At 59.4% G+C, this 57,551-nt stretch carries 54 protein-coding genes (1 of these 54 running past the window's edge); 30 read left to right on the top strand and 24 right to left on the bottom strand.

Annotation, left to right across the window (positions count from 1 at the left end; translation table 11 throughout):
* Positions 1-2,619, bottom strand: partial view of a DNA polymerase III subunit alpha gene (dnaE, locus tag C8265_RS16920; protein ID WP_108485212.1) — the 5' portion only. 885 nt of this gene lie to the left of the window's left edge; 2,619 of the gene's 3,504 nt are visible here — the first part of the coding sequence; the start codon lies at positions 2,617-2,619; the stop codon falls past the left edge of the window.
* 191 nt (positions 2,620-2,810) lie between these two features.
* Between dnaE and xdhA the strand changes: the two genes are divergently transcribed.
* The 9 genes from xdhA (at position 2,811) to C8265_RS16875 (ending at position 14,531) form a co-directional block, all read left to right on the top strand.
* Complete coding sequence (gene xdhA, locus C8265_RS16915) at positions 2,811-4,211, top strand: xanthine dehydrogenase small subunit (RefSeq protein WP_108485211.1); 1,401 nt, start codon at positions 2,811-2,813, stop codon at positions 4,209-4,211.
* Positions 4,208-6,661 (top strand): xanthine dehydrogenase molybdopterin binding subunit, encoded by a 2,454-nt coding sequence (gene xdhB, locus C8265_RS16910; protein WP_108485210.1) that lies wholly within the window; start codon positions 4,208-4,210, stop codon positions 6,659-6,661. Before xdhA ends, xdhB begins: the two co-directional genes overlap by 4 nt.
* Before the next feature lie 166 nt (positions 6,662-6,827).
* Positions 6,828-8,357 (top strand): ABC transporter ATP-binding protein, encoded by a 1,530-nt coding sequence (locus C8265_RS16905; RefSeq protein WP_108485209.1) that lies wholly within the window; start codon positions 6,828-6,830, stop codon positions 8,355-8,357.
* 36 nt (positions 8,358-8,393) lie between these two features.
* On the top strand, positions 8,394-9,479 hold the full coding sequence (locus C8265_RS16900; protein WP_108485208.1) for an ABC transporter permease: 1,086 nt from the start codon (positions 8,394-8,396) through the stop codon (positions 9,477-9,479).
* A complete protein-coding gene (locus C8265_RS16895) occupies positions 9,476-10,405 on the top strand; it encodes an ABC transporter permease (protein ID WP_206050360.1) in 930 nt (309 codons plus the stop codon). Before C8265_RS16900 ends, C8265_RS16895 begins: the two co-directional genes overlap by 4 nt.
* A gap of 99 nt (positions 10,406-10,504) precedes the next feature.
* Entirely contained in the window at positions 10,505-11,578 is a 1,074-nt protein-coding gene (locus tag C8265_RS16890; RefSeq protein WP_108485207.1) for a BMP family ABC transporter substrate-binding protein, read from the top strand.
* Positions 11,579-11,691: 113 nt separating this feature from the next.
* Complete coding sequence (locus C8265_RS16885) at positions 11,692-12,627, top strand: aldo/keto reductase (protein WP_108485206.1); 936 nt, start codon at positions 11,692-11,694, stop codon at positions 12,625-12,627.
* Positions 12,624-13,694 carry an NAD(P)/FAD-dependent oxidoreductase gene (locus C8265_RS16880; protein WP_108485205.1) on the top strand — a complete coding sequence of 357 codons (1,071 nt, stop codon included), beginning with the start codon at positions 12,624-12,626 and terminating at the stop codon, positions 13,692-13,694. Before C8265_RS16885 ends, C8265_RS16880 begins: the two co-directional genes overlap by 4 nt.
* 48 nt (positions 13,695-13,742) lie before the next feature.
* Entirely contained in the window at positions 13,743-14,531 is a 789-nt protein-coding gene (locus C8265_RS16875) for a glycoside hydrolase family 25 protein (RefSeq protein ID WP_108485204.1), read from the top strand.
* A gap of 9 nt (positions 14,532-14,540) precedes the next feature.
* On the opposite strand, the gene C8265_RS16870 is transcribed toward C8265_RS16875, so the two are convergent.
* A complete protein-coding gene (locus C8265_RS16870) occupies positions 14,541-14,720 on the bottom strand; it encodes a hypothetical protein (protein ID WP_108485203.1) in 180 nt (59 codons plus the stop codon).
* Between the two features lie 232 nt (positions 14,721-14,952).
* Between C8265_RS16870 and C8265_RS16865 the strand changes: the two genes are divergently transcribed.
* Complete coding sequence (locus C8265_RS16865) at positions 14,953-15,138, top strand: PLD nuclease N-terminal domain-containing protein (protein WP_108485202.1); 186 nt, start codon at positions 14,953-14,955, stop codon at positions 15,136-15,138.
* A gap of 23 nt (positions 15,139-15,161) precedes the next feature.
* A complete protein-coding gene (locus tag C8265_RS16860; RefSeq protein ID WP_108485201.1) occupies positions 15,162-16,073 on the top strand; it encodes a YihY/virulence factor BrkB family protein in 912 nt (303 codons plus the stop codon).
* On the opposite strand, the gene C8265_RS16855 is transcribed toward C8265_RS16860, so the two are convergent.
* Positions 16,066-16,794 carry a Crp/Fnr family transcriptional regulator gene (locus C8265_RS16855; RefSeq protein ID WP_108485200.1) on the bottom strand — a complete coding sequence of 243 codons (729 nt, stop codon included), beginning with the start codon at positions 16,792-16,794 and terminating at the stop codon, positions 16,066-16,068. The genes C8265_RS16860 and C8265_RS16855 overlap by 8 nt on opposite strands.
* An 86-nt stretch (positions 16,795-16,880) precedes the next feature.
* Between C8265_RS16855 and C8265_RS16850 the strand changes: the two genes are divergently transcribed.
* The gene (locus C8265_RS16850) at positions 16,881-17,222 is read left to right on the top strand and encodes a hypothetical protein (RefSeq protein WP_108485199.1); all 342 of its coding nucleotides are present in this window, start codon (positions 16,881-16,883) and stop codon (positions 17,220-17,222) included.
* Here the strand turns inward: C8265_RS16850 and C8265_RS16845 are convergent.
* Positions 17,209-17,529: a phage holin family protein gene (locus C8265_RS16845; RefSeq protein ID WP_108485198.1), complete on the bottom strand. Its 321-nt coding sequence runs from the start codon at positions 17,527-17,529 to the stop codon at positions 17,209-17,211. The two genes, C8265_RS16850 and C8265_RS16845, sit on opposite strands and share 14 nt — an antisense overlap.
* A 3-nt stretch (positions 17,530-17,532) precedes the next feature.
* A complete protein-coding gene (locus tag C8265_RS16840) occupies positions 17,533-17,844 on the bottom strand; it encodes an ElaB/YgaM/YqjD family protein (RefSeq protein ID WP_206050359.1) in 312 nt (103 codons plus the stop codon).
* Positions 17,845-18,014: 170 nt separating this feature from the next.
* Between C8265_RS16840 and C8265_RS16835 the strand changes: the two genes are divergently transcribed.
* Positions 18,015-18,179, top strand: coding sequence for a DUF1328 domain-containing protein (locus C8265_RS16835; RefSeq protein ID WP_108485196.1), 165 nt, complete (start codon positions 18,015-18,017; stop codon positions 18,177-18,179).
* A gap of 56 nt (positions 18,180-18,235) precedes the next feature.
* Here the strand turns inward: C8265_RS16835 and C8265_RS16830 are convergent, their stop codons facing one another.
* A complete protein-coding gene (locus tag C8265_RS16830) occupies positions 18,236-19,063 on the bottom strand; it encodes a response regulator (protein ID WP_108485195.1) in 828 nt (275 codons plus the stop codon).
* Between the two features lie 103 nt (positions 19,064-19,166).
* Between C8265_RS16830 and C8265_RS16825 the strand changes: the two genes are divergently transcribed.
* From C8265_RS16825 to C8265_RS16815, 3 genes are read left to right on the top strand one after another with little or no spacing between them, the layout of a single operon-like run.
* A complete protein-coding gene (locus tag C8265_RS16825; RefSeq protein ID WP_108485194.1) occupies positions 19,167-19,316 on the top strand; it encodes a NepR family anti-sigma factor in 150 nt (49 codons plus the stop codon).
* Complete coding sequence (locus tag C8265_RS16820) at positions 19,309-19,866, top strand: RNA polymerase sigma factor (RefSeq protein ID WP_108485193.1); 558 nt, start codon at positions 19,309-19,311, stop codon at positions 19,864-19,866. Before C8265_RS16825 ends, C8265_RS16820 begins: the two co-directional genes overlap by 8 nt.
* Before the next feature lies 1 nt (position 19,867).
* Entirely contained in the window at positions 19,868-21,595 is a 1,728-nt protein-coding gene (locus C8265_RS16815) for a sensor histidine kinase (RefSeq protein WP_108485192.1), read from the top strand.
* On the opposite strand, the gene C8265_RS16810 is transcribed toward C8265_RS16815, so the two are convergent.
* The 4 genes from C8265_RS16810 to C8265_RS16795 form a co-directional block, all read right to left on the bottom strand.
* Complete coding sequence (locus tag C8265_RS16810) at positions 21,592-26,517, bottom strand: translocation/assembly module TamB domain-containing protein (RefSeq protein WP_108485191.1); 4,926 nt, start codon at positions 26,515-26,517, stop codon at positions 21,592-21,594. The genes C8265_RS16815 and C8265_RS16810 overlap by 4 nt on opposite strands.
* Positions 26,517-28,304 (bottom strand): autotransporter assembly complex protein TamA, encoded by a 1,788-nt coding sequence (locus C8265_RS16805; protein ID WP_240611123.1) that lies wholly within the window; start codon positions 28,302-28,304, stop codon positions 26,517-26,519. The genes C8265_RS16810 and C8265_RS16805 overlap by 1 nt, the downstream gene beginning before the upstream one ends.
* A 119-nt stretch (positions 28,305-28,423) precedes the next feature.
* Positions 28,424-29,746, bottom strand: a complete 1,323-nt coding sequence (locus tag C8265_RS16800) for a mechanosensitive ion channel family protein (RefSeq protein WP_108485190.1) — start codon at positions 29,744-29,746, stop codon at positions 28,424-28,426.
* Positions 29,747-29,789: 43 nt separating this feature from the next.
* Positions 29,790-30,365, bottom strand: a complete 576-nt coding sequence (locus tag C8265_RS16795) for a YqgE/AlgH family protein (RefSeq protein ID WP_108485189.1) — start codon at positions 30,363-30,365, stop codon at positions 29,790-29,792.
* Positions 30,366-30,476: 111 nt separating this feature from the next.
* Between C8265_RS16795 and C8265_RS16790 the strand changes: the two genes are divergently transcribed.
* Positions 30,477-31,283: a protein-disulfide reductase DsbD domain-containing protein gene (locus C8265_RS16790; protein WP_108485188.1), complete on the top strand. Its 807-nt coding sequence runs from the start codon at positions 30,477-30,479 to the stop codon at positions 31,281-31,283.
* Here C8265_RS16790 and C8265_RS16785 read toward each other — a convergent pair.
* From C8265_RS16785 to C8265_RS16770, 4 genes are all read right to left on the bottom strand, one after another.
* Positions 31,280-34,669, bottom strand: coding sequence for an efflux RND transporter permease subunit (locus C8265_RS16785; protein WP_108485187.1), 3,390 nt, complete (start codon positions 34,667-34,669; stop codon positions 31,280-31,282). The two genes, C8265_RS16790 and C8265_RS16785, sit on opposite strands and share 4 nt — an antisense overlap.
* 2 nt (positions 34,670-34,671) lie before the next feature.
* On the bottom strand, positions 34,672-36,138 hold the full coding sequence (locus C8265_RS16780; RefSeq protein WP_108485186.1) for an efflux RND transporter periplasmic adaptor subunit: 1,467 nt from the start codon (positions 36,136-36,138) through the stop codon (positions 34,672-34,674).
* 96 nt (positions 36,139-36,234) lie between these two features.
* A complete protein-coding gene (gene moaB, locus C8265_RS16775; protein ID WP_108485185.1) occupies positions 36,235-36,777 on the bottom strand; it encodes a molybdenum cofactor biosynthesis protein B in 543 nt (180 codons plus the stop codon).
* A 72-nt stretch (positions 36,778-36,849) separates the two neighbouring features.
* The gene (locus C8265_RS16770) at positions 36,850-37,674 is read right to left on the bottom strand and encodes a uracil-DNA glycosylase (protein ID WP_108485232.1); all 825 of its coding nucleotides are present in this window, start codon (positions 37,672-37,674) and stop codon (positions 36,850-36,852) included.
* 148 nt (positions 37,675-37,822) lie between these two features.
* Between C8265_RS16770 and C8265_RS16765 the strand changes: the two genes are divergently transcribed.
* From C8265_RS16765 to C8265_RS16730, 8 genes are all read left to right on the top strand, one after another.
* Positions 37,823-38,773: an aspartate carbamoyltransferase catalytic subunit gene (locus tag C8265_RS16765; protein WP_108485184.1), complete on the top strand. Its 951-nt coding sequence runs from the start codon at positions 37,823-37,825 to the stop codon at positions 38,771-38,773.
* Positions 38,770-39,192, top strand: a complete 423-nt coding sequence (locus tag C8265_RS16760; RefSeq protein ID WP_108485183.1) for a hypothetical protein — start codon at positions 38,770-38,772, stop codon at positions 39,190-39,192. The genes C8265_RS16765 and C8265_RS16760 overlap by 4 nt, the downstream gene beginning before the upstream one ends.
* Entirely contained in the window at positions 39,189-39,740 is a 552-nt protein-coding gene (locus tag C8265_RS16755; RefSeq protein ID WP_108485182.1) for a hypothetical protein, read from the top strand. Before C8265_RS16760 ends, C8265_RS16755 begins: the two co-directional genes overlap by 4 nt.
* A complete protein-coding gene (locus tag C8265_RS16750) occupies positions 39,737-40,282 on the top strand; it encodes an aspartate carbamoyltransferase catalytic subunit (protein ID WP_108485181.1) in 546 nt (181 codons plus the stop codon). Before C8265_RS16755 ends, C8265_RS16750 begins: the two co-directional genes overlap by 4 nt.
* On the top strand, positions 40,279-41,535 hold the full coding sequence (gene pyrC, locus C8265_RS16745; RefSeq protein ID WP_108485180.1) for a dihydroorotase: 1,257 nt from the start codon (positions 40,279-40,281) through the stop codon (positions 41,533-41,535). The genes C8265_RS16750 and pyrC overlap by 4 nt, the downstream gene beginning before the upstream one ends.
* Before the next feature lie 4 nt (positions 41,536-41,539).
* Positions 41,540-42,127, top strand: coding sequence for a glycerol-3-phosphate 1-O-acyltransferase PlsY (plsY, locus tag C8265_RS16740; RefSeq protein WP_108485179.1), 588 nt, complete (start codon positions 41,540-41,542; stop codon positions 42,125-42,127).
* Positions 42,124-42,621, top strand: a complete 498-nt coding sequence (locus C8265_RS16735) for a hypothetical protein (protein ID WP_108485178.1) — start codon at positions 42,124-42,126, stop codon at positions 42,619-42,621. Before plsY ends, C8265_RS16735 begins: the two co-directional genes overlap by 4 nt.
* A gap of 255 nt (positions 42,622-42,876) precedes the next feature.
* A complete protein-coding gene (locus C8265_RS16730) occupies positions 42,877-43,881 on the top strand; it encodes a COG3904 family protein (protein WP_108485177.1) in 1,005 nt (334 codons plus the stop codon).
* A gap of 177 nt (positions 43,882-44,058) precedes the next feature.
* On the opposite strand, the gene C8265_RS16725 is transcribed toward C8265_RS16730, so the two are convergent.
* From C8265_RS16725 to C8265_RS16715, 3 genes are all read right to left on the bottom strand, one after another.
* Positions 44,059-45,429, bottom strand: a complete 1,371-nt coding sequence (locus C8265_RS16725) for a glutamate--cysteine ligase (RefSeq protein WP_108485176.1) — start codon at positions 45,427-45,429, stop codon at positions 44,059-44,061.
* A 62-nt stretch (positions 45,430-45,491) separates the two neighbouring features.
* Positions 45,492-46,007: a hypothetical protein gene (locus C8265_RS16720; RefSeq protein WP_108485175.1), complete on the bottom strand. Its 516-nt coding sequence runs from the start codon at positions 46,005-46,007 to the stop codon at positions 45,492-45,494.
* On the bottom strand, positions 46,004-46,726 hold the full coding sequence (locus C8265_RS16715) for a 16S rRNA (uracil(1498)-N(3))-methyltransferase (protein WP_108485231.1): 723 nt from the start codon (positions 46,724-46,726) through the stop codon (positions 46,004-46,006). Before C8265_RS16715 ends, C8265_RS16720 begins: the two co-directional genes overlap by 4 nt.
* 12 nt (positions 46,727-46,738) lie before the next feature.
* Between C8265_RS16715 and ubiA the strand changes: the two genes are divergently transcribed.
* From ubiA to C8265_RS16700, 3 genes are all read left to right on the top strand, one after another.
* Positions 46,739-47,704 (top strand): 4-hydroxybenzoate octaprenyltransferase, encoded by a 966-nt coding sequence (gene ubiA / locus C8265_RS16710; RefSeq protein ID WP_108485174.1) that lies wholly within the window; start codon positions 46,739-46,741, stop codon positions 47,702-47,704.
* 65 nt (positions 47,705-47,769) lie between these two features.
* The gene (locus C8265_RS16705; RefSeq protein ID WP_108485173.1) at positions 47,770-49,674 is read left to right on the top strand and encodes an OmpA family protein; all 1,905 of its coding nucleotides are present in this window, start codon (positions 47,770-47,772) and stop codon (positions 49,672-49,674) included.
* The gene (locus C8265_RS16700; protein ID WP_108485172.1) at positions 49,661-49,990 is read left to right on the top strand and encodes a hypothetical protein; all 330 of its coding nucleotides are present in this window, start codon (positions 49,661-49,663) and stop codon (positions 49,988-49,990) included. The genes C8265_RS16705 and C8265_RS16700 overlap by 14 nt, the downstream gene beginning before the upstream one ends.
* Positions 49,991-50,146: 156 nt before the next feature.
* Here the strand turns inward: C8265_RS16700 and C8265_RS16695 are convergent, their stop codons facing one another.
* The 3 genes from C8265_RS16695 to pgsA are packed head-to-tail and all read right to left on the bottom strand — an operon-like array spanning position 50,147 to position 51,509.
* A complete protein-coding gene (locus tag C8265_RS16695) occupies positions 50,147-50,590 on the bottom strand; it encodes a molybdenum cofactor biosynthesis protein MoaE (RefSeq protein WP_108485171.1) in 444 nt (147 codons plus the stop codon).
* A gap of 2 nt (positions 50,591-50,592) precedes the next feature.
* Complete coding sequence (gene moaD, locus C8265_RS16690; protein WP_108485230.1) at positions 50,593-50,838, bottom strand: molybdopterin converting factor subunit 1; 246 nt, start codon at positions 50,836-50,838, stop codon at positions 50,593-50,595.
* The gene (pgsA, locus tag C8265_RS16685) at positions 50,838-51,509 is read right to left on the bottom strand and encodes a CDP-diacylglycerol--glycerol-3-phosphate 3-phosphatidyltransferase (RefSeq protein ID WP_108485170.1); all 672 of its coding nucleotides are present in this window, start codon (positions 51,507-51,509) and stop codon (positions 50,838-50,840) included. Before pgsA ends, moaD begins: the two co-directional genes overlap by 1 nt.
* A 100-nt stretch (positions 51,510-51,609) precedes the next feature.
* Between pgsA and C8265_RS16680 the strand changes: the two genes are divergently transcribed.
* The gene (locus tag C8265_RS16680) at positions 51,610-52,206 is read left to right on the top strand and encodes an NUDIX domain-containing protein (protein WP_108485229.1); all 597 of its coding nucleotides are present in this window, start codon (positions 51,610-51,612) and stop codon (positions 52,204-52,206) included.
* Here C8265_RS16680 and uvrC read toward each other — a convergent pair.
* The 4 genes from uvrC to C8265_RS16660 form a co-directional block, all read right to left on the bottom strand.
* On the bottom strand, positions 52,203-54,065 hold the full coding sequence (gene uvrC, locus C8265_RS16675; protein WP_108485169.1) for an excinuclease ABC subunit UvrC: 1,863 nt from the start codon (positions 54,063-54,065) through the stop codon (positions 52,203-52,205). The two genes, C8265_RS16680 and uvrC, sit on opposite strands and share 4 nt — an antisense overlap.
* Positions 54,066-54,539: 474 nt before the next feature.
* The gene (locus C8265_RS16670) at positions 54,540-55,337 is read right to left on the bottom strand and encodes a S49 family peptidase (protein WP_108485168.1); all 798 of its coding nucleotides are present in this window, start codon (positions 55,335-55,337) and stop codon (positions 54,540-54,542) included.
* A 79-nt stretch (positions 55,338-55,416) separates the two neighbouring features.
* Positions 55,417-56,178 (bottom strand): ABC transporter permease, encoded by a 762-nt coding sequence (locus C8265_RS16665; RefSeq protein ID WP_108485167.1) that lies wholly within the window; start codon positions 56,176-56,178, stop codon positions 55,417-55,419.
* The gene (locus C8265_RS16660) at positions 56,175-57,101 is read right to left on the bottom strand and encodes an ABC transporter ATP-binding protein (RefSeq protein WP_108485228.1); all 927 of its coding nucleotides are present in this window, start codon (positions 57,099-57,101) and stop codon (positions 56,175-56,177) included. Before C8265_RS16660 ends, C8265_RS16665 begins: the two co-directional genes overlap by 4 nt.
* Before the next feature lie 46 nt (positions 57,102-57,147).
* Here C8265_RS16660 and C8265_RS19555 point away from each other — a divergent pair, with 46 nt between their 5' ends.
* Entirely contained in the window at positions 57,148-57,465 is a 318-nt protein-coding gene (locus C8265_RS19555; RefSeq protein WP_164512365.1) for a hypothetical protein, read from the top strand.
* Positions 57,466-57,551 lie beyond the last annotated feature (86 nt).

Here is a 57,551-nt window from a genome sequence, read left to right as displayed (position 1 = left end):
AAACAGCGTGACAAAGGGTTTGTCGCCCCGCGCATTCGTGATCAGCTTCATCGCCTCAAGCCCGACGTTTTTCAATGCGCCCAACCCATAAACAACCGCGCCATCCTTTACGGTGAAGGGCGCGGCCGAGCGGTTCACACAGGGCGGCACGATGTCAATCTTCAGCCCGCGGCGTACCTCTTCGGCGTAAACGGCCAATTTGTCGGTCAGGTGGATATCGCAATTCATCACCCCGGCCATGAATTCGACCGGATGATTCGCCTTGAGCCAGGCGGTTTGATACGACACCACCGCATAGGCGGCGGCGTGGGATTTGTTAAACCCGTAGTTGGCGAATTTCTCCAACAGGTCAAAAACCTCGGTCGCCTTTTTCTTTTCAACCCCGTTGGCTTTGGCGCCACTTTCAAACTTGGGCCGCTCTTTTGCCATTTCGGCGGCGATCTTTTTACCCATCGCCCGGCGCAACAGATCGGCCCCCCCCAGGGAATAACCGGCCATCACCTGGGCAATTTCCATCACCTGTTCCTGATACACGATGATGCCTTGGGTTTCGGCCAGAATATGGTCAATCGACGGGTGAATCGATTCCAGATCACGCAGCCCGTTCTTTACCTCGCAATAGGTCGGAATATTCTCCATCGGACCGGGCCGGTACAGCGCCACAAGGGCGACGATATCTTCGATACAGGTGGGTTTCATCCGGCGCAGGGCATCCATCATGCCGCTGGATTCCACCTGAAACACTGCCACCGTCTTGGCGCTGGCGTACAGTTTATACGACGCCTCATCATCCAGCGGAATCAGGTTGATGTCATTCTCACCGCCCTCGGGTGGCTGGTATAACTCGCGCCCATCGGCCGCCACATGCAAGGGCCGCCCGCCCCCCAAAATCAGATCAACGGCATTCTGCACCACGGTCAGGGTTTTCAGGCCCAAAAAGTCGAATTTGACCAATCCGGCCTGTTCCACCCATTTCATATTGAACTGGGTCGCGGGCATGTCGGATCTGGGGTCTTGGTACAGCGGCACCAACTCATCCAAGGGCCGGTCGCCAATCACCACCCCGGCGGCGTGGGTGGATGCGTTGCGCAACAACCCCTCAACCTGTTGGCCATAGTCCAACAGCCGCGCAACCACCTCTTCTTCGCGCGCCATCTCGCGCAGGCGCGGCTCGTCCGCCAATGCCTTTTCGATCGAAACGGGTTTCACCCCTTCAACCGGAATCATTTTGCTGAGCCGGTCCACCTGCCCATAGGGCATTTGCAAAACACGGCCCACATCACGCACCGCCGCCTTGGACAACAGCGCGCCGAATGTGATGATCTGGCCCACCTTGTCACGGCCATACTTTTCCTGAACGTATCTGATCACCTCTTCCCGGCGATCCATGCAGAAATCGATGTCAAAGTCTGGCATCGACACACGTTCGGGGTTCAAGAACCGTTCAAACAACAACGAGTATCGCAGCGGATCAAGATCGGTCACGGTCAGCGCATAGGCCACCAGCGATCCGGCCCCCGAACCGCGCCCCGGCCCCACCGGAATCCCCTGCTCCTTGGCCCATTTGATGAAATCCGCCACGATCAGGAAATAGCCGGGAAACCCCATGCCCTCGATGATGCCCAGCTCGAATTCCAAACGCTTTTCGTATTCCTCAACCGATGCGGCATGGGGAATAACCTTAAGCCGTTCCACCAATCCCTCTTGCGCCTGACGGCGCAACTCGGCCACTTCGTTTTCGGCAAATTTCGGCAGGATCGGATCGCGGCGCACAGATTTCACCGCACAGCGGCGGGCGATTTCCACAGTATTTTCAATCGCCTCGGGCAGATCGGCAAACAGGGCAATCATTTCGGCGGGTGATTTGAAATAATGCTGTGGCGTCAGGCGGCGGCGCGGCTGTTGCTGATCGACATAGGCGCCATCGGCGATGCAGATCAATGCATCATGGGCCTCGTACATGTCGGCCTTGGGGAAATACACATCGTTCGTGGCGACCAAAGGCAGATCCATCGCATAGGCCATCTCCACATGGCCCCGCTCGGTCAAACGCTCGGCCTCAGGCGCGCGGCCATCTTCGCCCGGGTGGCGTTGCAATTCCACATACAACCGTCCGGGATAAATCTCGGCCAACCGCGCCATCAATGCCTGCGCCTTGGCCCCCTGCCCGGCCTGCAGCAACCGCCCCACCGGGCCATCGGGGCCACCGGTCAGGCAAATCAATCCCGCACCATGGGCGGCCAATTCATCCACGCTCACCTCGGGGATCGCACCGCCCTTGTCGAGATACAGCGCCGAATTCAGCTTCATCAAATTGCCATAGCCGGTTTCGTTCTGGGCCAGCAAAACCACCGGCGCCGGATCGCGCGGTTTTTCCCCCGGTGCCGGGGGGTCATAGGCCACATCGACCTGACAGCCGATGATCGGCTGCACACCCCCCTCAACCGCGGCCACGGAAAATTCCAGTGCCGCGAACATGTTGTTGGTATCGGTCACCGCCACGGCGGGCATGCCAAGATCGGCACATAACTTGGGCAGCTTTTTCAACCGCATAGCGCCTTCCAACAACGAATACTCGGTGTGCAGGCGCAGGTGAATGAATCGGGGAGTATCTGTCATGGCGCCAGCTTATTGCGCCGCGCCGCCGGGCGAAAGCGCCGATATCGCCGCATGGGCCGATATCGCAACCGCCCCCTTGCGCCGCCGCCCAATCCGCGCTTTGCTGTTACAAAGGGTCGCACCACTGCTTTACGCCGCATCGGGCAGCGGTGCGTTGGCCCCCAGGGAACAGAACGCGGCGGATCAACGTGATGAGCATTTCGTTTCTTCTGAACGGGGAAACCGTGACAGTGGCCGATCAGCCCGCCACACGCACGCTGCTGGATTGGCTGCGCGATACCCGGCGCCTGACCGGCACCAAGGAAGGCTGCAACGAAGGCGACTGTGGCGCCTGCACCGTCATGATCAGCGATGATCGCGGCCACCGCGCTCTGAACGCCTGTATCCTGTTCCTGCCGCAACTTGACGGCAAATCAATCACCACCGTCGAAGGCATCACCGGCCCCGACGGCGAATTGCACCCGGTGCAAGAGGCGATGATCGACCATCATGGATCGCAATGCGGGTTCTGCACGCCGGGTTTCATTGTTTCCATGGCCACGGCGCATCTGAATGGCCGCACCGATCATAATGATCAACTCGCCGGAAACCTGTGCCGCTGCACCGGCTATGCTCCGATCATCCGCGCCGCAACCGCCGCGCAGGACAAACCGATCCCCGATTGGCTCGCCCCCATTTCTGTTTCAAAAATATCCTCGGGGGGGCGGCCAAAGGCCGGGGGGGCAGACAGCCCCCCAGCCCCCTATCAACCCAAAACCACCGATGATCTGGCGCGCTGGTACGCCGATCATCCGGACGCCACGCTGATCGCCGGGGCCACCGATGTGGGCCTGTGGGTCACGAAACAGCACCGCGATCTGGGCGAAATCGCGTTTTTGAACGGTATCGACGACATGCGCGCGATCACCGTCAGCGATACCACCATTCGCATCGGCGCAGGGGCGACCCTGTCGGATTTGTGGCCGGTGATGGCCACGTACCACCCCGATTTTGCCGAAATGATCCGCCGGTACGGCAGTGTTCAGGTGCGCAATGCCGCCACCGTGGGCGGCAATATCGCCAACGGCTCGCCGATTGGCGACAGCCCCCCGGCCTTAATCGCCCTGGGGGCCACATTGCATCTGCGCCACGGCGACACCCGGCGCGATATCCTGCTGGAAAATTTCTTCATCGACTATGGCAAACAAGACCGCGCACCAGGCGAATTTGTTGAGGCGGTCAGCTTTCCGCGCCAAAAGGACCGGTTGAAATGCTATAAAATCTCAAAACGGTTCGATCAGGACATCAGTGCCGTTTGCGGCTGTTTCAACATCACGGTTCAGGACAATCGGGTCACCGGTGCGCGCATTGCCTTTGGCGGCATGGCTGGCACACCAAAACGCGCGCATAATGTGGAACAAGCGATCATCGGCCAGCCCTGGGGCGCCGAGGCGGTGGCCGGGGCCTGGGATGCGTGGGCCCAGGATTTTCAACCGCTCAGCGATATGCGCGCCAGCGCCACCTATCGTCTGGATGTCGCGCGCGGCCTTTTGACCCGCTATCTGCTTGAGGATCTGGGCGGCACCACACGGGTACTGGAGGTGCGGGCATGAATAACCAACGCTCTCCTGATCCGGCGACGAAACCGCTACCCCATGATGCGGCGCGCCTGCATGTGACCGGCACTGCGCGCTATGTCGATGATATTCCGGTGCCCGGCGATTGTCTGCACCTGGCCTTTGGACTGGCCACGGTGGCCCACGGCCAGATCACCGCGCTGGACCTGAGCGCAGTGCGCGCCGCCCCCGGCGTGATCGACGTTTTGACCGCCGCCGATCTGCCCTTTGCCAATGATGTGTCCCCCTCAATCCATGATGAGGAATTGTTAGCAAGTGAGACGGTGCATTACATCGGTCAGCCCATTTTTGCAGTGATCGCCAACAGCCATCTTGCGGCGCGCAAGGCGGCCACTTTGGGGCGCATCGATTATACCGAACGTCCCGCCATCCTGACCATTGACGCCGCTCTTGCCGCCAACAGCCGGTTTGAGGACGGCCCGCGCATCTATGGCAAAGGCGACGCAGAAGCCGCCATCGCAGCGGCCCCGCATCTGTTGACCGGCCAGATCGAAATTGGCGGGCAAGAGCATTTTTACCTTGAGGGGCAAGCGGCTCTGGCCCTGCCGCAAGAGGGCGGCGATATGGTGGTGCACTCCTCATCGCAACACCCCACCGAAATTCAACATAAAGTCGCCGAGGCCCTGGGCATTCCCATGCACGGCGTCCGGGTCGAAGTGCGCCGGATGGGCGGCGGATTTGGCGGCAAGGAAAGCCAAGGCAATGCCTTGGCGGTGATCTGTGCCGTGGCGGCGCGGCGCACCGGACGGGCCTGCAAAATGCGCTATGACCGCGATGACGACTTCACCATCACCGGCAAACGCCATGATTTCCGCATCACCTATCGCGTGGGTCATGACGATGCGGGGCGGATCCTGGGTCTTGAGTTTGTACAATACGCGCGCTGTGGCTGGGCACAGGATTTATCACTGCCCGTGGCCGACCGGGCGATGCTGCATGCCGATAATGCCTATCTGCTGAACCATGTGCGGATTGAAAGCCACCGGTTGAAAACCAACACCCAAAGCGCCACGGCCTTTCGTGGTTTTGGCGGCCCACAAGGCATGGTCGGGATCGAACGGGTGCTGGATCATCTGGCCCATGTCGTGAGGCGTGACCCGTTGGAGGTGCGGCGGTTGAATTTTTACGCGCCTGCGTCTGGGGATAGCGTGGAAGGGGGGCTGTCTGCCCCCCCGGCCTCTGGCCGCCCCCCCGAGGATATTTTGAGCAAGAAAAAACCGGGCGACGGTGATCTTGCCTCGCGCGGGGCGACGGGCGACATGGCGGCTGAGGGGGATTTTGAGCCGGGTGAAGATGTGCAAACCACGCCCTATCACATGCCAGTGACCGATTTCATTTTGCATGAAATGGTGGACCGTTTGGTTGAAACGTCGGATTATACGGCGCGGCGCGCAGCGGTGGCCGCCTGGAATGCTGAACAGCCGGTGTTGAAAAAAGGCATCGCGCTGACGCCGGTGAAGTTTGGTATTTCCTTCACCCTGACCCATCTGAATCAGGCCGGCGCCTTGGTGCATGTCTATCAGGACGGGTCGATTCACATGAATCACGGCGGCACCGAAATGGGCCAGGGCCTGTTTCAAAAGGTTGCACAGGTGGCCGCGGCGCGGTTTGGGGTGGATGTTGCGGCCGTAAAAATCACCGCGACAGATACCGGCAAGGTACCAAACACCAGTGCCACCGCCGCGTCATCGGGCACGGATTTGAACGGCATGGCGGTGCAGGCCGCCTGTGACACGATCCGTGACAGGATGGCGGAGTTTCTGGCCGGGTTGCATCAGGCAAAACCCGGCACGGTGGTGTTTTCGGGCGGGCAGGTTCGCGTGGCCGATGCCCGGTATGATTTCGCCGAGGCAGCGGCGCTGTGTTATCAGAACCGCGTTTCCCTGTCGGCGACGGGGTTTTATGCCACGCCTGATATATCCTGGGATCGGATTGCCGGGCGGGGGCGGCCGTTTTTGTATTTCGCCTATGGCGCCGCCGTGACCGAAGTGGTGATTGACACCTTGACCGGGGAAAACCGTATATTGCGCGCCGATCTGTTGCACGATGCGGGCGCGTCGCTGAACCCGGCGCTGGACATTGGTCAGATCGAAGGCGGCTATGTGCAGGGCGCGGGATGGCTGACCACGGAAGAGTTGGTATGGGACGATGCGGGCCGTCTGCGCACCCATGCGCCCAGCACCTATAAGATACCGGCCTGTTCCGATCGGCCCGAAATCTTTAACGTCGCGTTGTGGGATCAACCGAACCGGGCGGCAACGGTGTACCGCTCAAAGGCCGTGGGTGAGCCGCCGTTGATGTTGGGCATTTCGGCGTTGATGGCACTCGGTCATGCGGTGGCGGCCTGTGGCACCACCTATCCGGCACTGGATGCGCCCGCGACCGGCGAACAGGTTTTGCGCGCGGTACAACGGGTGCAGGAGTGACGTTTGATTTGCCGCAAATTCCCGCTTTCACCCCACCCCGACACGGCCCGATCCCCCGCCCGACAAACTGCCCGGGCGCGAAAATAGACCCGGTTTTCAAAACAAAGACCGTTGCCTCGTTTTCAGGACTGGGCCAGAAGGAACCTTTAGCAGCGAGGGCGCACGCGTGACACAAACCGCTGAACTATTGCGGATCGACGGATTGACCAAGGCCTATCCTGGTGTCGTGGCCAACGACAATGTCGGGTTTAGCGTGGCACCGGGCAAGGTGCATGCACTGCTTGGCGAAAACGGGGCGGGCAAATCCACACTGGTCAAAATGATCTATGGTCTGGTGCGCCCTGACAGTGGCACGATGCATCTGCGCGGTGCGCCCTATGCCCCGGCCACGCCCAATGCGGCGCGCGCGGCAGGCGTGGCGATGGTATTTCAACATTTTTCCCTGTTCAATGCGCTGGATGTGGCCGAAAACATCGCCCTGGGCATGGAGAACCCACCGCCCCGGCGCACCCTGTCGGCGCGGATCCGCGAGGTCAGCCATGAATATGGCCTGCCGCTTGATCCGACCCGGCAGGTGGGCGAGTTGAGCGCCGGGGAGCGCCAGAGGATCGAGATCATCCGCTGCCTGTTGCAAGATCCGAAACTTCTGATCATGGACGAACCCACCAGCGTTCTGACCCCGCAAGAGGTTGAGATCTTGTTCCGCACCCTGCGCCAATTGGCGGCCGAGGGCACGGCGATTCTGTATATTTCCCACAAGCTTGAGGAAATTCGCGACCTGTGCGACGGGGCCACGATCCTGCGGTTGGGGAAAGTCGTGGCCAATTGCAATCCGCGCGAAAAATCGGCGCGGGAATTGGCCGAATTGATGGTGGGGCAAACATTGCACACGCCGTCACGCGACGCGCGCGATGCGGGCGCACAGGTTCTGTCGGTGCAGGGGCTGTCATTGCCCGCGGCCCATGCCTTTGGCACGGCGCTAAAGGATATCGCGCTGAACCTGTGCGCGGGCGAAGTGTTGGGCATCGGCGGGGTGGCCGGAAACGGACAGGATGAACTGTTGTCGGCCCTGTCGGGCGAGATGGTGACAACCCCCGGTGCAATCACCCTGAACGGCGCGCCCATCGGCGACAAAGGCCCCAACGCGCGGCGCGCCCTTGGGCTGCTTACCGCCCCGGAAGAGCGTCTGGGCCATGCCGCCGCCCCGGATATGAGCCTGACGGAAAATGCCATGCTGACCGGCGCACAGCGCAAGAACCTGGTGCACAACGGGTTTCTGAACTGGCGCGCGGCGCGGCAATTTGCCGAGGATATCATCAAGAAATTCGATGTGCGCACCCCCGGCCCCGGCAATGCGGCGCGGGCCCTGTCGGGGGGGAATTTGCAGAAATTCGTCATCGGGCGCGAGATTTTGCAACACCCCGGCGTGCTGGTCGTGAACCAACCCACATGGGGCGTCGATGCCAGCGCCGCTGCTGCAATTCGCCAGGCTCTTCTGGATCTGGCCGACCAAGGTGCCGCCGTCATCGTGATCAGTCAGGATCTGGACGAGCTGATGGAAATATCCGACCGGTTTTGCGCCATGAACGAAGGCACCCTGTCGCCCGCCCGCCCCGCGCAAGGGCTGAGTGTTGAGGATATCGGCCTGATGTTGGGCGGCGCACATGATATGGAGGTGGCCCATGTCGGCGGCTGAATTTTCCGAACAATTCAACACAACGGGGGGCTGCCGATGATCCGGTTGGAAAAACGCCCCGAACCCTCAAAGGTATGGACAGTGGCAACGCCTTTGGTTGCCGTGCTGCTGACGATGGTTGCGGGTGGGATCATGTTTGCATTGCTGGGCAAAGACCCGGTGGCGGCGATCCGCACGATATTCTGGGATCCTTTGTTTGATCCGCAATTTGCCGGATATTCCCGCCCACAGCTTTTGGTCAAGGCGGGGCCTTTGATTTTGATCGCGATCGGTCTGTCGCTGGGGTTTCGCGCCGGGGTCTGGAACATCGGGGCCGAAGGGCAATACATCATCGGCGCGATCTGTGGCGCATCGGTGGCGTTGGCGTTTTATCCGGCGGATTTGTGGATCATCTTTCCGCTGATGGTGGCGGCCGGGGCGTTGGGCGGATTTGCATGGGCAATGATTCCGGGGATATTGCGCACACGGTTCAACACCAACGAGATTTTGGTATCGCTCTTGCTGGTTTATGTGGCCGAACAAATCCTTGCCTCGATGGCACTGGGCCTGTTGCGTAACCCCGAAGGTGGCGGATTTCCGGGCAGCCGGAATTTGCAGCAATACGGCGCTGCATCGAACCCCGAATTGATTGCGGGCACGGGCATGCATTGGGGCGTGGTGGCGGCGTTTATCGCGGTGATCTTTGCCTATATCCTGTTGAACCGGCATATGACCGGGTTTCACATTCGTCTGGCCGGGCAAAGCCCGCGGGCGGCACGGTTTGCCGGGGTGAACCCTGCACGCCTTGTTTTGTTGTGCCTTGGTCTCTCGGGTGGGTTGGCGGGATTGGCCGGCGTGTTCGAAGTGGCCGGCCCGGCGGGCCAGATCAGCATTGATTTCAACATCGGTTATGGGTTTACCGCCATTATCGTGGCGTTTTTGGGGCGGTTGCACCCGGTGGGCATTTTGCTGGCGGGACTGTTGATGGCGCTGACCTATATCGGGGGCGAATTGGCGCAATTCATGCTGGGCCTGCCGGCGGCGGCGATTCAGGCGTTTCAGGGAATGTTGCTGTTTTTTCTGTTGGCTGTTGATGTATTGACCAATTACCGCGTGCGGATTGGCAAGGGGGCGACGGTATGAACTTGGGCGCGATTGATCCTGTATTGCTGATTGCATCGCTGATGGTGGCCTCAACGCCGATTATCCTGGCAGCACTGGGCGAATTGGTGGTGGAAAAATCCGGGGTTCTGAACTTGGGGGTTGAGGGCATGATGATCACCGGTGCGATCTGCGGCTTTGCCGTGGCGGTTGAAACCGGATCGCCGGTTCTGGGCTTTGTTCTGGCGGCGGTTGGCGGCGCGGTCATGGCTTTGATCTTTGGGATACTGACCCAATATTTGCTCAGCAATCAGGTGGCGACCGGGCTGGCGCTGACGCTGTTCGGGTTGGGGATTTCGGCAATGATCGGCCAAGGTTATCGCGGCATCAAACCGCCCGCGACACCCAAGTTGGACATGGGCCCGCTGAGCGATCTGCCGGTGGTCGGGCGGATTTTGTTCAGCCACGATTGGATGGTGTATTTCGCCCTTGCCCTTGTCGCCGCTGTCTGGGCGTTTTTGAAATTCACCCGCGGCGGGCTGATCTTGCGCGCGGTCGGGGAAAGCCATGATGCGGCCCACGCCCTGGGATACAAGGTGGTGCGCATTCGCCTGGCCGCCATTGCCTTTGGCGGGGCCTGTGCGGGCATGGGCGGCGCCTATATCAGCCTGGTGCGCGTGCCCCAATGGACCGATGGCATGACCGCCGGTGCCGGCTGGATCGCGCTGGCGATTGTGGTATTTTCCAGTTGGCGCGCGGGCCGTGTTTTGCTGGGCGCCTATCTTTTTGGCGGCATCACCGTGTTGCAATTGAACCTGCAGGCGGCGGGCGTGCCGGTGCCGGTTGAAATACTGTCGATGTCGCCGTTTGTGATTACCATCATCGTGCTGGTCATCATGTCGGCCACGCAAAGGGGGGCCGCCGTTGCACCCGCAATGCTGGGCCGGATTTTCCATGCCTCATCCTGAACCTATGGAAATCCTTGTGGGAATTGTAACATCACGCTTGCCCAACACACCGAAAACCAATCATGGTACTATCGAAAACGTATTAAGGGAGTCGCAAACATGAAACGCAGAACACTTTTGGGCGCCACCGCTGCGCTTGCCGTATTGGCCACGGGCGCATTCGCCCAAACCGACAAGGTGAAAGTCGGATTTGTTTATGTCGGGCCGATCGGTGATGGCGGATACACCTATGAACACGATCAGGCCCGCCTGAAGGTTATCGAACATTTTGGCGACAAGGTCGAAACCGTCTATCAGGAAAGCGTGCCCGAAGGCGCCGACGCCGAGCGGGTGATGACGCAAATGGCGCTGTCAGGAACCGATCTGATTTTTGCCACCTCGTTCGGATTCATGGACCCGGCTGCCAATGTTGCGGCAAAGTTCCCGAATGTGAAATTCGAGCACGCCACCGGATACAAGACAGCCCCCAATCTGGCCATCTACAACGCCCGTTTTTACGAAGGGCGCGCTGTTCTGGGTCATATCGCGGGCAAGATGACCAAGACCAACAAGATCGGCTATATCGCGTCTTTCCCCATTCCCGAGGTCCTGCGCGGCATCAATTCGGCCTATATTCATGCCAAAAAGGCCAATCCTGATGTCGAATTCAATATCATCTGGGCTTACACGTGGTTTGACCCCGCCAAAGAGGCCGACGCCGCCAAGGCCCTGATCGAACAGGGCAACGACGTTCTTTTGCAGCACACGGATTCAACCGCGCCCCACGCCGCCGCCCAAGAGGCCGGTAACGTGATCGCATTTGGTCAGGCTTCGGATATGGCCGAATACAAACCCATGCCACGCGTCAGTTCGATCATCGACAACTGGGCCCCCTATTACATCGACCGCGTTCAGGCGGTGATGGATGGCACATGGGAAACGTCAGACACCTGGGACGGTATCGCACCCGGAATGGTCGAAATCGGCGAGATCACCGGCATCCCTGAAGATGTGAAAGAAGAAGCTCTCGCGCTGAAGGACAAGATCGCCGCGGGCGAGTATCATCCCTTCACCGGACCGCTGAACAAGCAGGACGGCAGTGTATGGTTGGCCGAAGGCGAAACCGCCGAGGATGGCGCGCTGCTGAGCATGGATTTCTATGTCGAAGGCATGAAGAGCGAAATCCCCAACTAAGCTGACGGTGTTTTGAATTTGGGGCGCGCCGGGCAACTGGCGCGCCCTTTTTTATTTGAACACGACCTGACGGGGGGCTGTTCAAACCATGTTTGGCATGGCACCTTTTGGCCATGACACATTCATTCACCGCGCCAAATGGCGCCCCGCTTTCCCGGTTTTGTTTTGGCGCCATGCAATTTGGCGGCAAGGCGGACGCCACCCAATCACGCGAAATGTATGATGCCTGCCGCGCGGCCGGGATCAACTTTTTCGATACCGCCTATGTTTATACGGGCGGCGAATCCGAACGGCTTTTGGGGCAGTTTGCGGCGCAGGATCGTGATCAGCTGATCATCGCCACCAAGGTGGGGTATCAGGGCGGCGGTGGCCGCGACAACCTGCGCGCCAGCTTTGCCGAATGTCTGGACCGGCTTAAAATGGACCGGGTCGAAATATTATACCTGCACCGCTGGGATGATGAAACGCCGGTTGAAGAAACCTTCGAAACCCTGGCCGAATTGCAGCAGGCGGGCAAATTCGATCATATCGGCGTGTCGAACTATGCCGCCTGGCAAGTGATGAAAGCACAGGCCGTCGCGGCGCAATTCGACACCCGGATCGCGATGTTTCAACCCATGTACAACCTCGTCAAACGACAGGCCGAGGTTGAGATTTTGCCCATGGCCCAGGCCGAAGATATTGCCATCGTGCCCTACTCCCCCCTGGGTGGCGGCCTTTTGACAGGGAAATACGCCGCAGGGGAAAGCGGGCGTTTGGCCGATGATGCCAGATATAAGACACGCTATGGTCAACAATGGATGCTGGACGCCGCCGCCGGATTGGCCGAAATCGGGCGCGACATCGGGGTGAACCCCGCCACCTTGGCGGTGGCCTGGGCCGCGCGCCATCCGGGTGTTACAGCCCCGATCATCAGCGCGCGCAATGTGGAACAGTTGCAACCGTCGCTGGATGCATTGTCGTTTGAAATGAACGATGCGCTTTATGCGCGCCTGTCTGCGCTGTCGCCCACACCGCCCCCTGCCACCGACCGCCTTGAGGAAGCATGAGCGATATCATCGTTATCGGTGGTGGCATTGCCGGCGTATCGGCGGCCGCTGCGCTGTCACGCGATGCGCACGTGACACTGATTGAGGCCGAACCGCACCTTGCCTATCACGCGTCGGGGCGGTCGGCGGCGATGTTTTTGCAGGATTACGGCAATGACACGGTGCGCGCCCTGAACCGGGCCAGTGCTGCGCATCTGCACGACAACGGCATTCTGCGCCAACGCGGCGTGATGTTGTTGGCACGAACCGACCAGCACGACAGTTTTGTCATCGAAAATGCGGCATTCGGCCTGACCGAACTGGATCTGGATACGGCGCAATCGCTGTTTCCGATCCTGAACCGCGCCAGTGTGGCCCATGCGGGATATCGCCCCGATGTGCATGATCTGGACACCGATCTGTTGATTCAGGGGTATCGCAAACAGGCTTTGGCTCAAGGTGCGGTGTTTGAAACCGGCGCGCGGATCAGCGAAATTCACCGCGACCAGGGCCGTTGGCATGTAACCTGGCCGGGCGGCAGCGCACAGGCCGATATGTTGGTGAATGCCGCCGGGGCCTGGGCCGACAACGTGGCACAGATGGCCGGGGTCACGCCCTTGGGTCTGCAACCCTATCGCCGGTCAATGGCGGTGATGGCCCCTCCGGGCGGGCATGATGTTACCGATTGGCCGTTCGTCGACGGGGTGGATGAGGGCTGGTATGCCAAACCTGACGCCGGGCAATGGCTGGTGTCCCCCTGCGAAGAACACGCCCTGTCGCCTCAGGATGCCTGGGCCGACGATATGGTTCTGGCCGAAGGGTTGGAGCGGTATCAGGAGATGGTCACCGAACCCGTCACCCGTATCACCCACAACTGGGCCGGGCTGCGCACCTTTGCGCCGGATCGCGCGCTGGTGATTGGCGCTGATGGGCAAGTGCCGGGGTTTTACTGGCTTGCCGGGCAAGGTGGATATGGGTTTCAGACCGCACCCGCCGCCGCGCAATTGCTGGGCGATCTGGTGAACGGGCGCCCCCCCATGTTAGAGGCGTCGGCCGTTGCCGCACTTTCGCCCCGGCGGTTTGCCTGACCCTCGGTTGGGCATTGCCGCGCGCCGTTGAAACGATAGGGTGATCCCATGCGAATCCTGTATATCATCCTGGCACTGACGCTTGTGGCCTGCGCGCCGCGCCCGGCCCCTGTGGGCATGGGGCAAGGCGGGCCGTTTCCCGCCGCCACACGCGCCAATTTCAGCGATGCCGATCCGCACCCCTTTACCGGGCGCAACCCCGGCGGGTACCGCGTGCATGGGATTGATGCGTCACGTTGGCAGGGGGCGATTGATTGGCCGACCGCCCGGGCCAATGGCGTGAATTTCGCCTATCTCAAGGCGACAGAGGGCGGCGACAGACGCGATCCGAAATTCACCGAATATTTCACCGGCGCACAGCGCGCAGGCGTGATCCCGGGGGCCTATCACTTTTTCTATTTCTGCACAGATGCCCGCACACAGGCCCGGTGGTTCATTGAAAACGTACCGCGCACGCCCCGCGCCCTGCCCCCGGTTCTGGATCTTGAATGGAACCACCGATCACCCACCTGCACCAACCGCCCCTCGCCCGACCATGTCCGCCGCGAGGCGCGGATTTTCATCGACATCATCGCGCGCCATTACGGCCAGCGGCCCGTTATTTATACCACACCCGATTTCTGGGATCGCAACGCCATCGCGCAACTGGGCGAGGAAACCTGGCTTCGCGCGGTCGCCGATCATCCGTCAAAGGTATATCCCGGCGCGCGCTGGACGTTCTGGCAATATTCCGGCACCGGCCTTGTGCCGGGAATACAGGGCAAGGTTGATCTGAACACCTTTGTCGGAAGCCCCGCCGATTGGCAGGCCTGGCTGGCCGCGCGCACATTGCGCTAGGGGCGCGGCTCAGTCGTCTTTCCAGACGATGAAAAAATGATACGCCGTCAGCCCGGCAAGGGCGGCGAATATCATCGCCCAGACATGCGCCCCCATCGACAGTTCGAACATGGCCCAAAGTGCGCAAAACGCAGTAATGGCGATGCGCCGCCACAGAGGTTTGTAAAACGGGTGGTCAAATTTGAACATCACAACAGCCTTGTTTTCCGGTCATCATCGCCTTGTCTATCGCAGATCGCCCTGGCCCCGGACACTGGAAACTTCACAGCCATTGTCCCCCTGCCCGACAGTCCCTGAAAAATCTGCACAGGATAACAGCCCCTGTTCGACCCCGGTCAGGGCCACGTCGCGGGCACAACCGGAACCCGCAGGGCGCCACAGGCGTTTGATATTCAACAGTCGTTTGACAGGAGAAAGAGTTATGTTGGATATTGGTGGTATCGGAGGATTAATCGTATTGGTGTTGGATATTTGGGCGCTGATTTCTATCATCAGTTCGCGCAACAGCACCGGGAATAAGGTTTTGTGGTCACTGTTGGTGCTGATCCTGCCCATCATTGGCTTTATCATCTGGTTCTTTGCAGGCCCGCGTGGTCAAACCGCCTAAGGAACTCACCCAAAGGAGCGGCAATGAACCAGACGATCAAAATCTGGTGGCGGGCAAGTCTGGCCGTTTTCAATGGAATGCACGAATTGAACCTCGGCCTGATTGCGGCCGGGGTTGCTTTTTATGCGATGCTGGCAATTTTTCCGGCGGTTGCGGCGGTGATCGCGCTTTGGGGCATCGTGTCGGACCCGGCCATTGTCGAAGCGCAGCTCAGCCTTCTGGTTGAATTCATGCCGCCCGAAGCATTTGTGATACTGGACGATCAGGTGAACCGCCTTGTCAGTGGCAACAGCAGCGCGTTGGGTTGGGCGACGGTCATTTCAACCGTTGCCGCGCTTTGGTCAACCCGTGCCGGGGTGGCCGCGCTGATCCGGGGTCTGAATGCGATTTATCGTATCCCGAACCGAACCAGTTTGCGCCAGATCCTGGTTGCCTTTGGCATGACGCTGGCGTTGGTCGGTGTGTCGCTGGTGGCGTTGGCCTCGGTGGTGATTGTGCCGATCTTGTTGGTTCTTTTGCCGCTTGGGCCGCTGACACAGCTTGCCTTGTCCAGCGTCAGTTGGCTGATCGCGCTCAGCGTTGTGTTGATGGGCCTGAGTTTGATTTATCGCTTTGGCCCCAATCGGCGCGGCCATCGGCCCCGGTGGTTTACCCCCGGTGCGGTGGTGGCGATGCTGATCTGGGCGGCGGCGTCTTATGGGTTTTCCTATTATCTGGCCAACTTTGGCAAATATAACGAAATCTATGGCACGTTGGGCGCGGTCATTGCATTGCTGATGTGGCTCTATCTCAGCGCCTATGTGGTTTTGTTGGGTGGGTTTTTGAACGCCGAACTTGACAGGGCCAAACGCGCGCTATCGGATCAACCCGTAAACACCGCGCCCCTGCCTGATCCCTTGGCCGGCGAAGAGGCGGCAGGCGACGCAATTACATGATCGGGCGGATCATCGGCTGTTCCAGATCAATTTGCGCCACGCGCGCCAGTTCAACAAGGTTGGGAATACGCAGGCGGCCCTCGGCCCAATGCACCAATTGCCGTTCGCGCAACCGGCCAAGGGTTTTATTGGTATGCACCAATGACAGACCCAGGGCATCGGCGAAATCCTGTTGACGATAGGGAAGCCGCATTTCAGGCCCGCGCGTCATTTCCAACGCTTCGGCGCGCTGGAATATGCGCACAAACGCCCAAGACAGGCGTTCTGTGGCTGTCATCTGACCGATGGTCGCCAGGGCTTCGCCCAAAAAGTTCTCTTCGACTGCCGCCATCCAGGTCAGATCAAAGGCGCGCGCGGGCGTGGTTTTGAACATCGACCACAGGTCTGATCGGCTGAACACGCAGAGTTTCATTTCTGTCGTGGCTTCGATCGAATGGCGCATTTCGCCCATCACACCGGCCTGCATTCCCAGAAAATCACCCGGGAAAACGAAATTCAAAACCTGCCGCTTGCCGTCTTCCATCGTTTTATAGCGCAGGCCAAGCCCGGAAAACACCGTGAACAACTGCGGAGAATTTGCGCCCTCCATCAACAGCTGGGTGCCTGCCTCAACCTCCAATTCGCCAACCTTGAACCGGGTCATGAAGGCGACTTCATCCGCGCTCATCGGTGCAAAAAGCGAGCGCTTGCGAAGCGGACAGTGTTTGCAGGACGTCGTCATATAATTACCCAGCTATGTCATAGTTTAATGCACCACCCCATAAGGTGCGCCATAGTGTGGGTATGAAACACATTAGAAATTTTAGCATGAACAAAATTATTATCCTCGAACGTCAGGCCGTGATCGCACAGGATCTGGCCGAAGCAATCGCCAGCGTGCTGCCGGATGCGGTCATCAAGATTTCGATGTCTGCCGCCGACGCAATGCACGACACTCTGTATGATCTGGCCTTTGTCGCGGGTAATTTTGGCAATATCGAAGGCCAGCCCGCGTGGCAATGGATGCACAATCGCGCCGGGCGTTCGGTTATCGTGGGCGCAATGGATGACCGCATGGCACAGGATACGCCGGATATCGAAACCCTGGCCTGGCCATTTACCGAAGACAGCCTCGGGCCGATCCTGGGGCGGATTGTCACCGCCTCATAGTTTTCCCGGCATTGACGCCGTTCATGAATGCCGTGATCAGATCGGCCTGCTTCACCGCCTTGGGCGAAGGGGGCGGGGCGTAACGCCGGGGCCGACGGGACGCGACGGCAATCAGGATCAGCCCACCACCCACATACAACAGGCCCAGTATCAGCGAAGCCATCATGGCGCCGTTTGCAACCGCAATTGCCAGCCACAGGGCCGATGACAAAAAGCCCAGCCCGACCACCAGACACAGGAAACCCGCCGCACCGAATGCAGTGCGGCGGGCAGCGTCCTTGGCCCGTTCAATCCATAACGTCAGCATGACCTAGCGGCGCGCCGTCATCAGGCCAACCAATACGCCAACACCTGCGGCAATCCCCAACGCCGTGCCCGGGTTACGGCGCACATAATCTTCGGCATTTTCAAATCCGGCTACGGCCTGGCTCTGAAACTCGGCGATCTGCGCCTCGCCTGCGGCGCGGGCGGCATCGGCACGCTGGCGCACGGTTCCGGTCAGTTCCTGACCTTTTGCCTTGCTCAGGTCGGTGATGGTTTGCGTCAGCTTCAGAATATCTTCTTTCAACTCATCGACCTGTTTGCTCAGATCTTCGGTCGTTGGGGTCTTGGCGTTTGCCATGAATCGAATCCTTTCGGTAATCTTTGTCGGTATGTTTAACATAGGAAACGCGCCCGGCGCGATATGGTTCCGATGTTTGTTTTAAAAACCCCCGGAACCCGCCGATTGCATTTGTTGTTGTAAGAGCAACGCCCTGTTCAGGGCTTCACCCTTTCAAAAGGAGAAACCCCATGCTTGGTTGGGCTCTTACATTTCTTGTTGTCGCGTTGATCGCGGGCGTGTTCGGTTTTGGCGGTATCGCCAGCGCCTCGGCCGGGATTGCGCAAATACTGTTTGTTATCTTCCTGGTTCTGTTTGGGATTACCATGATCGCGCGGGGGATAAACCGCAACTGATCAAACCCTGCAGGCCGACAAATGCCCACCCGGAATGATCCGGGCGGGCATTTTTATCAGACGGGCGCCTTCAGGGTTTCCGTGCTGGAAAAGAACATCGCCTGACTGACGGCTGATCGCACCTGTTCTTCGGTATAGGGTTTGGAGATCAGGAAGGCTGGTTCAGGCTTGTCACCTGTCAGCAGACGCTCGGGGAAGGCGGTGATGAAGATCACCGGAATATCATCAAACTGCGCCAAAAGATCGGCAACCGCATCAATACCCGAAGAGTTATCAGCCAACTGAATATCTGACAAAATCAGATCGGGGCGGTTTTGCGTGCCCAGATCGACCGCCGCCTTGCGGGTGCGGGCGATGCCGGTCACTTCGTGGCCCATTTCGGTGACGATGGAATGAATATCCATCGCGATGATCGCCTCATCCTCGATGATCATGACCTTGCCGGTCATTGATGCCTGCATTTCACGGATCGCTACATCGACCAATTCGCGGGCCTCATCCGTGGTGACATCGATGATCTGACCGATTTCCTGAAATGTGAATTCCTCGATGGTTGACAGCAACAGCGCCTCGCGGGTGTTGTTGGTCAGCCCTGCCATGTGATCCAGCGCGGCAGATTCAAGCCGGGTTATCGGATCTTCGGTGTCGGCCGTGGGCGCACCGGCCGTGGCCCAGATCAGATGGAAGGCACGAAAAAGTGCCACACGCGGCTGCATTGCATTGTCAAAAATCGAACGCTCGACCAATATAGCCTCAAGCGTGGCGGCAGCATACCGATCGCCGGTTTCCTGGCTTCCGGTCAACGCCCGGGCATAACGGCGCAAAAACGGAAGGTCACTGCCGATTTGTTCAGAAAGCTCGGCCGAGGAGGGTGCGGTATTCATACGAATGTCGTCCTTTAAAAAAAATCGTCGTCGTTGGGAACTAAACCCAATCTGACGCAGTTGGTTCCGTACGCGCGTAACTTTTTAACGGAATATGTTTAGCATGACCCGCCACAAGGACACATCCGACCTGATGAAACAAATCGATGAAAATTTGCGTCGGGTCTATCAAGAGACTGACAAAACCGAAGTGCCGGATAGATTCAAGGATTTGTTAGACAAACTTCGCACGCAGGATACACCGAATGACTGACCACCCCGATCCCCGGGACGAGTTGGTTGATCACCTTCCGGCCCTGCGCGCGTTTGCCATGTCGTTGACCCGCAATTCATCTGCCGCCGATGATCTGGTGCAGGACACGATTGAAAAAGCGTGGAAAAACATCAAATCCTTCACCCCCGGTACAAATTTGCGGGCCTGGTTATTTACCATTCAGCGCAACGCATTCTATTCCGGCCGCCGCAAGGTCAAACGCGAGGTTGAGGATGTCGATGGCGTCATGGCCTCGACCCTGGCAGAAAAACCGGCCCATGACGGGCGGTTGGCCATGAATGATTTTCGCAAGGCATTTGAAAAACTGCCCGATGAACAGCGCGAAGCGCTGATGTTGGTCGGGGGGGCCGGTTTTGCCTATGATGAGGCGGCCGAAATGTGCGGCGTTGCCGTGGGCACGATCAAAAGCCGCGCCAATCGGGGCCGCAAACGCCTGGCAGAATTGCTAGAGCTGGCCGAGGGCGAAGACCCCACAATTTCGGACTCAAATACCGCCTCGGTGCTGGCGGCGTCATCACTTTCCTCTTGATATGATTCCCGGAGTCAAGGTTTTCGATCGGTTCAACCGGTTGGGTGTCAGGCTGGTGTTTTTACTGGGTCTGGCGCTCTTGCCGGTTGGACTGATTGCGATGTTGCAGACCTATCGCGTGATCGACGATGCAAATGGGCGGATCGATTCATCGCTGTTGGGCGAAAGCATGGCCGTGTCTGCCGCCAACCGGCGCATGATCAGCCGCAACACCGGCATCGCCGAGGTGTTGGCCTCGGTCATTCCACAGCTTTTGGAAACGCCCGAAAAGTGCAACGAACAGATGCTGCGCACGGTGACCGACACCCCACAGATCATCTTTGCCGGGTTCATCAATGCACAGGGCATTCTGGAATGCGCATCACGCGATGTGGGGCGGGCTTTGACCACGTCCGAGGAAATGGCCGAGATTCTGGCCACGCCCCGGTTGAATATCACCGTGTCGCCCCGCACTGCCGTGACACAAACACCCGCGATCCTGATCAACTACCCGGTGTTTGAAGACGCCCGCGCCATTGGTCGGCTGATCGTCACTCTGCCCTATTCGCTGATTGACCACAGCGTGGAAAACGCAAAAAATAAACCTTTGGATATTCTGACATTCGATGCCAAAGGTACATTGCTGACTTCTGATATGGGCATGGAGTCGGCGGCGAAACGGCTGCCGGTGAATCGTGCGCTGGTGAATCTGGCCAGTGATGATGGCATTGTCTTTGATGATGTCGATCCGCAGGGTCGCGAACGTATCTATTCGGTCGTGCCTTTGGTTCCCGGTCAGATTTTCGCGCTCAGCATCTGGTCGCGCGATACTTGGCGCGTCGGATTGCGTGGGTATGCCACGGCGTTGGCCTTTCCGTTTCTGATGTGGGTGATCAGCCTGACTGTGGCCTATGTGGCTGTGCACCGGTTGGTGATCCGCCATATCCGGACATTACGGCGCAATATTCGCACATTCGGGGCGGTGCGGCGTGTCCGCACGCCCACCAACTTGGCCGAAATTCCGGTAGAATTGCGCGATGTGACACAGGCATTTACCAATCTGACCGAAAAGGTTTTGCGCGACGAGGCCGATCAGGAAAATCTGCTGCATGAAAAAGACGTGCTTTTAAAAGAGGTGCATCACCGGGTCAAAAACAATCTGCAACTGATTTCATCCATCACCAACATGCAGATCCGCCGTGCCCGCCACGGCGAAACCAAATTCATGCTGCGCCGTTTGCAAGACCGGGTGATGGGCCTGGCCACGGTTCATCGCAGCCTGTATCAGGCCAGCGTTTTGTCGCAAGTGCGGGCCGATGAATTGGTGTCCGAACTGTCAAAACAATTGGCCCGTTCCGCCGCGATTCCAGAACTAACCGTAGATTTCACAATCGATACCGACAAGGTGTTCCTGTATCCCGATCAGGCGGTGCCCCTGTCTCTTTTGGTGACCGAGGCGGTAACAAACGCCTATAAATACATTGGCCGCCCCACCACCGGCAAGCCATGGGTCGCGCTGTCGCTTAAATCCATGGAGGGTGGACAGGTTGAATTGCTGGTGCGCAATTCAACAGGCACCCCGGTCGTCAATCAAGACGAAGACGAGGTGTCGGGCCTTGGTTCGCAATTGATTGGCGCCTTTGTCATGCAATTGGGCGGCACCCATCAGGCCGGGCCAAGCGACGATGGCGCCTACGAGGTGAAGGTGGTATTCAGCCCCGCAGATTTCACCATCGACAGCGACACTTAATAGTCCTTCTGGTAATAAATCCCCAATGATGTATCGCCCGCATTATCGGCGCTGCCGGTGATCGTCAGGTTGGGTGTGATATCAAGGTTCAGGTTGATCTCGGCTTCGCCTGTCGCCCCCACCGTCACATCCGTATACAGGTTTTCCGACAGATATTTACCGGCGCGCAGGCCCGCATTGCCATCTTCATCGGTGGTGATATCCAGATCGTCCAACCCGGTGCTTTCGCGCAGTTTGGAAATGACACCGTCACCCCCCTTGCCCGCCAATGTTGCAACGGCCGACGCCAATTGCGCCGCTTGCAACGGCGAAATCGAGGTGATGGATTTACCAAACAGCAACCGCGCCAGCACTTCTTCTTCGGGCAGTTCCGGTTCGGACAGAAAGTTGATATTCGGCGCAAGGGCTGATCCTTCGACAACGATCAACACCACCACATCCCCCGTATCCGTACGCGCCACAAGGCGGACGTAGGGCGTGAAATCGCCCTGCAGCGAAATCTGACCTTCATCCAAGTTCAGACGTTTCCCCAAAATATCCAACCGTCCGCGCACCAGTTCAAATTGCCCGGCCGGAATGATATTCTGACTTGTCCCTGTCAGGGTCAGCGTGCCGCCCAATTCGGCATCCAGCCCGCGACCGCGCACGAAAATGCGCCGCTCGGCACGTATCGTCAAATCCAATGGATACGGGCGCGCTGTTCCCGCGACTGATTGGGTCGCGGTTTCGATCATTCCGGCGCGCGCACGGGTGGCGCGCACGGCGGCGGGTTCGTTCACATGTACCAGACCATCGGGAATCGGCCCCGTCGCCCCCAGCCCGGTTGAAGGAATCCGCACTTCGGTTTCGACCAGATCCAATGTGCCCGCGATCCGTGCGCCCCCGGTCAGGGGGCCAACCACGGTGACTGCACCATTGATCAAGGTGCGATACAATTGCGGATCTTCGACGACAATGCCAACCGCCCTGATCGCAAGATCGGCGTTATATCCGCCACTCAGGGTGATCGGCCCGGTTGCCGTCAACTGGCCGCCCTGCTGTTTGTTGGCCTGCACGTTCAGCTGAATCGTACCGCCGGTCAGATCGCCGGTCAGGTTGATATTTTCCAGCACAAGATTCAGGTTCGGTGCCACGAGGCGCGCGTTTTGGGTGTTGATCCGCCCGCTGACCGACGACAGGGCCAGCGGCCCATTCACGCCCACATCAAACACCAACGTGCCATCGACCGAGCGTGGCTCGATAAAGCTGTTGGCCAATTCCAGCGGCGCGCGCCCCGACAATGACAGATTGGCCCGGCTGAAATCCTGTTGCACGGTGCCATCGGCGCGCAGGGTGATGCCCCCCGGACCGGTGCCATTCAGGTTCACGCCCAACTGGTTGCCGGTGCTGCTTACCCGCCCTTCGGCGGTGACAGGGCCGTTCAGCCCGGGCACGAACGCCCCGATATCGGCCAACCGTGCCGACACGGTCAGATTGGCATTGCTGCCCAGAAGGCTGCCATTGGCGCGCGCGGTCAGGGTGGGCGCATCCAAACGGAAGGTTTCAACCTGAATGGGCTGCTCTGCCCCGTTGCGCCGGGCCACCAGCCGCAAATCGGTTTGGCCATTCAACAGCTTATCCGCCTCAGCCTGACCAATCGAAACACGGTTGGCATCAATATCGGCGGTCACGTTGAACGTGCTGAAATCGGCCCGGGTCGCGCCGGTGATTTCGGCCTGCACCCCGCCCGACAGCGGCCGCCCCACCAACGGCGCAAAGCGCGACAGATCGGCGGCGCGCAGCGTGGCGCGCCCGTCAATTTCAGGATTGTCGCCCAATGCCTCGCGGATTTCTGCCGTGGCGGCCAGAACCGCATCTGCGGCTTCACCGTTCAGAGTGACCTGCCAGACATCGCTGACCTCTTCGGCAAACAGGTTCAATTTCGCCTGACCGCGCATGCGCGGTTCAAGATCGCGCAGATCGGCAATGGTCACATCGGCCTTTACCGCACTTTCGCCTTTGCCATATTGGCCATCAGCCCTCAGCGTGATCTGATCATTCGTGATGCTGAGGCTTGGCAGGCTGATCACATCGCCATCGCGCGTGATATCCAGCGCCAGATCGGTCACACCGCGCAACAGACGGTTGGCATTGTCCTGCCCCACCGCCAGATTGCGGGTTTTTCCATTTACCGCCATATCAATCACGGTCAGATCGGCGCGCGCCGTGCCTTTTACCGTCAGATCCACCGCACCGCCCATATCGCGCCCGGCAAGGCCCGACAGCGGCGCCAGCGTGTCGGCCACAACCGCCGCATCAATGGTTACCAAGGGCGCGTCACTGGTGATATCTTCGGCCGAGGCACTGCCCGTCAGGGTCAGGCCCATGGATTGCGCTGTCAGGCTCAGCGCGTCGATACGCGCGGTTTCACCGATGCGCGACACGGTGCCGTTCACGGTAAACAGGCCCGCCAGCAGCGGGTCGATATCCGCCATTCCGGTCAAAACCGACCGCCCGTCAAGCGACAGATCGGCGTCCAGTTCTGATCCGTCCAGCCGCCCTGAGCCGGTAACGGTGGCGTCAACCGCCCCCGCCAATTGTCGCCCGGCCAAGGCCGAAAACCGCGAAAGACTGTTGATTGATGCTTCGATCATGCCGCTGATCAAAGGCGCGTCACTGGTCAATTCTTCGATCTGCCCGGCCCCTTCGGCGCGCAATCCGGCGCCGGTGCCGTTCAGGCTGAACTGTTGAATGGTCACGGTTTCGCCGTTGCGCTGTATCTGCGCCGCCAGATCGGTGCGCCCCACCAACAGATCATCAAACCGCGCCTCACCGGTTTTCACGCCGCGCGTTTCGCCGGTGACCGACATATCGGCCTGACTGAGATCGGCGAGCGTAAAGCCCGCAAGCCGCAAGGCGACGCTACCGCCCAAATCACGACCCGTGATGTTTGAAAATACCGAAAGATCGGCGATTTCTGCATCGGTTTCGGTGGTGATCCGCAGGCTGGGTTCATCCAGACCGGTCACGGTGCCAGTACTGGCGATTGATGCGCCAACCCCCGCACCGTTGACATCATAGGTCCAGGTTTCGCCATCCTTTTGCGCCGACGCGGTCAGATCAACCGCGCCGCTCAGCTTGGCATCCAACACGGCGGCATCGGCCAGCCGGATATCGGCCCGCAGATTGCTGAGGGTCGAGGTCAGATCGCCAGACGCGGCAAGATCAAGTGCCGGGTTTTTCAGGGTCAGCGTGCTGAGCCGAGTGCCGGTTTCATCGCGATCCGCGCGCAGGGTCAGGTTGGTTTCCCCCGCCAACAGGGCATCGGCCTGTTCCTGATCAATGGTCAGATCGGTTGTTGTTCCGGTCAGCTCCACATCGAATGCCCCGTCCAGCGGCGCGGTTTTCAGGCCAAGTGCGACCTTGGCAGCCCCGCCCAGATTGCGCCCGGCCAGCCCCGAAAACGCCGCCAGATCCGCCGCCTCAAGGGTCGCATCAAGGGTGGCGGTGGTGCCATCGGCAAACGCCACCTGACCACTGCCATCCAAGGCAAAGGCGTTGCCGTTCAGTTGCAATGTGTCCAGCACAATCGGCGCGCCGCTGCTCCAGCGCAGGGTTGCCGCGCCGGTTGCCCGGTCGCCCAATGCTTGGGCAATCGCGGCATCCTGCGCCGACAATCCCGAGGCAGTGAAATCAAGGTCTGCGGTGACCGTCTTGGCGCCCGCGCCATCATCGGCAATCACGCCAGAACCATCAAGCACGACCTGCTGAGCATTCAAACCGGGGTTTTGCACCCCGTCCAACGTCACCTTGGCGGTCCAGTCCTCGCCTTTGTCGGCATCAAATTGTACCGACACTCCAACGCGATCCACCCTGGCATCCTCGCCCACAGGCAACAGCACCGGCTGGCCCGACGCATCGCTGATTTCTCCGGTGATATCGATCAGTTCAGGCAATCCGTTTGCCCCAATCGTCACCTGCCCGGTCAGGCGCAGTGCCTGCGCGGTCAGGTCCAGTTGAGCCAATGCAAATCCGCCCTGGGGCCGGGTGGCCCCCGACGCGATCAGCCGGATGTCCGGCCCGAAAAACGGGCGGTATTGCGGTGCGAAAACGGGGGCGATATCGCCACCGATTTCGGCATGAAAGCCGCGGGTTTGCGCGTCGCCTTCGCCTTGGGCGGTCAGCTCGACCGTGCCGGTCAGGCGGCGTTCGCCGTCTGTGTCCAACTCGATGGCGGCGGTGAAATCCGACAACGGGCCGGTGCCATCCACATCCAGATGCACCGATGGCCGGCCCGGCAGATCCAACAGCGTGGCGGTGATGCCGTTTTCGGCCTCGGTCAGGTTCAACTTTATCGACAGGTCTTCTGACGCATTGGCATAGGCCGCCTGCAGGGTCAGGGCGCCGGTTTCGCCATCGATCCGGTCAACCGATATGTCGGCCGCACCTTCGCCATTGGCCAAGGATACCGAGCCATTCAACGATACAACCGCCGCCGCCCCGAAAAGCGCCGCCCCCAGATCGACACGCTGCGCCGCGATCTGTTCAATCTGCACCGAAACGGGCAAATCAGGCAGGGAAAATGGCTTTGCCTCGGGGGTGGGGGCCTCGGGGTCAGAGCCGGGCAGGCGCGGAATGATGATTTCTTCGGCGGTCAGTTCGGTCACTTCAAGGCGGCCCAACAACAGGGCCGAACGTGTCCAATCCAGTTCGACATCGCGCAAGGTCAGCCAGATGCCGTTTTCATCGGCTATGGTCAACTCGTCCAACCGCGCCTTGGAACTCAGCGCGCCGGCGAATCCACGAATGTTCACCTCGCGCCCGGCGCCAGACAGGTTGTCTTCGATCAGGCGTTCCAGAAATCCGCCGCCGTCATCGTCCTGGGCGATAACCGGGGTGGCCAACAAAGACAGCGATACAAGTGTGGGGGCCAGATACCGCATCAAAACGCCTGCCCGATGCCGACGTAAAGTTGCGCGCCTTTGCTGGTTCCGCCAATCGGGGCGGCCACATCCAGACGGATCGGCCCGATCGGGGTCAGATACCGCAGGCCCAATCCGGCCCCGCCGTGGGTTTCGCCATCGCTGCCGAAACTATCGGCGCTTATCAGACCGAAATCGGCAAAGGCGACCACACCGATACTTTCACGCACTTTGGCCCGCACTTCGCCAGACAGCCCAAGGAACGACCGCCCGCCGGTCAGGTTGCCATTCACGGTGACGCCCAATGACTGATATTCTTGCCCGCGCACGGTACCCCCCCCGCCGGAATAAAACCGGTAATCGTTTGGCACCCCCGCCAGGGATGCGCCAATCACGCTGCCCCCCTGAATCCGTCCGGCCAGCACGACCTTGTCTTCGGCCCCAAAGCCGCGATAGGTCCGCGCATCAAAGGCCAGGCGCGCGCCGCTTTCCGTGCCCGACAGGCCCAGAAACGGCATCACATCCACATCGGCATACACGCCCTTGGTGGCATCCAGAACATTGTCGCGGGTGTCATAGGTGGCCCCCAACGGAACGGTCAGATGTTGATATTCGGTGGTGCCGGTGGCGTCGGTGTCTTTTGAAAACACATATCCCAACCCCGCCTCAAGGGTCAGATCATCGTTGACGTAACGCATGAACCCAAACCCCAGACGCCCGGTTTTCGTGTTATAGGTCGGTTCGTTCAACTGTTCGATCTCGGCGATGACAAAAAGATCGGTATCGGCGTCCGGGGTGGCGGGGCGACCATAGGTTGCCGCAAATTTGTAATCTTCACCGCCGGTGCCACCGCCCAGCCCGCCGATTTCCCCTTCAAGGCGCAGCCGCTCGGCCCCGCCCAGCAAATTGCGATGCAGCCAGAATCCCGTCAGCTTTGCGCCGTCCGTGGTCGAGATTTCGGCGCCAAAGCCAAGGCGGCGGGGCTTTTCCTCGTTCAGGATGGCGGTGATATCCATTGTATCGCCCGGGCCCAGATTTTCGGCCTCGGTCAGGGATACGGATTTGAACACCCCGGTGCGGCGCAGCCGTTTGGCGGCGGTTTCCAATGCGGCAGGGGAATAGGTTTCGCCGGTCGGCAATCCGGCAATCTTGCGCAATCGTTCGGGGCGCACCCGGTCGCCGCCCTGCAACAACAGGTTGCCAAAGGTCACAACCGGCCCCGGCGCAATCGCCACGCGCACGCGCACCTGATCTGCATCGTGGTCTGCCGTCACCTGTTGGCCCGAAACGGCCGCCTTGGCGCGCCCGACCTCGCGCCAACCCACAACAGCCGCGGCCACACCATCGCGAATCAACGGGGTGCGCGCGGGCTGTCCGACAGTGAAATCCTTTGGAAACTCGGTGTCAGGTGCCACCGGGCGCACCGAGGTTTCCGAAAACCGGTACTGCGGCCCCGGCTGTATTGTCACACTGATCGAATCGATTTTCGAGGGCGGATTGAGGGGCGGAATTCCCGCCGCCTCGCGCCCATTCACCAGAATGTTGATGATGCCGCCAAACCGCCCCTCGGCATAAAGCGCCCCGACAAGACGCCCGTAATCGGCCCGCGCCGCCGCCAGCAATTCCTGCGGATCGGTTGTGCCTTCGGATTTGGCGGCCACCAACAAAGAGGCAGCCCATAAATCCTTGGTTAACGCCTCATCCGCACCGGGGGCATTGAATTTCAGCGCATCAAACGCAAAAACCGACGTGCCGAACATGCACGTCGCGAAAATTGCGCCAATGCGCAGACCCGAAGGGGAGATCATACCTGTGTACCGCCGTCATATTTTTCTGTGATTCTACAGAGCAACACCACAAAGTACAGCGGTTTGCGATCACTAATACGATAACCCCCTGGCACAGGCGCGGTTCCCTGCAATGCCAATCAGGGGGCGGCGGTGTCCGCCCCGGCGTCTTTCAGAACCCGGATTTCGCGCTGTGGGAACGGGATTGAAATGTCATTTGCCTTGAAGGCATCCCACAGCGCCAGATACACATTGCCGCGAATATTGGTCAGCCCGCCGGTGGGGTCGGTGATCCAGAAACGCAGGATGTAATCCACTGAACTGTCGCCAAACCCCACGATGTGACACACCGGGGTTTTATCGGACAATACGCGCGGCACTTCGGACGCGGCCTTGATCGCGACCTCGCGCACCTTGTGCGGATCATCCGCGTAACTGGTGCCAAAATGAATATCCAGCCGCACAAAATCATTGGAATGGGACCAATTCACCACCTGGCCAGTGATCAGATCTTCGTTTGGAATCAGATATTCGCGCCCATCGCGCGTGGTGATCGCGACATATCGCGCGCCCAAAGCATTGATCCAGCCAAAGGTTTCGCCAATCGAAATCACATCGCCCGGCTTGATCGATTTATCCAGCAAAATGATGATGCCAGACACCAGGTTACTGACCACCTTTTGCAAACCAAAGCCAAGGCCAACACCGATCGCGCCTGACAAAACCGCCAGGCCCGTCAGATCGACGCCAACCGATTTCAGCCCCACAAAGATTGCCGCACCGTAAAATGCCAGTTGCATCGCCTTGACGGCCAACACCTGCATTGACGGGCTGATGTCGGGGTTGCGCCGGATACGGGTGGCGCTGGTTTGGGTGACGATGCGCGCCACGGTAAACAGCACCGCAACCACCACCAACGCATTGATCAGCGTTAGCAATGACAGGCGCAATTCGCCCACCCGAAAGGCGACACCATCCAGAAAATCGGTAAACGGATCAACCAGATCCAGAAAATACAACGTGACGTAGATCCAAAGGCCCCAACGCACCACGCTGCGCAACAACGGATTGCGCACCAGTCGGGTGATGAACACCACCAACAACCACGCAGTCGCGATGCTGGCCGCAAGAGCCAGCAAAAAAGACCGCGACGGAAAAATATGAACCCACCGCATCACGACGGTTGCGGTCCAGATCAGCGCGACGAAATAAATCAGCCGCAGCCGCCGGTTGATCACCAAAAGCGCCCGCAATCGCCATTTGGGCCAGCCCTCCAGGGTGCGCATCCATTCGCGCATACGCTCGGCGGTGATGCGGCCCAAAACCCATGACAGGGCAATGCATCCGATGATGATGGCGATCTGATACAGCCTTGAGGGCAGCGTCAAATTCATCATCTGTGCCAACACCTGTTGCCACAGAATGGTGATTTGCGCGAACAGGTCGGAAAATGCGGTTTTCATGCTAACGTGCAGAGTGGCACGCGCCCCGGTTTGTCACAAGGGGTCAGGCGCGCCCGGCCGCCGCAGACAGGGTCAGCGGATCAATGCCCAACAGGCCCAGCGCGGCCGCCCATTTGGTTTCATCGGACTTGGCAAAGACCACATCAGGATCGGCGTGACAGGTCAGCCAGCCGTTTTCCAAAATCTCGGACATCAATTGTCCCGGTCCCCATCCGGAATAGCCCAGCGTCAGAATGGCGCGCGCGGGGCCGTTGCCTGCGGCCAGATCGCTGAGAACATCGCGCGTTGCGGTCATGGCGAAATCATCGCCCACATCCAACGTGCCTTCCTCGGCGCGATAATCATCGGAATGTAAAACAAACCCCCGGCCATTTTCCACCGGACCACCAAAATGCACCGGCATGGCGCGGGTGGCAGGGCCGGTTTCAATCTCCAACTGCTCAAGCAGGGAGATGAATTTCAGGTCTGGCAAAGGTTTGTTGATGATCAGACCCATGGTGTTGTCGTCATCATGTTCGCAGATGTAAATCACACTGCGTTCAAACCGGGGGTCGCCCATGCCCGGCATCGCGATCAACAGCTTTCCTGCCAAATCTTCTGAGGTGTGTTCCTGCTCCATACAGCAACCTCTGACAAAGCCACGGGTAATGTGCAAGGGGCGCGACACCGTGCAGGGCGCAATCGCTGCTTTGTGATTTCCAATCGCGCGCGCCATGAGTAGGGTCACGCCATGATCAAACATGCCCCAATCGCGCTTTGCGTTTCATTCGTCTGCGCCCTGGCTGCGCCGGTTGCCGCGTTGGGCCCGGGTGATATGGCCACGGTCGATATTCTGCCCGGCTGGCGCACCGCCCAAGGCACCCATATGGCGGCAATCCGCGTCACCCTTGCGCCGGGTTGGAAAACCTATTGGCGCGCGCCGGGTGATGCGGGCATTCCGGCGCAATTTGATTGGCACGGATCGGGGAATATGGGGGCGGTTGCGCTGCATTGGCCCACGCCGGATGTGTTTTATCAAAACGGCATGACATCGGTGGGCTATCACGATCAGGTGATATTGCCGGTTGAAATCACCCCGCGCGATGCCGGTGCGCCGATCCGCATGGCGGGTGAAATCAACATGGGGGTGTGTCAGGATATCTGTGTGCCGATCACGGTACAGATCGCGGCCGATTTGCCCGCCGCAAACGGGCACAAGGACGCGCGCATTCGCGCCGCGCTCGATGACCGGCCCATGACCCGGCGCACCGCCGGGGTGGGGCAGGTGACATGCGCCATCGCCCCGGCCCGGCGCGGGGTCGCGATTACGGCAACCCTGCAAATGCCCGCCCTTGGCGGTGATGAATTTGGCGTGATCGAACTGCCCGGCGCGCCGGTCTGGGTGTCACAGGCCGAAACCACGCGCCAGGGCAACACCCTGACAGTGCGCGCCGACATTGTGCCTGATCGCGGCACGTCTTTGGCGCTGGACCGGTCGCGCCTGCGGCTTACCGTGCTGGGGCAACGCGGGGCGGTCGATATTCGCGGTTGCGATTAGGATACGGCGCGGCGCAGGCCGTACACCACCCCGCCCACCACATATCCGCCAAGCGCAAGCGCGCCAACACCTCCGATAAATACGCCAAATGCCATGCCCAAATCCGCCCCCCCCGGAATCAGCCCGGCAATCGGGGCGGCATAGGCGCCGGTCACAATCACCGCGCCCAGCGTTAGCGCGAACCACACCACACTGGCCATGGCCACCAGCGCCACGCCCATGCCGACGCCCCGCGCGCCGCGGCGAAACCCAAAGGCGCGGCGCATGGCGGCAAATTGTTTGCCCAGATCCTGTTGCATCGCCAAAAGCGCGGGCACGACCAGCAATACCAGCACCATGCCAAACCCCAATCCATAAACCAGAGTGATCACCGTGGGTTTCAGAAATTGCGCCTGTGACGACGATTCGTAAAGCAGCGGCATAAGACCCAACACCGTGGTGGCGGTGGTCAGAAACACCGGGCGCAACCGGTCGGACGCGCCATCAATAATCGCCGGAATCAGCCCGCGTTCGGCGGCGTATTCATCCACCGTGGTCACCAGAACGATGGAATCGTTGATGATGATTCCCGTCATTCCGATCAACCCGACCACCGTGAACATCGACAACGCCACATCCCACAGGTGGTGGCCATAAATCGTGCCGACCAATCCAAACGGGATAATCGCCATCACCACAATCGGGCGCGTCCAGCTAGAGAATATCCAGGCCAGACACAGGAAAATCCCCAACAAACACAGAATAAAGCCCAGCGCGGCATCGGTCAGGAATTCGTTTTCCTGTTCGGCCAGCCCCGACAGGCGGGTGGTGACGGCGAAATCCTCCTCCAAGGTTGGCAAAATGCTATCTTTCAACTGCGCCATGATTTCGGTGGCGCGGGCCGGATCATCCTCGGAGATATCGCCCGACACCGCCACAAGGCGCAGCCCGTTTTCGCGCCGGACGGTGGAAAACCCGCTGCGCCGGTCGACGGTGACAATATCGGCCAGGCTGACATAATCGCCTGCCCCGGTGCGGATCAGCGTGCGATCCAGGAAATCGGCGGTCAGTTCGGACACGGGCAGCTCCACCCGAATTTTCGCCGAGCGCGGGCCATCGGGATAACTCGCCGCCTCGATCCCGTTCAACCGATCCCGCAGGATCCGGCCCAATGTATCAATCGATACGCCCAGCGCCTGACCCTGTGGGGTCAGCTCCAGGATCAGTTCATCCTTGTCATACGACAGCGTGTCTTCCAACGCCGAAACCTCACCAAATTGTGCCATGGTGGTTTTCAGATTTTCCGCCGCCGCCTTCAACGTTTCGGCGCTGGCGCCAAAAATCTGCACCGACAGGGCATCACCCCCCGGCCCCGACCCCCAGCGCCGAAAACTGAGCGTTTCCAACAGAGGGTGGCCCGGCACGGCATCCTGCAATTCCCCGACAAAGCGAAAGCTGGAATAGGGGCGCAGATCGGCGTCGATCAGCTCAATCGCGATAGAGCCCAAAAGATCGGCATCCTTGGTGTCTTGCCCCGACAACCCGCGCCCGGTGGTGCCGCCGATTTCGGCCATGGCAAATTCAACCGGGTTCAGGCCAAATTCATCTTGGTATTTCTGGCCCAGATCATCGACCGCCGTTTGCAAAATGCGCATCATTTCCAACGTATCGGCGCGGGTCGCCCCCGGTGCCATGGCGAAATTGCCGCTGATGCTGCTTTGTTCGGGCGATGAGAAAAACCGCCAGGACACATCGCCGCGCACAAATACCGCCACCTGGCTCATCAGCACCAGGATAACACCGGCCAACACCGGATAGCGCGCCCAGATCACCCCAGCCATCAATTTGCGAAACACCCGGTCGCGGAACCAACTGAACCCGATATTTACGGTGCGCGACGGCCAGTCATACCAATGCTGTTTCGCCGAATGGGCCATGGCATGGGCCATGTGGTTGGGCAGGATCAGGAAACATTCAACCAGCGATGCGATCAAAACCGCGATCACCGTGAACGGAATATCCGAAATCAGATCGCCAAACCGCCCGCCCACAGCAACAAGGCCGAAAAACGCGATAATCGTGGTCAGCGTGGCCGAAAACACCGCCGGAAACATCCGTTGCGCGGCATTCACCGCCCCCTGAACCGGAGTTTCGCCCAATCGGCGCACCCGGAAATCGGCATGCTCGCCCACCACGATGGCATCATCCACAACAATGCCCAAGGTGATGATCAGCGCAAACAGAGAAATCATGTTCAACGTCAGACCGGCGGCATACATCAGCGCAATCGCCGCCGTCATCGCCACCGGAATCCCCGCCGCCACCCAAAACGCCGTGCGCGCATTCAGGAACAAAAACAAGAGCAGCACCACCAAGCCCATCCCCATCAGCCCGTTTTCAAGCAGGATGTTCAATCGACCCGTGATCGCCTCGGCGCGGGTGCGGATCAGTTCAACCTTGACCCCTTGGGGCAGGCCCGGCTGCATTTCGGCGGCCACCTCTTCCACCCGGGCCTGAATATCAATGGCATCGCCTTTGTCGGTGCGATCCACCCGGATGGAAATGGCGCTGTTTTCACCCACGAAATAGGCCCGCTCGCGGTCGATCCCTTCGATACGGATTGTGGCCACATCGCCAATGCGCAGTTTCGACCCATCAGGGTTAGAGCGCAGAACAATATCGGCAATCTGATCGGCGCTGCGTTTTTCAATGCCGGTGCGCACCCGTGCGCCCCCCGCCACATCACCCGCCGGTTGGGTGGCGGCCCCTTTGGCGATGGCATCGGCCAGATCGCGCATCGTCACATCATTGCGGATCAGCGAGATCGATTCGACCTCGACAATGGTTTGCGGCGCGGCAACCCCGCGCAATGTCACCCGCGTCACACCCGCCTGAAACAATCGCGCGCTGAATTCATCGGCAAAGCGGCCCAATTGATCGACGCCGACAGGGCCGGAAATCACCACATCTGTCACCCGGTCGCGCCAGGCCCCGCGCCGCACCACCGGATCATCGGCATCATCGGGCAGGGTGTACACCGTATCGACCGCCGCCTGCACATCCTCGGCGGCGCGCGACATATCCCAGCCCGGTTCAAAATCAAGGCTGATTCTGGCGCGCCCTTGTGACGATGATGCGCTGCTGCCTTCCACACCTTCGACCGCCAACAGCGTGGTTTCCAACACCTGAACGATTGCATTGTCCACATCTTCGGCCCCGGCCCCATCCCACGCCACGCTGACCGACACATTGTCGATCACCACATCGGGAAAGAACTGCGCGCGCATTTTGGGCGCAGCCGCCAGACCCAGCGCCAGCATCACCACCAACAACAGATTGGCCGCCGTGCGGTGTTGCGCGAAATAGGCCAGAACACCGCCCGCGATGGGGAATTGCCGGGATGCCATGATCAGCCCCCCATCCGCTGTTCGATCCGCTCAATCGTTTGGGCCGGTACACTGGGTTCGCGCAGTTGCGCCAGTACCCGTTCTTTTGCTTCTGCTGGCATTCTGCCGTTGCCCTCGACAAAGGCAATCAGGCGGGCGCGGCGTTCTTCTGTCAGCTCGACCATGGCGGGCGGGGCCGGGGCGGCATTTTCGGTTACCGTTTCGGGGCGCAACGGCCGCACCTTGATCCCCGCGCCCAAAAGGGGCGAGCGTTCGGCGACCACATCGCGCCCCTGCAAGCCCTGCGCGCGCACCAACACATCATCGCCCTGGCGACGTTCCACCATCACACTGGCGACTTCCAGCCGCTCATCCTGACCCAGCAACAGGATGGTGCCAGCGGAATCGACTGCCGCCGCAGGCAGGCGCGCCACCCGCTCCAGCGCCGGTTCGTTGATATCGACAGTGGCAAAATCGCCGGGGCGAAACCCCGTCGCACTGGCCAGATCGGCATAAAGCAACCGCCCGGTTTGCCCCACCCCCACTGCCGCACCTTCGCGGGTGATCTTGCCCGTCGTGGTCAGGGTGAAACCGTTGACCAAAAGGGATACGGTAAGGTCAGATCCAATCAGCCGCCCCTGATCATCCAAAAGCCGGGCATATTGTGGCGTCGATACCCGAAAGGATATTTCCAACCTTTCGGGGTCGATCAATAGCGCCAGCTTTTCATTGCTGGTGACCAACCGGCCCTTGACCACGCTTACATCGCCCAGAACGCCGGAAAATTCGGCGCGCACCTCGGTATCGGCGACACGGCGGCGTGCCTCGTCCAGCGCGATTTCACGACGGCTGAGTTGGGTGGCGGCCTGGTCCAGCCGCGCCTGTGCCTGTGCCTCGGATTGGCGGCGCGACAGAACCGCCTGATCGGCGGCGGCGGCGCTCAGTTCGGCGGCTTCGACGGCGGCGGCGGTGCCGACACCACGTTCGGCCAGATCACGCTGGCGTTGCAGCGCATTCTGACGCAACCGCGCCTGTGCCCGCGCCGATGCGACCTCTTCACCGGCCAATTCAACCGACCGTCGGGCATCGCGCAACTCGGCCTCGGCATCCAACACATCGGTTTGCGCCACTTCCAACGCGGTCATCGCATTGGTGGGGTCAACGCGAAACAACAACTGCCCCGCCGTCACCCGGCCCCCGTCCTGCACCCCGTTGCCCAGTTCAATCACCTCGCCCGCCGCGCTGGCGCGGATTTCCAAGGTGCGGCGGCTGCGGATTTCACCAAAGGTGGACAAGACCGGCACCACCGTTTCGGGCAGGAATGGCACGACATTCACCGCCAACACCCGTTCCCGCGCCGGACGCGCCCCACGATCATCGGCATTGCGCAGCTGAACCGCCGAATACAGGCTGTTCCCGGCCAGCGCCAACAGGCCCAGCGTCGCCGCAAGCAAAAACAAACCCACCAAGGATCGTCTCAGAAATCGCATCCACACCTGCCTTTTGCCAATGTCTCCCACAATGTAGCGGGCAAAGCCGTTGCGCCAATTTTTTCGCGCCGCGCCCTGATCAAACGTGCGTGTGGATCATTTCCGTCGCTGATGTTCATCCAGACGTGGAAAAATCTCGACAAAATTGCAGGGGCGGTGGCGGTAATCCAATTGCGGGGCCAGAATTTCATCCCAGGCATCCTTGCACGCGCCGGGGCTGCCCGGCAGAGCAAACAGATACGTGCCCTGGGCCACACCGGCGCAGGCGCGGCTTTGCACCGCACTGGTGCCAATTTTCTTCAGGCTGACGATGGTGAAGACGGTGCCAAAAGCGTCCATCTCTTTTTCATAGACATCGCGGTGTGCCTCAACCGTGACATCGCGCCCGGTCAGCCCGGTGCCGCCCGTGGTAATCACCACATCAATCGCCGGATCACCGCACCAGGCGCGCAGTTGATCGGCAATTTCGCCCCGCTCATCGGGAAGCATGGCGCGCGCCGCCAGGATATGGCCCGCCGCCGCGATGCGCCCGGCCAAAGTATCGCCTGACCGATCCTCGGCCAAAGAGCGGGTATCAGACACCGTCAGAACGGCAATTCGAACCGGAATGAATTCCATGGTTTCATCAATACGAGACATAGCAGGCCCTTTTTCAAACGAACTGTCGGGCCGGTCGGGCCCTGCCCGCGGATCGACAGACACTAAATTTTCCTATCGCCCCCCGCCCCGCAACCGCGCCTGAAGCATCAGCAGATCGTGCCACGCATCGCGTTTGGCCCCGGGATTGCGCAACAGATAGGCGGGGTGGAACATCGGCAAGACCGGCAGGTTCAGCGCCTCGGCCCACTGGCCGCGCAAACGGGTCACGCCCTTACGGCCCAACAGCGCATAACAGCTGATGTTGCCCATCAGAACCAACACCTCGGGCGCGGCCAATTCCACGTGGCGCTGCACAAACGGCATCATCGTGGCGATTTCTTCGGGGTTGGGATCGCGGTTTTCAGGGGGGCGCCAGGGCATGATATTGGTGATATACAGCCCGTCCGCCCCGGTATTTTCACGCCCCAGACCGATGGCCGCGAACATCCTGTCCAACAACTGTCCGGCGCGGCCGACAAAGGGCTTGCCAACACTGTCCTCTTCGCGCCCCGGCGCTTCGCCAATCACCATGACGCGCGCGCCTGCCAGCCCATCGGCAAACACGGTGTTGCGTGCGCCGCGTTTCAATTCACAGCCCTCAAACCCGGCCATCGCCGCGCGCAATCCGGCAAGATCGCGCACGCCGCTCAGCGCCGTATGGGCCAGCGCGACAGGATCGGCCTTTTCCATCGGCGGCGGCAAGGGCGGGCGCGCCCCGGCCTTGGCCGGGCCGGGTTTTGGCGGGGGGGCGACGGCCGCCATGGGAACGGCAGCGTCGGGCAATTCATAGCGATCAACCGGCAGATCACCGATCGGTTCATCGGCGCCCAATTCAACCTGCCACGCCAAAAGCGCGGTCAACGTGTCAAAATCCATCTGATCAAGGCGCGATTCCATACCCTGATCATAAACCCTGAGAAAACAAATGCCCACGCACCACTTGGCCGCAGTGCAAAATAGCCTGGGTCATGCGGGCGCGCCTGCCCCCGCTTGACCCGCAACCACCCCTTCAGGTAATCCAAGGCCGAACGAGAGGGCAGCGCGCATGACATTTCGCCACCGACACCTGCTGGGCATTGAACCGCTGCATCCGATGGAAATTACCACCCTTCTGGATCTGGCCGATCAATATGTCGCCCTGAACCGCGCCCCGCAAAAGCACAGCGATGCCTTGGCCGGTCTGACCCAGGTGAACATGTTTTTCGAAAACTCCACCCGCACCCAGGCCAGTTTCGAATTGGCCGGAAAACGGTTGGGCGCCGATGTGATGAACATGGCGATGCAGGCCTCCAGCATCAAAAAGGGTGAAACCCTGATCGACACGGCGATGACGATCAACGCCATGCACCCCGATCTTTTGGTGGTGCGCCACCCCCATTCGGGGGCGGTGAACCTGTTGGCGGACAAGGTGAATTGCGCCGTGTTGAATGCCGGCGACGGGCGGCACGAACACCCCACCCAGGCGTTGCTGGATGCGTTGACCATTCGCCGGGCCAAGGGGCGGTTGCACCGGTTAAGCGTGGCGATTTGCGGCGACATCGCCCATTCGCGGGTGGCGCGGTCAAACATTCTGCTGCTGGGCAAAATGGAGAACCGAATCCGTCTGATCGGCCCGCCAACATTGATACCCGCCGACGTGCGCGATTGGGGGGTTGAGGTGTTTGACGACATGCGCGCCGGATTGGCGGGGGTCGATGTGGTGATGATGCTGCGCCTGCAAAAGGAACGGATGGACGGTGGGTTCATCCCGTCCGAGCGCGAATATTACCACCGCTTTGGTCTGGACGGTGAAAAGCTGAGCCATGCGAAAGACGACGCCATCGTCATGCATCCCGGCCCGATGAACCGGGGGGTCGAGATTGACGGCACCCTGGCCGATGACATCAACCGATCCGTCATTCAGGAACAGGTGGAAATGGGGGTTGCCGTGCGCATGGCGGCGATGGATCTGTTGGCGCGCAACCGCGCCGCCGCACCGCAAGGGGTGATGGTATGACCGCCCCCTGGCCACCTGTTCTGAGCGATGGGGAAACCGTAATCGCCAAAGGTCGCCCATCGCCCAAACAACGACTGTTTGAAACCTTGGTCATTGGGGCGGTTGCCGGTGCCAGCTATAGCTTGCTTCTGATCTATCAAAACAGGTTTGACCTGGCCGATCTGGGAATTTTTCTGGCGATATTTTTCGTCGCTTACCTTGGCTATAACCTTTACCTGCGCAAAGGCGATGATTGGTGCCTGACCGATCAACGGTTGATCCTGCGCCGGGGCGCGACCCTGGGGCGCGATGATGTGGCCAAAGTCATACCCAGACCAGGCAAGTTGATTATATACAGCGCCACCAGGGCGCGCTGGATGGTTGAACCGCTGAACGATTCCGAAACCGTGGCAAAACGTTTGAACTGGGGTGTAAAATGACCGGACCAATCACCATTCCCGCCAATGAACATGGCATCGTGCGCCTGTTCGCCCTGCCCTACAAACTGGCGATGGAGGTAAACCACGGCGAAACCCTTGCCCCTTTGGCAAAAGCATTGGGCGTGGCCGAATTGGACGCCGAACATGTGCAAATCGTCAATCCCGCCCAGTTGGGCGAAATGGGTCTGACCGCGCTGCTCGGGGACGGGCACGGCATCGCGCCCGAAACCCTTGGGCCGGAGCGCGCCCGGCTCAACGCGCTCAGCGGTGAGGTTGCCATCGTGCGCAGCCGCGCCTTTGGGGGGGCGGCACGCACCCTTGCGCTAAAGGACGGATGCACGCTGATTGCGGCCTTTTCCGAACAGGGCGCGCCGCCCCCGCACCTGACACCGCTGACCAGCACCAGCGCCAAAGGCACGTTGAACGACGGCGGCCAAGGGGCGGGCGATGAAATCGGCCACCGCGCCTCGCGCCGCACCTTGTTGATCGCGGTGCTGGCGGCGGCGCTGTTGGGCCTGATCGTATTGATGTTGACGGGCCAATCGTGACATCGCCCACGCCCCCCGGTTGGGAGGATATTCTTGACCCGGGCGAAACCATCCTGTGGCAGGGCGCGCCCGACCCACAGGTGCGGCTGACCGGCGGGTTGGGCCAATCCCTGTTTGGATTGTTCTTTGCGGGCTTTGCCCTGTTCTGGATCGCGGCAGCGGCGTTTATCGGCAATGATACCGGCTTTGTCGGCATGGTTTTTCCGTTGTTTGGCGTGCCGTTTCTGTTGATCGGGCTGTATATGGTGTTTGGGCGGTTCATCTGGGATGCCTATGTGCGGCGCGGCACGTTTTACACCCTGACCAACAAACGCGCCTATATCGCCACGGCAACCTTGGGCCAGCGCAAGCTGGCCGCGCATGATATCGCGCAATCCCCGGTATTTGAATACGTTCAGGGCCCGCCGGATTCGGTGTATTTCACTGAAAACCGCCAGATGACCAAAAACGGCAGCATCACCCACAAGATCGGGTTTGAATTTATTGAAAACAGTCGCGAGGTCGTGGATTTGATCCGCCGCATCCGAAAGGGCGAAGTATGAGCACCCTGTTTACCAACGCCCGGTTGATTGATCCGGAAACCGGCACCGAACGTCTGGGCACGCTGCGGGTGGCCGACGGTATGATCACCGCCGATGGCCCGGCCGAACATACCGTGGATTGCGGCGGCAAATGTCTGGCCCCCGGTATCATCGACATTGGCGTAAAAGTGTCCGAGCCCGGCGAGCGGCACAAGGAATCGTTTCGCAGTGCCGGGCGTGCGGCGGCGGCGGGCGGGGTAACCACCATGGTCACCCGCCCCGATACATCCCCCGCCATCGACACCCCCGAAGTGTTGGAATTCGTCCACCGCCGCGCCAATGCCGACAGTGCCGTGCGCGTGTTGCCCATGGCCGCCCTGACCAAGGGCCGCGAGGGGCGCGAAATGACCGAGATCGGGTTTTTGAAAGACGCCGGCGCCGTGGCCTTTACCGATTGCGACCGTGTGGTTGCCAACACCAAGGTATTTTCCCGCTGCCTGACCTATGCCAAATCGCTGGATGCCCTGGTCATCGCCCACCCCCAAGATCCGGGGCTCAGCGCCGGGGCCTGTGTGACATCGGGCAAATTCGCCTCGCTGCGGGGATTGCCGGCCGTATCGCCCATGGCCGAGCGTATGGCGTTGGATCGCGACATGGCCGTGGTCGAAATGACCGGCGCGCGCTATCACGCCGATCAGATCACATCGGCCCGCGCCCTGCCCGCGCTTGCACGGGCCAAACGCAATGGGCTGGATGTGACGGCAGGCATCGGCATTCACCACCTGACATTGAATGAACTCGACGTGGGCGATTACCGCACGTTTTTCAAAATCAAACCGCCCCTGCGCGCCGAGGATGACCGTATGGCCATGGTCGAAGCCCTGGCCAGCGGGCTGATCGACATTCTATGTTCCATGCATACCCCCCAAGATGAGGAATCCAAACGCCTGCCCTATGAAGAGGCGGCAAGCGGGGCGGTGGCGCTGCAAACCCTGCTGCCCGCGGCGATGCGTCTGGTCCATGCCGGGCAGATTGATCTGCCGACCCTGTGGCGGGCTTTGTCGTTGAACCCGGCGCGCCGTCTGGGCCTGCCCCAGGGGCGGCTGTCACCCGGTGCGCCCGCCGATCTGGTGCTGTTTGATCCGGACGCGCCGTTTGTGCTGGATCGGTTCACCCTGTTGTCGAAATCCAAAAACACCCCCTTTGACGGTCAGCGGATGGAGGGCAAGGTGTTGGGCACCTGGGTGGCCGGCGCCCGCGTATTCGGAGACTGACCCCATGCTGACATTGGCGATCACGGCGATTCTGGCCTATCTTTTGGGCGCTGTGCCGTTTGGCATGGTGATGGCGCGGCTGTTTGGCCTGGGCGATTTGCGCAAGGTCGGGTCGGGCAACATCGGCGCGACGAACGTTTTGCGCACTGGCAACAAACCGGCGGCGTTCCTGACCCTTGTTCTGGATTCGGGCAAAGGCGCGATTGCGGTTTTGTTGGCGCGGTATCTGGCGGGCGATACCGCCGCGCAAGTCGCCGGGTTTGCCGCGTTTCTGGGCCATTGTTACCCGATCTATCTGGGGTTCAAGGGTGGCAAGGGCGTGGCGACGTTTCTGGGCACGGTGCTGGCCTTGGCCTTTCCTGTCGGGCTGGCCGCCTGTGCCACATGGGCGGTTGTGGCGGCGGTGTTTCGCATATCCTCGCTTGCCGCGTTGGTGGCGGCGGCGCTGTCGCCTGTGGTGGCCTGGGCGCTGGGATATGGGGAACTGTCGCTGTTGCTGATCGCACTTGCCGCGCTGATTTTCCTGCGCCACCGGGCCAATATCGCCCGGCTGCGCAGCGGCACCGAACCGCGCATCGGAGATAAATCATGAAGGTATTGGCATTCCTCGCCCTGCTGCCGGGTCTTGCCCAAGCGCAAGAGACACCTTTGGTTGACCGCATATTAGAAACCGCACGCGCCGAGTGTATCGCCGATGTGCAAAGCGGCGATCCCACCGCGCCCACGCCCGACCTCCTGATCGAACCCGGCGCACTCACCGCTGTGGATTTGGACGGTGAGGGCGAAAAGAACGACACAATCGTTGATTTCAACCACATCCTGTGTTCGCTGAACTATTCCTTATGGCACGGCACCGGCGGCAGCATCCTGCATCTGGTGGTAAACGGCGAACGTTCGGCCAGCCTGTCAGGCGGATTATGGCGGCTGACCGAATTCAACGGCGCACCATTGCTCTTGATCGGACGGCACGGCGGCAATTGCGAAGGCTTCGGCGCGCAACCCTGCGTTCAGGCGGTATCGGTTTACGACGATGGGTTTTCGACGGTCCAGCACCCCGAATTAGACGAGACGGATGGACGGCCATAGGGGTGTGATTTGAGAAGCGCACGAATGCCCGTTGTCGTGAGTAGAACCAAAAACCTATAACAAAAACTTTGGATTTGAATGGGGTTTGTGGCGGCGGAAAACTGGCTGATTTACGCACGTTCCAAAAGCGAGGGCTTGTTGAATGGGCCGAAATGACCACTTTGCAGGTGTTTATTGGCGGAGTAGTCTGGGCTGCAAGATTGGTTGGCCACAATCAAACCACCGCGCGTGCGGACCTTGAAAGTAAGAGATTATATGCGTTTTGTAGTGCTCGCCACCTTCCTCGTTCATCCCTTGCCTGTCGACGCCCAGCAAGCCACGGGAGAAGTTGTCAGCGTAGTAGGCACAGAAATCCGTATTGACGGACCAATAAGCCAAACTGTGGCTGACGACTTTCTACGAAAGCTCCAAGTCAATCCCGATCTGGAAACTGTTAGCTTGAACAGTCCGGGAGGGAGTGTCTTCCCCGCGCTCGACATTGCGCGTGCCATCAGTGTATCCCAGCTCGACACCTCAGTTCCGATTAGCGACGAATGTCATTCTGCATGCTCGTTCATTTTCCTATCTGGCCGAGAACGCGTAGCAGACGGATTATTGGGCGTACACCAAGTCTCTGGCGTGAACGATCCATCACTCACTCAGACTGCAATCGGTGAAATCTACGAGGAGTTGGTCAAGTTCAACACTCCAACCTATTTGATATCGCGTATGCTTCGCACTCCTCCAGCAGAGATGTATATTTTCACGCCGGAAGAGCTGGAACTTCACTCCATCAACATCCGTGATTACGAGAGGCAAGCCGGATCGATTTCGCATTTGTTGGCATTGGAAACTTGGACATTCCAAGACTGGTTAGTAGGCGTGTTTCAAAATACTAATATTAACAGGCCATTTATCGCTCTTGAAAGCCGCGAGATGAGTCCTCTACTTCGCATCGTTCATTACCCGCATCGCTCTCATACTTTTGTAGAAATTATCTATTCGGACCGCTTACTTTCCGGTGTTACAAGCAGGATTGAGCTGCGCTTTGGGCATGGCACAGATCAGCCCTTTAGCCTTTTTGTCGACGCAGATATCGATCAAAACAACTACGCCTTCGACATGCCGCAAGACCCAGTCCAAGCGGGAGTATTCTGGGCTGCTTTCTCAAGCGGAACAGATCTCACGGTGCTAAACGGATACGGCGTCGAGATCGGACGATTTGGATTGATGGGCTCTCGAAGCGCCTTCGAAGACTTCATGGTTATGGTGAATCGCTGATGGATTCAAATCGGATTAAACCTATGACCGCACATACCTTCCCAAAAATAACCGTTTTTTTAGAAGGCTCGCCGAACCGGATATTGCTGTAATCGCAGCGAAATTCTGAAAAGATCTCAATATCCTAATCAGCAAGGCGACCGTCGCCGACAATCGCCTCGCTCCCCCACGCACCGATCAATAACTGTAATCGTCATAAATCCGCGACAGATCGCCGTTCCATTTGCCGTGGTAATCCGACAGCAATTCATCGGCGGGGGTGCGGCCGGTTTCCACGCTTTCGTGCAGGGCGTTCAGGAAATGGGTTTCGTCGGGAATCAGCCCACCGGCACCGGGACAGGCGCGGGCCTTTAGCCCGGATTGGGCAATCGACACCGCTTCGCGGGCCAGGTCATGCATGGAGATATTGCCGACCTTGGCCTGTAACCCATCGACCGAGGCCGCCACGCGCAGTGCTTCGCGGGTTTCGGCATCCCATCCTTTGGCCATGTCCCAGGCTGCATCCAGCGCGCTTTGATCATAGGTCAGCCCGACCCAAAACGCCGGCAGGGCACACAACCGCCGCCACGGGCCGCCATCGGCACCGCGCATTTCGATATATTGCTTAACCCGCGCCTCGGGGAACAGCGTGGTCAGGTGATCGGCCCAATCGGACAATGTGGGGGTTTCACCGGGCAGGGCGGGCAATTCGCCCTTCAGGAAATCGCGGAACGATTGGCCCAGCGCATCGATATATTCACCATCGCGATAGACGAAATACATTGGCACATCCAACGCATATTGCACCCAGGATTCAAACCCGAACCCTTCGTCAAAGATGAACGGAATCATGCCGGTGCGTGCATCGTCCAGATGCCGCCAGACCCGCGAGCGCCAGGATTTATGGCCGTTCACCTGCCCCTCAAAAAACGGCGAATTGGCAAACAGGGCGGTGGCAATCGGTTGCAGCGCCACGGCGACGCGCATTTTCTGCACCATGTCGGCCTCGGATGAAAAATCGAGGTTCACCTGCACCGTGCAGGTGCGGCGCATCATCTGGGTGCCGGCGGTGCCGACCTTGTCCATATAGCTGTTCATCAACCGATAGCGCCCCTTGGGCATCAGCGGCATGTCCTCGTGGCTCCATTCCGGTGCCGCGCCCAGCCCGATAAACCGCACGCCGATTTCATCGGCCACCGATTTCACCTCGGCAAGATGGCCGTTCACCTCGTCACAGGTCTGGTGGATGTTTTCCAGCGGTGCGCCCGACAATTCCAACTGCCCGCCCGGTTCCAGGCTGATGTTGGCGCCGTCTTTTTCAAGGCCCAGCAGTTTGCCCTTTTCCAGCACCGGCAACCACCCGAACCGATCACGCAGGCCCGACAGCACCGCCTCGATGCTGCGCGCGCCTTCATACGGGAGCGGCTTGTGCGAATCTTCGCAGTACCCGAATTTTTCATGTTCGGTGCCGATGCGCCAATCGGATTTGGGTTTGCAGCCTTGCGCCATGTATTCGGCCAATTGTTCGTGCCGCTCGATGGGGCCGCCGCCGGACTGGGGAATTGACATGGATTGGCCTTTCACAACGGAATACTGTTTGGGGTGAGGGTTGGAAGGAATTGCGCCCCTTGTCAATGCAGGCGCAGGCGATCGCGCTGCCAAACGGGCGTGACAGCGGGCGCATTGCTGCGTGCCGCCCGGATTGCCGATTGGGTGTCAAACCCGGGCAGCGCCGACAGCGCATCAAACAGCGCGTCGGCCCCGGCGGCATCGCTGGGCACGCTCAGGGGCGCGGAGCCGTCACTGTGAAACAGCCATTGGCGGGTGGGCCGGGTGGCAAACTCTACCCGCACCAGGGCATCAATGCTGATCGCCGCGCCGCCGCCGGGGCCGGGGCCGAAATAGGTGATCTGACGTTCATCCACCTCAACCACCCCCGGGCCATCGCCATCGCTGGGGAAACGCGCCCTTTGGATGCCTTGCATCGCCAATGCCGCGCCACCGATCAACAGCGCCACGCCGATCCAGCGCAGCAAGCCAGGACTGGAGATGATCCAATACAGCGCCCAAAGGGTGATTGCACCGCCCAACAAAGCCTCGCGCCAAGGCCAGAGCGCGGCGCGCAATTCGGGGCGTATCAGGCTCATGCCCAATCCCCCAAAGCCGATTGCCACAAGGTTAACGCCGCCACCGCCGCCGTATCGGCGCGCAATATGCGCGGGCCAAGGGAAACGGGATGCGCCATCGGGTGTGCAGACAAACGGGCGTGTTCCGCCGGTGAAAATCCGCCCTCGGGCCCGATCAGCACCGCCCAGGGGCCACGGGGTGCACCGGCCAGGGATGTCGCCGCGCCAAGACGCGTTTCATCGCAAAACATCAGATGCCGATCCTTCGGCCAATCGGCCAACACCCGGTCAAGTCGCACCAGATCATCAACCGGCGGCACGAAGGTCGCGCCGCATTGTTCCGCCGCCTCAATCGCATGGGCCTGAAGCCGGTCCTGGCGCACCCGTTCGGCATTGGTGAAATCGGTCTGCACCGGCATGATCCGCGCCGCGCCCAGTTCGGCCGCCTTTTCGACGATGAAATCGGTGCGCGCCTTTTTGATTGGGGCGAACAAAAGCCACAGATCCGGCGGGGTGATCAGGGGCGCACTTTGTTCAATCAGGGTCAGCACCCCCTTGCGACGGTCCGCCTTGGCCACTTGCGCCAACCATGCGCCATCGCGGCCATTAAACACCGTCACAGCCGCATTAACATCCAACCGCATCACCCCGAACAGGTAATGGGATTGCGCCTGCGTCAGCGCGCAGGATTGCCCCGGGGCATACTCTTGGTCTAGGTAAAGTCGGATATTCGCTGCCATGGGAAACATCATATGTCCGACACGCCCGGGATACCAGATGGCCAAGTGGCCGATGCCGTAAAGGGAAACTGGGTTGATCGCCTGGCCCCGGCCCCCACACGCCCCTATCTGCGCCTGTCGCGGGCGGATCGCCCGATTGGCACCTGGCTGTTGCTGCTGCCATGCTGGTGGGGGCTGTTGTTGGCCATGGCGATGACCGGGCGCGCGACGCTTTATGATCTGTGGATCGGAGTGGGCTGTGCCCTTGGCGCGTTCTTGATGCGCGGCGCGGGCTGTACCTGGAATGATATCACCGACCGCAATATCGACGGATCGGTTGAACGCACCCGATCGCGCCCGATTCCCTCTGGGCAGGTCAGCGTGCGTGCCGCCCTGATCTGGCTGATCGCGCAATCGCTGATCGCCTTTGGTATTCTGCTGACATTCAACACGGCGGCGATTCTGCTGGGCATCGGGTCATTGGGCCTGGTTGCCATTTATCCCTTTGCCAAACGGTTCACCTGGTGGCCGCAGGTATTTTTGGGCCTGGCGTTCAACTGGGGCGCGCTGTTGGCGTTCACCGCCCATACCGGGGCGGTGATGTTTCCCGCGCTGTTGTTGTATCTGGCCGGGATCGCCTGGACCCTGTTTTACGACACGATCTATGCCCATCAGGATAAGGAAGACGATGCCCTGATCGGGGTGAAATCCACAGCCCTGCTGTTTGGGGATCGCTCGCATATCTGGCTGCGGCGGTTTCTGGTGGCCACGGTCACGTTGATGGCGCTGGCAATCATGGCGGCGTTGATCAATGACCGGGTCAGCGTGCTGACCCTGATTGTGGCACTGGGCGCGCCTTGGGCAATGGGGTGGCACATGGTATGGCAATTGGGCCAGTTGAAAACGGATGATACCACCATCTGTCTGGCCCTGTTTCGCAGCAATCGCGACGCCGGGCTATTGGCTGCGCTGTTTCTCGCCATCGCGGTCGTGGTGTGATTGCCCCTTGCGGCGCGGCGCATTAAACAGACCGAACATAAATAAGCTGACCCAACGAGGCCCGGATGCGCGCACCCTCTTTTATCCCTGCGGTTTTCGCATTCGGTCTGGCGGCCATCATCGCCGTGTTCTCTGCCACTTTCGCGGTGACACAGATCGAGGATCGGTCGGTTGCGGCAATCACCACCGCCATGCGCGATCAGGGGCACAATTGGGTCAGTGTCTCATCTGACGGGCTGCAACTGCGCCTTGAGGGCACCGCCCCGGACGAGGCAACCCGGTTTCGCGCGCTGACCGTGGCCAATGACATCGTCGATGCGGCCCGGGTGATCGACGAAATGGAAGTCGCCGCCGCCGCCGTAATCGAAGCGCCCCGATTTTCCATGGAAATCCTGCGCAATGGCGATGGAATATCGCTGATCGGGTTGGTCCCGGCCACCACCGACCGTGCCGAATTGTTGGAGCGTTTAAGAAAGATCCCAAAGGCCGGGGCGATCAGTGATCTGTTGGAAACGGCTGATTTTCCGCCGCCTCCCGGTTGGGACGACGCGCTGGATTTTGGCCTGGAAACCCTGGCCCGTCTGCCCCGGTCGAAACTGTCAATCGCCGCCGATGAAGTGGTGATTGATGCCATTTCCGACAGCCGCGATGCAAAACGCAGGCTGGAAAACGATATCAACCGCGCCGCGCCTGACGGTTTACGCTTGGAAATGACCATCGCCGCGCCGCGCCCGGTGATCACCCCCTTCACTTTGCGGTTCTTGATCGATGCCGATGGCGCGCGGTTCGATGCCTGTTCCGCCGCCAGCGCCGAGGGCCGCGAGAAAATCCTCGCCGCTGCCAAAGCCGCCGGATTGGACGGCGATGCCAGCTGCACCATTGGTCTGGGTGTACCCAGCCCCGAATGGCCCCGCGCCGCCGTGGCCAGTATTCAGGCCCTGGCCGATCTGGGGGGCGGGTCGGTGACGCTGTCGGATGCCGACATCACCCTTGTCGCACAGGATACAACCGCACAATCCGATTTCGACCGCGAAGTCGGCGAATTGGAAGGCGCGCTGCCGCTGGGCTTTTCGCTGTTTTCGGTCCTTCCCGAATCAGTGGTCATTGATGGCACCGGAGAGGGCGCAGGCCCGCCCGAATTTGTCGCAACCAAAGGCCCCCAAGGGCAGGTGCAACTGCGCGGGCGCATCGCCAACGACCGGGCGCGCAGTGCTGTGACCAGCTTTGCCCGCGCCCGGTTCGGCATCAACGAAGTGGTCGATGCCACCCGTACCGATGACACCCTGCCCGATGGCTGGCTGCCCCGGGTTCTGGGCGCGCTTGATTCGCTGGCCATGCTGAACACCGGCACCGTGGTGGTACAACCACAAGTGGTCGATGTGCGCGGCACCACCGGCAACCCCGACGCCCGCGCCGAAATATCCGGCATCCTGTCAAATCAACTGGGAAGCGCGGAAAACTTCACCCTCGATATCCGCTATGATAAAAAGCTGGATCCGGTCCTTGGCCTGCCCAGCCCGGAAGAATGCGTGGCACAGATCAATCAGACCTTGGACGCGCGCAAGATCACCTTCGCGCCCGGCTCTACCGATATCGATGCAGATGCCCTTGAGACCGTCGCTAAAATCGCCGAATTGCTGCGCACCTGCGATGATGTGCAGATGGAAATCGGCGGCTATACCGATAGCCAGGGCCGCGAATCAATGAACCAGCAATTGTCGCAATCCCGCGCCGAGGCTGTCTTGAACGCTTTGGCCGCGCGCCGGGTGGCCACCGCTAACCTGAATGCCATCGGGTATGGCGAAGAACGCCCCATCGCCACAAATGAAACCGAAGAAGGGCGCGAAGCCAATCGAAGGATTGAATTCAAACTGATTGTACAAGAAGAAGAGCCCACCGCCCCCACCGAAACAGGACCGACGGGCGAAGTGATCACAGGCGGCGACGGGAGCGAAAATGAACAGAACTGAATTCATCATCGTGACAGCGATTATTCTGTTCGTTGCTTTCTCTTTGGGATGGTTCGCCAGCTGGCTGGTGCATCGCCTGACCCGGGTTTCGCAAAGCGAAATTGGCGAACTGGATAAAATGGCCCAATCGCTGCACGAGGCGGAAGAAGCCCGCGACGAGGCGATCAGCTATGTTCATGCCCGCGAGGCCGAGTTGAAAAATCAACTGGCCCAAACCGAGGCGGAACTGCGCGCCGCCATGGACGGGCTGCGCGATGCCCGCCACGAGGCCGAAGAGCTGCGCGGATATATCGAACGGATGAACCAAGGCACGTGATCCCTGTACCCGTGGCAAATGTCACTGCCTCCGGCGGGGATATTTTCAGCAAGAAAAAACCAAAGGGCATTGCATGATATTGGCGCTTTGTCTGCAGTCAGGCGGCAAACAAAAGTTCGTGCATGCCTGCAAGGCATTCCTTTTGGTCAGACCCTGCTACCAGCGCGCCAGGGCTTGTTCATCGACATCGCGCGCCTCAACCCATGCGGCCCCGTTTGAGGTGATTTCCTTTTTCCAGAACGGCGCGCGGGATTTCAGGTAATCCATAAGAAATTCAGCCCCCGCAAAGGCGTCGGCCCGGTGACGGGCGGCGGTGGTGACCATCATGATCACCTCGCCCGGCACCAATCTCCCGTGCCGGTGAATCACCTGTGCATCGGCCAATGCCCAACGGGATTTGGCAGTGTCGATCATCGCCGCGATGGCAGTTTTGGTCATTGCCGGATAATGTTCTATTTCCATCGCCTGCAAATCACCTGCATCGGTGTTGCGCACTATTCCAGTGAAACTCACCACTGCGCCCGCGTTCTCTTGTGCGGCGGTAAAATCCGTCAGAACGGTGCCCGGATCAAACGCAGTGGTCTGCAACTGAACGGCCACGATTACCCCCCCGTCATCGGCGGAAAAAATGCCACCTCACGCACCCCGGCAAGGGGTGTTTCAAAATCGGCCAGTTCCTGATCGACCGCGACGCGCAGCGCTGTGATATCGGCGAAGGCGGCGGCATAGCGTTCCTCGCGCGTGCAAAGTTCGGCCACCAGATCGGCAACGGTTGCGGCGTCGGTTTTGATCTGTTCGCGCGGCAGGCCGATCCGTTCGCGCACCCAAGCGAAATAAACAACATCAATCATGGTTGCACCTCATCCCTCAGATACGGGAGCGATTTGCGAAAATACTCCCATCCGGTCATCAATGTAAGCACCGCAGCGACCCAAAGGCAGACCACCCCACCCCACCATGTTCCGACCATCCCCTGATATTTCCACCACAGGCCCAAGGCATCTTCCTCATTGCCCGAAAGGATATTGTCGATAATGACAGGATCCATCCCGATGGTTTGCATGGCAAAGAAATGTTCAAACATGCCTTGCGCAAACAGAATGGACAGCGCCACCATTTGCGCTGTCGTTTTCCATTTGGCCAGTTTCGTGACCTTCAGCAATCCTGCGGTATTTCCCAGAAATTCACGCAAGCCCGACACGAACACCTCGCGAAACAGGATGACTGTCGCAGGCAGCAATATCCACGGGTTCATTCCCGAAAATCCGGTGATCACCAGCAGCGCGATCACCACCATCGCCTTGTCTGCGATGGGGTCAAGCATGGCGCCGAACTTGCTTTCCTGTTTCCAGGCGCGGGCCAGATAGCCATCCAGCCAATCCGTCACCGACGCCGTGACAAACAGGATCAAGGCAAACCAATCTGCCCAGGGGCGGGTGAAATACAAAAACATGATCGCAACACCCGGTGCGGCCAACAGACGGAGCACCGTCAGGATATTTGGGATCGTCCATGTCATGGCGCCAGAGATAGACCTTTGATCGCGGGGTGGAAAGGTGCAGATGCGTCCAGCTGTCGGCAACCTTGACTTTTCATCATTATCGCAACAAAAATCCTTCATGAACAATCCCGATTATCGCCCCATCTCACGCGTCGTATTATCGGATGGATTTACCACATTGTCGCGCCAGGAATTCGCCCTGCGTCGGCGTGATGGAACATGGCAACAAACTGATCGCGAGGTGTTTGAACGGGGCCATGGGGCGTGCTGTCTGCCCTATGATCGCGAAACCGACACTGTTGTTCTGACCCGACAGTTTCGTGTTGCCGTGGCCTATGCCGGTGATGACGGCATGATGATCGAAGCCCCCGCCGGGCATCTGGACGGTGTCGATGCCCAAACCCGGATTCGCGCCGAATTGGAAGAGGAAACCGGGTATCAGGTGGGGACATTATACCATGTGGGAAATTACTACATGAGCCCCGGTTCGATTTCGGCCTATCAATCGTTGTTTCTGGCGCAATTCACGGCCGCCGACAAGGTGGGCAAAGGCGGTGGATTGCCCGAAGAGGGCGAAGATATCGCCGTGGTACACATGCCTCTGGAAGAGGCCCTGAACATGGTGCGCGAGGGCCGGATCAGAGATGGTAAAACCGTGATCCTGATTCAGGAACTGGCCCTGCGCCTGGCCCGGGGCGAGGCAATATTCGCTTAACCTTTTTCGTGGAAATAGGCATAGATCTTTTCAGCCAAATTGTCTGAAATTCCATCCACCGCTTTCAAATCCTTCAGATCGGCCCGCGCCACCGCTTTGGCACTGCCAAAATGGGTCAGCAATGCGCGTTTGCGCGCCGCGCCCACGCCGGGCAGATCATCCAACGGTGTTGCGCCCACCGCTTTGGCCCGTTTGGCACGGTGCGCGCCAATCGCGAAACGGTGCACCTCATCGCGCATCCGTTGGATGAAATACAACACCGGATCATTATGGCGCAGCGCCATGACCGGTTTTCCGGTGCGGTAAAACTCCTCTTTGCCGGCGTCGCGATCAACGCCTTTGGCCACGCCGACCATGGCAATATCGCCCACGCCCATGTCGGTCATGATTTCGCGCACCGCGCTGACCTGTCCGGCGCCGCCATCAATCAACAACAGATCGGGCCAAGTGCCCGATTTGCGATCGGGATCCTCCTTGATCAGGCGGGCAAAGCGGCGGGTCATCACCTCTTTCATCATGCCGAAATCATCGCCCGGGCTTAGGGTTGCATTCTTGATATTGAACTTGCGGTATTGATTTTTGATGAATCCCTCTGGCCCGGCCACGATCATGCCGCCCACGGCGTTTGTGCCTGAAATGTGGCTGTTGTCGTAAACCTCGATCCGTTTTGGCGGCGCGGGCAGATCGAACGCCTCGGCCAGCCCTTTCAACAGCCGGGTCTGGGTGGCGCTTTCGGCCATTTTGCGCGCCAGACTTTCGCGGGCGTTGCGCAGGGCACCGGCGACCAGTTCCTGTTTTTCGCCGCGCAGAGGGACGGCGATTTCCACTTTTGTGCCGCGCTTGCTGCTTAACGCTTCGCTCATCAGATCATCGTCTTCGATGGCATCCGACAACAAAACCAAAGGCGGCGGTTCACGGTCGGCGTAGAATTGGCCGACAAAGCCGCGCATAACCTCGGACGGGCCAGCGCCCGCACCTGTGCGCGGATAATAATCGTGATTGCCCCAGTTTTGATTGGCGCGAATGAAAAACACCTGCACGCAAGCCTGGCCACTGTCCATATGCAGCGCGATCACGTCGGCCTCGGCCACACCCTGGGGGTTTATGCCCTGACCGGCCTGTACCTGTGTCAGGGCGCGGATCCGGTCGCGCAGGGCGGCGGCGCGCTCAAACTCCATATTTTCGCTTGCGGCCTCCATATCGCGGGCCAGTTCGGCCTGCACATTGGTGGATTTACCCTGCAGGAACCGTTCGGCGTCTTTCACAAGGGTGCCATAATCGGCCTCTGATACTTTGCCGACACAGGGCGCGGCACAGCGTTTGATCTGATATTGCAAACAGGGCCGGGTGCGCGATTCAAACATCGAATCCGAACAATTGCGCAGCAAAAACACCCGTTGCAATTGCGTCAAGGTTCGGTTCACCGCACCCGCACTGGCAAAGGGGCCATAATAGCTGCCTTTTTCCTTTTTCGCACCGCGGTGTTTCTTGATCTGCGGATAGGCATGATCGCCAGTCACCAAAATGTTGGGAAAGGATTTATCATCGCGCAGCAAGACGTTGTATTTCGGCTTTAACTGCTTGATCAGGTTTTGCTCAAGCAGCAGCGCCTCGGTTTCTGTGCGGGTCGTCAGAAACATCATGCTGGCCGTGTCGCGGATCATCCGGTCAATGCGCGGCGAATGGCCGTTCGGGTTGGCATAATTGCTGACCCGTTTACGCAAGGACCGCGCCTTGCCCACATATAAAACCGCGCCCCGTGCATCCAGCATCCGGTACACGCCGGGCGAATTGTCGAGCGTTCTGAGATAGGATTGAATGCAGGCGTGGCCGGTGGGGCGCGCGTCAGAGTCGGTCATTTGTACACCATCGTGATTCTTGCGGGTGGCTGCAATGGTTGGGATGCAGAGGCAAGGGCGAACATACCCACCAAACCTGTGGATAACTCTGCTGATAAGTTCTGGGCATCCGCGTTTTTTCGTTAGTTTCGCGGGGTTTCATCAGCTTGCCCATTTTTTAGGCACCTTTGCAACTCATTAATAAAAAAGGGTTTTTTATTTCACCACATGCAATCAACTGATTTGATTGCACAATCTGCGCTGCGCATGCCGAACGATCAGGGAAAGTGCACAACTTACGCTGCGGCAATGTCTCGGTGGCCCAATTCAGCCTTTGTCGGCGCCACAACTGCATGGGCCTTTGCCAATCCGATATTTGCCACACCGTCGGCATTTCAAGGATTGCAGACGCTTTTGCCCCGGGAACCGCAGCTTTCCAAACATGGCTAGAACCACCATGCCGATCAGAAACAGGCTGACTATTTTTATCATCGGCTACAGCCCAAACCGCGCGAATGCGGCGCGGTCCTCCAATGTGGCCAAGGCGGCATCCCCCAGCGACATACCGAACCGGGCCAGGAATGGGCGTTTCTGACTGAACACGTTGAACCGCACCTTGTCACCAAACAGGTCTTTCATTTTCGGCACCAGATGGGCAATACCATCGATCAAACCCACCTCTTGCGCGCCTTGACCGGCCCAGATTTCGCCAGTGAACAAATCGCGCCCTTCGGGCATCTTACCGGCCCGACGCGTGGTGATCTGATGAATGAACGCCTGATGAATCTGCTCTTGCAACTGTTTCAGGCGGGCCACATCTTCGGGGTTTTCGGGCTGAAACGGATCAAGCATGGATTTGGAATTGCCCGCCGTATAAACCCGGCGTTTGATGCCATAGCGTTCGATAAAATCCTCCAACCCGAAGCCCGATGAAATCACCCCGATTGACCCCACGATCGAGGTTTCGTCGGCCCAGATATAATCGGCCGCACTGGCCAACCAATATCCACCCGACGCGGCCACATCTTCGACAAAGGCGTGTACGGGCAGTTTTTTCTCTTGCGACAACCGGCGTATCCGTGCCGCGATCAGCGACGATTGCACCGGGCTGCCGCCGGGCGAATTGATCACCAATGCAACGGCGCGCGGCCTGCCTTTGGCAAATGCCTTTTCGATCAGCCCGGCCAGCCCGGCATCATTCAGCCCGCCCCGCCCACTGCTGGAAATCACGCCTTGCAAGCGGATCACGGAAACGGCGGGATGTTTGGGCACAAAGGGAATAAAACGTTTCATCCCATGGCATGTAGAGTGTCTGCCCCCCCGCAACAAGGCTCGACCCCGGAATGACGTCAGCGTGATAGGGGCAAACTGTTCATTTGCGCAGTTTATAACCCGTTTTGAAGATCCACCCAATGATCGCCAGACAGGCCAAGGTAAACACAAATATCGCCGCTATGCTGTATCCCACGGCCACATCCGACGTGCCAAAGAATGACCAGCGAAACCCCGAAACCAGATATACGACCGGATTGAACAGCGTGATCGTTTGCCACACCGGCGGCAACATCGAGATCGAATAAAACGATCCGCCCAAAAACACCAAAGGCGTGACAATCAGCAGTGGTACCAATTGCAATTGTTCGAAATTGCCCGCCCAGATGCCGATAATGAACCCCAAAAGCGAAAACGACAAACAGGTCATCACCAAAAACGCCAGCATCCAGAACGGGTGCTGAATACTGATATCGACAAAGGCAAATGCCGTGGCCAAAATAATCAGCCCAATCATCAGTGATTTGGTGGCCGCCGCCAACACATAGCCCGCCGTCAGTTCGATAAACGACGCAGGCGCCGACAGCAGTTCATACACCGTGCCGATGAATTTCGGGAAATAAATGCCAAAGGCGGCGTTTGTTACCGATTGCACCAGAACCGACAACATGATCAGCCCCGGCACGATGAACGCGCCATAACTGACCCCCTCAACGGTGTCGATCCGGCTGCCGATGGCAGCGCCAAACACCACGAAATACAGCGACGTAGACAAAACCGGCGACACGATGGATTGGGTCAGGGTGCGAAAAGTGCGCGTCATTTCAAATATGTAAATGGCGCGAATGGCGGTAAGATTCATGACGTTTCCTTTTGCACCAGACCGACGAATATATCCTCAAGGCTGCTTTGACGCGTTTGAACGTCGCGCAATACCAACCCCGCTGCCGACAGATCGGACAGCAATTTGGTGATGCCAGTGCGTTCACCCCGGGTGTCATAGGAATAGATCAACGTCCCCTCGGGGCCGCGATCCAGATCATAGGCCGACAGGGCGGGTGGCACCGTTTCGACCGGTGTTTGCAATTCGATGATCATTTGTTTTTGTCCCATCCGGTTCATCAGCGCCGATTTATCTTCGACCAGCAGGATTTCACCTTGGGCAATCACCGCAATCCGATCAGCGATCGCTTCGGCCTCTTCTATATAGTGGGTGGTAAGGATGATGGTCACACCATCGGCCTTTAGCCCGGCCACCACGTTCCACATGTCCTTGCGCAGTTCAACATCGACACCGGCGCTGGGTTCATCGAGAAACAGAACCCGGGGTTCATGTGACAATGCCTTGGCAATCAGAACCCGGCGTTTCATGCCGCCTGACAGTTCACGGATCTGGCTATTGCGTTTGTCCCACAGCGAAAGCTGGCGCAGCACTTTTTCGATATGCGCCTCGTCTTTGGGGTAACCGAACAGGCCGCGCGAAAACCGTACGGTGTTGATGACCTTTTCAAATGGTTCAAGATTGATCTCTTGCGGGACCAGGCCGATCAAACGTCGCGCGGCGCGGTAATCGCGGATCGTGTCATGGCCACCGACTGTGATTGTCCCGGCTGTCATGTTGGCGATGCCGCAAATCGTCGAAATCAGGGTGGTCTTACCTGCGCCATTTGGACCGAGAAGCGCTAAAATCTCGCCCTCACGGATAGTCAACGTGATCGATTTCAACGCCTCAAAGCCGCTGTCATAGGTTTTGCGCACGTCGGTGATACAGACGATATCGGTCATTGGGTGTCCTTTGGTGGGTGTGCGATATTCATCAAAGGCGGGCAGGATGTGCAAGGCGGTATCTTACTGCGCTATCGCACATCAAACCTTACCCATGCGCACAGGGGCCAAACCACACGATCGACATTTGCGCGGCGGTTTCTGCTTCCTCGGCCGTTTTGAATATCCGGGCGGAATAATGACCGATTGGGAACCATCCCCGCCCATCTTCGGGATCGCGGCGGAACTCTTCGAATCCAAAACTGCCATCCGGGCGTTGAAAGACATCAACACACAACAGGTCACCCGGCGCATTTATGGATTTTATGACTTTATTTTTATGAGCCATTTCTCGTTATTTTTGGACGTCGAAAAAGCCGCCTAGGGTTTTATTCCTTGGCGGCTGATTTTTTGATTTGTATATATAATGTTGTTCTTTACTAGGTTTGGCGGTGACCTACTCTCCCACGT

It is taken from the genome of Oceaniglobus ichthyenteri (assembly GCF_003057885.1).
GTDB classification, from domain to species: Bacteria; Pseudomonadota; Alphaproteobacteria; order Rhodobacterales; family Rhodobacteraceae; genus Oceaniglobus; species Oceaniglobus ichthyenteri.
Note: the sequence above shows the minus strand (reverse complement) of the source record. Positions and strands in the feature narration are given on the sequence as shown.

Bases quoted from the DNA above. Each gene is read 5' to 3' on its own strand.
- pyrC (WP_108485180.1), top strand. From the start codon at position 40,279: ATGAGCACCCTGTTTACCAACGCCCGGTTGATTGATCCGGAAACCGGC.
- C8265_RS16790 (WP_108485188.1), top strand. From the start codon at position 30,477: ATGATCAAACATGCCCCAATCGCGCTTTGCGTTTCATTCGTCTGCGCC.
- C8265_RS16885 (WP_108485206.1), top strand. From the start codon at position 11,692: ATGACACATTCATTCACCGCGCCAAATGGCGCCCCGCTTTCCCGGTTT.
- C8265_RS16805 (WP_240611123.1), bottom strand. From the start codon at position 28,304: ATGATCTCCCCTTCGGGTCTGCGCATTGGCGCAATTTTCGCGACGTGC.
- C8265_RS16815 (WP_108485192.1), top strand. From the start codon at position 19,868: ATGATTCCCGGAGTCAAGGTTTTCGATCGGTTCAACCGGTTGGGTGTC.
- C8265_RS16735 (WP_108485178.1), top strand. From the start codon at position 42,124: ATGAAGGTATTGGCATTCCTCGCCCTGCTGCCGGGTCTTGCCCAAGCG.
- xdhA (WP_108485211.1), top strand. From the start codon at position 2,811: ATGAGCATTTCGTTTCTTCTGAACGGGGAAACCGTGACAGTGGCCGAT.
- C8265_RS16825 (WP_108485194.1), top strand. From the start codon at position 19,167: ATGACCCGCCACAAGGACACATCCGACCTGATGAAACAAATCGATGAA.
- C8265_RS16835 (WP_108485196.1), top strand. From the start codon at position 18,015: ATGCTTGGTTGGGCTCTTACATTTCTTGTTGTCGCGTTGATCGCGGGC.
- C8265_RS16895 (WP_206050360.1), top strand. From the start codon at position 9,476: ATGAACTTGGGCGCGATTGATCCTGTATTGCTGATTGCATCGCTGATG.
- plsY (WP_108485179.1), top strand. From the start codon at position 41,540: ATGCTGACATTGGCGATCACGGCGATTCTGGCCTATCTTTTGGGCGCT.
- C8265_RS16780 (WP_108485186.1), bottom strand. From the start codon at position 36,138: ATGCGATTTCTGAGACGATCCTTGGTGGGTTTGTTTTTGCTTGCGGCG.
- C8265_RS16670 (WP_108485168.1), bottom strand. From the start codon at position 55,337: ATGAAACGTTTTATTCCCTTTGTGCCCAAACATCCCGCCGTTTCCGTG.
- C8265_RS16725 (WP_108485176.1), bottom strand. From the start codon at position 45,429: ATGTCAATTCCCCAGTCCGGCGGCGGCCCCATCGAGCGGCACGAACAA.
- C8265_RS16850 (WP_108485199.1), top strand. From the start codon at position 16,881: ATGAACAAAATTATTATCCTCGAACGTCAGGCCGTGATCGCACAGGAT.
- C8265_RS16810 (WP_108485191.1), bottom strand. From the start codon at position 26,517: ATGCGGTATCTGGCCCCCACACTTGTATCGCTGTCTTTGTTGGCCACC.
- C8265_RS16820 (WP_108485193.1), top strand. From the start codon at position 19,309: ATGACTGACCACCCCGATCCCCGGGACGAGTTGGTTGATCACCTTCCG.
- C8265_RS16785 (WP_108485187.1), bottom strand. From the start codon at position 34,669: ATGGCATCCCGGCAATTCCCCATCGCGGGCGGTGTTCTGGCCTATTTC.
- C8265_RS16855 (WP_108485200.1), bottom strand. From the start codon at position 16,794: ATGACGACGTCCTGCAAACACTGTCCGCTTCGCAAGCGCTCGCTTTTT.
- C8265_RS16800 (WP_108485190.1), bottom strand. From the start codon at position 29,746: ATGAAAACCGCATTTTCCGACCTGTTCGCGCAAATCACCATTCTGTGG.
- moaB (WP_108485185.1), bottom strand. From the start codon at position 36,777: ATGTCTCGTATTGATGAAACCATGGAATTCATTCCGGTTCGAATTGCC.
- ubiA (WP_108485174.1), top strand. From the start codon at position 46,739: ATGTCCGACACGCCCGGGATACCAGATGGCCAAGTGGCCGATGCCGTA.
- C8265_RS16715 (WP_108485231.1), bottom strand. From the start codon at position 46,726: ATGGCAGCGAATATCCGACTTTACCTAGACCAAGAGTATGCCCCGGGG.
- C8265_RS16865 (WP_108485202.1), top strand. From the start codon at position 14,953: ATGTTGGATATTGGTGGTATCGGAGGATTAATCGTATTGGTGTTGGAT.
- C8265_RS16900 (WP_108485208.1), top strand. From the start codon at position 8,394: ATGATCCGGTTGGAAAAACGCCCCGAACCCTCAAAGGTATGGACAGTG.
- C8265_RS16770 (WP_108485232.1), bottom strand. From the start codon at position 37,674: ATGGAATCGCGCCTTGATCAGATGGATTTTGACACGTTGACCGCGCTT.
- C8265_RS16730 (WP_108485177.1), top strand. From the start codon at position 42,877: ATGCGTTTTGTAGTGCTCGCCACCTTCCTCGTTCATCCCTTGCCTGTC.
- C8265_RS16760 (WP_108485183.1), top strand. From the start codon at position 38,770: ATGACCGCCCCCTGGCCACCTGTTCTGAGCGATGGGGAAACCGTAATC.
- C8265_RS16700 (WP_108485172.1), top strand. From the start codon at position 49,661: ATGAACAGAACTGAATTCATCATCGTGACAGCGATTATTCTGTTCGTT.
- C8265_RS19555 (WP_164512365.1), top strand. From the start codon at position 57,148: ATGTGCAAGGCGGTATCTTACTGCGCTATCGCACATCAAACCTTACCC.
- C8265_RS16660 (WP_108485228.1), bottom strand. From the start codon at position 57,101: ATGACCGATATCGTCTGTATCACCGACGTGCGCAAAACCTATGACAGC.
- pgsA (WP_108485170.1), bottom strand. From the start codon at position 51,509: ATGACATGGACGATCCCAAATATCCTGACGGTGCTCCGTCTGTTGGCC.
- C8265_RS16705 (WP_108485173.1), top strand. From the start codon at position 47,770: ATGCGCGCACCCTCTTTTATCCCTGCGGTTTTCGCATTCGGTCTGGCG.
- C8265_RS16795 (WP_108485189.1), bottom strand. From the start codon at position 30,365: ATGGAGCAGGAACACACCTCAGAAGATTTGGCAGGAAAGCTGTTGATC.
- uvrC (WP_108485169.1), bottom strand. From the start codon at position 54,065: ATGACCGACTCTGACGCGCGCCCCACCGGCCACGCCTGCATTCAATCC.
- C8265_RS16875 (WP_108485204.1), top strand. From the start codon at position 13,743: ATGCGAATCCTGTATATCATCCTGGCACTGACGCTTGTGGCCTGCGCG.
- C8265_RS16840 (WP_206050359.1), bottom strand. From the start codon at position 17,844: ATGGCAAACGCCAAGACCCCAACGACCGAAGATCTGAGCAAACAGGTC.
- C8265_RS16680 (WP_108485229.1), top strand. From the start codon at position 51,610: ATGAACAATCCCGATTATCGCCCCATCTCACGCGTCGTATTATCGGAT.
- C8265_RS16765 (WP_108485184.1), top strand. From the start codon at position 37,823: ATGACATTTCGCCACCGACACCTGCTGGGCATTGAACCGCTGCATCCG.
- C8265_RS16870 (WP_108485203.1), bottom strand. From the start codon at position 14,720: ATGTTCAAATTTGACCACCCGTTTTACAAACCTCTGTGGCGGCGCATC.
- C8265_RS16880 (WP_108485205.1), top strand. From the start codon at position 12,624: ATGAGCGATATCATCGTTATCGGTGGTGGCATTGCCGGCGTATCGGCG.
- C8265_RS16860 (WP_108485201.1), top strand. From the start codon at position 15,162: ATGAACCAGACGATCAAAATCTGGTGGCGGGCAAGTCTGGCCGTTTTC.
- xdhB (WP_108485210.1), top strand. From the start codon at position 4,208: ATGAATAACCAACGCTCTCCTGATCCGGCGACGAAACCGCTACCCCAT.
- C8265_RS16830 (WP_108485195.1), bottom strand. From the start codon at position 19,063: ATGAATACCGCACCCTCCTCGGCCGAGCTTTCTGAACAAATCGGCAGT.
- C8265_RS16845 (WP_108485198.1), bottom strand. From the start codon at position 17,529: ATGCTGACGTTATGGATTGAACGGGCCAAGGACGCTGCCCGCCGCACT.
- C8265_RS16890 (WP_108485207.1), top strand. From the start codon at position 10,505: ATGAAACGCAGAACACTTTTGGGCGCCACCGCTGCGCTTGCCGTATTG.
- C8265_RS16720 (WP_108485175.1), bottom strand. From the start codon at position 46,007: ATGAGCCTGATACGCCCCGAATTGCGCGCCGCGCTCTGGCCTTGGCGC.
- C8265_RS16665 (WP_108485167.1), bottom strand. From the start codon at position 56,178: ATGAATCTTACCGCCATTCGCGCCATTTACATATTTGAAATGACGCGC.
- C8265_RS16755 (WP_108485182.1), top strand. From the start codon at position 39,189: ATGACCGGACCAATCACCATTCCCGCCAATGAACATGGCATCGTGCGC.